The organism is Rhodococcus sp. RS1C4, assembly GCF_002258225.1.
Taxonomy (GTDB): domain Bacteria; phylum Actinomycetota; class Actinomycetes; order Mycobacteriales; family Mycobacteriaceae; genus Rhodococcoides; species Rhodococcoides fascians_E.
In genome coordinates, this window is the sequence record NZ_NOXZ01000008.1 from 1 (window position 1) to 55,884 (window position 55,884).

The window sequence follows — 55,884 nt, forward strand, 5'->3', positions numbered from 1 at the left end:
CGCCCACCCGGGTCATTCCGCAGGCTCCACTCCTAAGGTTGGTTCATGATTCGCGTACTCCTGGCCGACGACGAGAACCTGATCCGTTCCGCCCTCGCGACGATGCTGTCGCTCGAGGACGACATCGACATCGTGGCGCAATCCGATTCCGGGGAAGCAGCCGTCACCGCGGCGCAGCAACACTCACCCGACATCGCTGTTCTCGACCTGCAGATGGGCGGAATCGACGGTATCGAGGCCGCGGGACTCATTGCCGACGCCGTCCCCACCTGTGCCGCCATCATCGTCACCAGCCACGGCAGGCCGGGGTATCTCAAGAAAGCATTGGAAGCCGGAGTTCGCGGGTTCCTACCGAAGACGACATCGGCCGCGACGCTCGCCGAAGTTGTCCGGACCGTGCACGGCGGCGGCCGATACGTCGATCCATCGCTCGCCGCGGAAGCAATCGGCGCGGGAGATTCTCCACTGACCCCGCGTGAAGCGGACGTGCTCGAGTTCGCGGCGGACGGCGCGACCATCGCCGAAATCGCCTCACGCGCTCACCTGTCCCAGGGAACCACACGCAATTACCTGTCCTCGGCCGCTGCGAAACTGGGAGCAGCCAATCGGCACGAGGCGTCAGCCGTTGCGCGACGCCACGGCTGGATTTGACGTCACTTCCAGGGACGGCAGCCGACGACCGGGCGCGGCCCGGCTGACCCCGATCCGTAAACCGTTGTGCTTCAGCAGGTACACGGCCGCGATGACGCCGGTCAGGAGCGAGACGACGCCGCCGACGACGAGAGGGGCGCGGGGGTCCAGTACGTCCGCCAACCACCCGAGGACCGGACTTCCGATCGGTGTACCGCCGAGGAAACAGAGCATGTAGATACCCATGACTCGTCCGCGCATGTCCGACGGCACGGACATCTGCAGTATGTTCATCGCGGACGTCGAGAACGTCAGGTTCAGTGCACCCGTCGGAATCAGCAGCAGCGCAACGAGCAGGTAGTTGGGCATCAGGCCGACGAGAAGTTCGAACACACCGAACGCGATGACCGCCCCGAGGAACAACCGGAGCCGAGGCGTCGTCGATCGTCGCGCGGCCAACGTCGCTCCCAGCAATGTGCCCACCGCCAGCGTCGTCGACAGCAGACCGTATGCATCGGCACCGCTGCCGAACGAGTTCCGAGCCAACACCGCAAGACTCAGCGGAAAGTTCAAGCCGAACGTGGACACCACGAACACCGTCGCCAGCAACACTCGCAGGTCGGGCCGTCCCCACACGTAGGAAAAACCGGCTCGTACTTGCCCTTTCGCTCGTGGGGCACGTTCCACGGCGAACAAGTCCTTGGCGCGCATCGCGATCAACGCACCGAAGACGGCGGCGAACGACGCTGCGTTGATCAGAAAGACCCAGCCCGTTCCCACGAGCGTGATCAGGACACCGGAAATCGCGGGCCCGATGATCCTGGCCATGTTGAACGTCATGGAATTCAACGCAATTGCGTTGGACAGAGTCTCCTTGCCGACCATCTCGATGGTGAAGGACTGACGCACCGGAGCGTCGATGGCGGACGAGCACCCCAGCACGAAGGCGATGACATAGACATGCCACAACTCGACTACGTTGCCCACGTCCAACAGTCCGAGCACCAGACCACACACCGCAGCGAAGACCTGCGTGATCATCAGAAGCTTGCGCTTGTCGTAGCGGTCCGCCAGCACACCGCCCCACACCGACAGCAGCAACGTCGGACCGAACTGCAACGCCATGACGATGCCGACGGCAAACCCGTTACCGCCGGACAACGTCAGAACCAACCAGTCCTGAGCAACACGTTGCATCCAGGTCCCGACGAGCGACACGATCTGCCCCGACGCCCACAATCGGTAATTGCGCGTACGAAGCGCAGCGAACATCGGCAAGGCTGTGGGCACCCCATAGATATTAAACCTATCTAACGAGTCGTTCCGCAGGCTCCACTTCCGCTCCCTGCCTATTCGGACTCGCTCACCAACGCGCTGATGATCCCGACGGCATCGCGCAGGGTTGCGAGCTGGGTCTCGTTCAACCCGGCCAGCTGCGCAGTCATCCACGCCTCCCGCGCACTCGCCTCGTCCGCGATGAGCGTGTGCCCGGCGGGCGACAGCGACACGATCACCTGACGGCCGTCGGTCGGATGCGCGGTGCGCACCACCAATCCCAGGTCTGCCAGTGACGCGATGACCCTGGTCATCGACGGTGGCTGCACGCGTTCACGAGCCGCGAGAGCCCCCGGTGTCATGTCCCCCTCACGGCTCAGCGTGGCCAAGGCCGACAGCTGAGTCAACGACACTTGCGAATCGACTCGTCTCCCCCTCAGATGACGAGTCAATCGCACGACGGCAAGCGACAGGTCGCTCGCCAGTTCACGGTTGTCCTTCACGTTATTTCCCGACGTCACAGCGAGGAGACTACGCCTAGCAGCGAGGATGAGCTCAGGTAACCGCGTCCGTGATGGGTCCGACCACGAAATACGCCACGAACAGTAGAGCGACGACCCAGAGCAGGGGATGTACCGACTTGGCCTCGCCTCGACCGACCGCGAGTATCACCCAGGCGATGAAGCCGACGCCGATACCGTTCGCGATGGAGTAGGTGAACGGCATCACGAGGATGGTAAGGAACGCGGGAAGAGCGATCTCGAACTTCGTGAAATCGATGTCCCTGACCTGTCCGATCATCAACGCACCGACCACGACCAGGGCGGGGGCCGCGGCTTCGATCGGGACGATGGCGGTCAACGGCGTCAGGAACATCGCCGCGAGGAACAGCACGCCGGTGACGACGTTGGCCAGGCCGGTACGCGCTCCTTCCGCGATTCCCGACGCGGACTCGACGAACACCGTGTTCGACGACGCCGACGCCCCGCCGCCGGCGATGGCTCCGGTGCCTTCGATGACGAGTGCCTTGCCGATGCCGGGGAGCGTGCCCTTCTCGTCGACGAGATTCCCCTCCTTGCCCAGACCGGTCATCGTTCCCATCGCGTCGAAGAAGTTCGCGAGCACGAGGGTGAACACCAACAGGCTGGCAGCCAGTACACCGATGCGGGTGAACGCACCGAACAGGTTCACATCTCCGACCAACGACAGGTCGGGGATCTGGAAGAGCTGATCCGGGAGAATCGGGACGCTGAGGTTCCACCCCTTGGGGTCGACGCCCTGCGACGGACCCACGTCGGTGACGGCCTCGACGATGGCCGCGACGACGGTGGTGACGACGATTCCGATGAGCAGTCCACCGCGCACCTTGCGTGCGACGAGGATGCCCATGAGGAGAAGTCCGAAGACGAACACTGCCGTCGGCCACGACGCGATGGAGCCGTCGATGCCGAGCCCGACGGGAACCGTCGTACCGGCGGCGTCGGGAATTCGCCGGACGAATCCGGAGTCGACCAGACCGATGAACGCGATGAACGCTCCGATGCCGGCCGCGATCGCAGCTTTCAGCTCGGACGGGATCGCGTTGAACACGGCGGTACGGAATCCGGTGACGGCCAACAGCACGATGATGATCCCGTCGATCACCACCAGACCCATTGCCTCGGGCCAGGTGACCTGAGGCGCAATGGTCACCGCCAGCAGGGTGTTGATGCCGAGTCCGGCTGCGATGCCGAAGGGGTAGTTGGCGACGATGCCGAACAGAATCGACATGAATCCCGCGACGAGCGCGGTCACGGCAGCGACTTGCGACACCGGCAAGATGTTGCCGAGCACGTCCGTCTTGGCCGCAGCGTCGTCGGCGGAGAAGCTGCCGAGGATCAACGGGTTGAGTACGACGATGTACGCCATCGCGACGAACGTGACGACGCCGCCGCGCACTTCGGATCCAACGGTGGATCCACGTTCGGTGATCTTGAAGTAGTTGTCCAGGAGCCGGGACTGGAAGGCCATGGAGGTAACCTACATTTCGTGGACCCCGAGTCGGAACCGAACGAGCTCAGCCCCAGGCTGACCGATCCGGCTCCGGTGCTCGCGGCCGGTCTCGCTCTGTGGATCGCGGCAACGGTGGTCGTTCTGCTCGTCGGCCAACGGTGGTCGTCGGCGCTGCCCGTCTGCTGGGCCGGAATCGGCGTCGGAGCAACCGGTTACGTGGTGTTTCTCGTCCAACGCGCAGCATCGAGGCGCGGCAAAAAGACCGCGCAGCGCGGCTTGAACTGACCGGCCGCCGTCCATAACCCACGTCACGTCGTGCCGCCGCACGTAATCGTCGTCACGCCACACATGCTCTGACGTGCGGAAACTCACCTCTGAATCGGTTGAGTTACACAGATTTAACGTGGAGTATTGGTTATGTCAGTTTCAAGCAACCGAGTAATCCACGAAAGCAAGGCCATGAAGTTCGTTTCGCAGTTCCGTACCCGCCGTAACCACACCCGCTCGCTTCGCGCCCTCTACGCACGCGCACACGCAGTCAGCAGCCCCTCGATGCGCGACGAACTCCTCGTCATCGCGCAGCGGTCCGACTACGCGGGTCGCTGATCGCACGGACCACGACGATCCACAGCAGTCCCCACAGGGCTCCGAACACCCAGCCCGCCAGCACGTCCGTCGTCCAATGGGCGCCCAGGTAGATCCGGGAGAACCCGATCGCCAGGGTGCCGACGACGGGCAACGCCAGCAGACTGCGCCTGTGCAGCCACGGTGTTCGTGACGTCACCAGGACAGCGATCGTCACCGTCGCGAGGATCGCGGACATCATCGCGTGGCCGGACGGGAACGAATAGCTCGAGATCTCGACCAGTCGCTCCGGAACCGGTGGCCTGGCACGCCCCCACAGCAGCTTGGCCAGACTCATTGCGCCCCAACCCGTCAGCATGGCACCGCCGACCATGATCGCGTCGGGCCGCCGGCCGGACATCAGCAATGCCGAGCATCCCGCGATGGACCACACGAACATCCACACCGTGTTCCCGAGTGTCGTGATCACCCAGAACAGTGACGTCACCCAGGCCACGCGATGCTCGACCATCCACAGAAGGACGTCAGCGTCCACCCTCGGCCTCCCTGTTGCCGGCGATGTGAGTGGTGCCGTCCTCGGCCACCCACCAAGCGAGGGTTCGGTCCCCCGCCACAGCTCCGCGAAGTCGAACGATCAATTCGTGGTGCACGACGACCCGCCCCGCGGGTAAGTCGAGTCCCAGTGCCGCGCAGGCCAACACCGCCGATGGCTCACGATCGAAGGAACTCACCCGTCCCACGCCTCGGACATCACCCTGGACAGCGTCCGAGGCGAGGCGCACATCGAGCACCGAAGCCAGCACGGACGCGGACTCCAGTGTCGACAGCACGGTGACGTCGGCGTCGAGGACGGCTGCGAGCCACGGTCGATCGAGCACCATCGCATCGATCGGGTCGACGAGTGCACCCGACACGGATCGAACCTGCGGTGGCAGGTCCAGGTCGTCCTCCTCGACGCGCCCCGACGCCACTGCGTCGGCGATCGCTGTATGAGTTGTCGCGATCACCGCAGGAGTCGGTGTGCGCGAGGGATCGGCGAGACGGTCGATCAGCAGCCGGGTGAACCAGGCGCTGTCGCAGTGGGTCGGCGCCAGCGCAGCTGCGAGATCGTCCGCACTCGGGTGCTCGAACACGTCGAGCAGTCCGTCGAACGTCGTGTCCGACGGCGCACGGTAGGTTCCGACCGACGTGCCGTCGACGACGGCGTGACGCCGCAACCACCACGCGGTGTATCCGTCCCGATCCTGCAGCGCGGCACGCGTTCTCGGATCCGCCAACAGCTGTGACAGCGCTTCCGGCCAGGCATCGGAGTCCACGAGATCCAGGTCGCGGACCGCGACGAGCGTCTCCGGGTCATCGGCCAGCGACGCCCACCACTCGGCCTCGTCGTCGAGATCGTGATCCGGCTCGGTCGGCAGGTCGTCGGTGACGACCCCGAATCCCCAGCCGACACCCACCGCGCGTAGCGCCTCCGGTCCGTGTGAACGTACGACGGCGGGATCGACCGTGCCGAACGGCGAATCCTCGGCCAAGACGGCCGCCAACGGTGCGTCGGGCAGCAACAATTCGTCCGCCGCACGCAGTTCGCCGGTGGAACTGGCCAGCGGAATCGATCCGAGCCACCCGGGCAGACCGTCGGCGTTCGCGGCAAGAGTGAGTACGGCGTCGGTCAGCCCGTCGACGGCATCACCGTCGTCCCAGTCCAGTTCGTCCAGAAGAGCTTCCAGCGCAGGATCGGACAGCATCTCCGCGGCGGACAACTGTGCCGCGCCCAGCCTCGTCAACAGTGGACGAGCGGCATCGGGGTGAACCAACCGAGTCCAGTGCACCCCGATCGCACCGCTGACGCCGTCGGCGAGCACCGTCGTCCGCGGGCCCGTCACCGTACGGCCGTCCGCGAGTGGAACAGGAAGTGCAGCAAGCTCTTCCGATGCAACGCCGTCGACGACGAGAGCCGCGAGCCCGTCGTACAAGCGACCCCACCATGCCGGTTCGCGGTCCACACCGGTGAGCATCTCGGCGAGACGTGCCAAACCGATGCGACGAACGTCGACCGCCGCCAACGCCGCTGCGTGTCGTGGACCGGACATCGACGGCGCAACCAGGTCCGGGAACGTCTCGGCCACCACCTCCGCCAACTCGTCCGTCAGCCCGGGCAGAACCATGGCGCGGGACGGAACCAGATCCACCCCTCCGACTCCGAGAAGCCATGCAGTGGAGGATGCCTCACGCAGAATCGACTCCCGCAGGACCTCGTCCACGGCACTGCGCGCGAACCCGGGCACCGGGACGAACACAGGCCGCACCGAGGGAGGCAGGGCCGCCAGCATCCGGCCGTATCCGGCGGCGAGCCCGGCCACATCGGCACCGGGCAGTACCCGTCGGCGATCGGGTTGCATGGCCACGTCGGCGATCGGTATCGCCGGTAGCGACAACTCCTCGTCCGACCGCGTGGGCGCGCGAAGAACATTCGCGGAATCGGGTACCGGCCGGCCGTCGACGGTCGGCATCAGCCACCGCACCCGCTCGGTGCGATACTGCCACCACCGGCGCCCGTCCACGTCGACGGCTTCCACCCTGACGCCGACGTCGGTGACGGCGCGTTCGAGCCGGTCGCCCGCGATGTCGATGACCGTCAGAGCTTCCAGTTCCAGCAACAGCGACGCCGCGTCCTCGCGCATCGAAGCGAGGATCTCGTCGGCGTCTCGCACCCGCAACACGATTTCGGAGTCGAACCCGTCGGCGGGCGGGACCGAACTCGGCCACGCCAGTCGCAGAACCGGAACACCGGTCGCCGGCGCCACCACCCCGGCGTCCGCCAGCGCCTGCATCGTCCGATCGGCGCTGAAGACCACTCCGCCTGCAGCGGAACGGAATTCGATCTCGTCACTGACTGCGCGTACCGCGGTGAAACCGACACCGAACCGGCCGACACCCTCGGTTTTCGCGGACACCCGCAACGCCGTCAGAGCGTGCACCCCACTTCGATCGAGCGGAGCGCCGGTGTTCGCAACGTGCAGGAACTCCCCATCCGACCACGCGCGGAGCGAACCGGGCACCCCGCCGCGTGCGGCAGCGTCGGCGGCGTTCTGCGCCAGCTCGGTCAGCAGCCGTTCGCGATAACCACCGCGCACCAGATCACTCTCGGTGGCAGAGTCCTCCCGCAATCGCGTCGGCGACGACGTCCACGCGGACAGAACCGCCGCACGCAGCGATTCGGTGTCGAATGGATCGCTCAATCGGTCGATCGATCGTCCTGCTCGGCGGCGTCGGCGATAGCCTCCGACTCGGCCTCGGGCGCGGCGACCTCAGTCGTGGCGGCCTCAGTCGTGGCGGCCTCAGGCTCGGCGGCCTCCGGTGCGGGTGGTGTGACGACGACCTCGAGCGCCGCGTCGTCGTACGGGTCGAACTGCGGGGACCCGGCGCCGGTCGGCAGCTCGGTGTCGGAGTGCGCACCACAGCCGTACTCGACGTGCACCACTCGCCCGTCGGCGGAGTACTCGTTGCCGCACACTCCGAAGGCAGCCGACAACGACCCCGCGATCGGCAGGAAGAATCCGCAGAGCCCGCAGGTCGACGGAGCGGCCTTCGCCATCTCGCTGCCCGGGCCGAAGTCACCGTCGTGCCACCGTTCGGCTGCGTCGAGCCTCTCCTCCCGGCTCGGAACCTGGGTGCGACCCAGACCCAGTTCGAGAGCGACGTCGTCGACAGCGGGGTCACCGGTCACCACGTACCCGGGAACCAGACGCGGATCCTGGTGCCGGGGCGGGAGTAGATCACCCGGTCCGAGGTCGCCCGGACGGATCCGCTCGTCCCACGGCAACCACGCGGGCGCAACGAGAGCATCGGGGCCCGGGAGCAACACGATTTCACTGATGGTCGCGACGTCGGCGTCCTCGGGCGCGGCGACGACCACCGCCCACTGCCATCCGCGGTAGCCCTGCAATTCGGCACGGAAGCGGTGGGTGGCCGCCGAGCGATCCTCGGCGGTGACGCCGAGATATTCTCCGACGCCGCCTTCGGCCGAATCGATCAGCGCCGCACGAGCCAACTCCGCGGCGTCGGCGAGAACGGGACGAATCTGGTCGAGCTCAGGAGACGATGTGAAACTCACACATTCATTTTGCCGCATCACTTCGGATGCGCCCAGTTCGGGCTGCCATGATGGGGCGATGCCTGCGCCGTTTCGTTCCAGGGTGAAGACCACAGCGGCTGCCGCGATGGGTCTGCTCACCGCGGCGGGACTGGTGACCGGATGCACCGAGACGGAACCGGAATCGTCGGCGATATCGGCCGACGCGCTGTCCGTCACCGTTGTTCGCACATTGCCCCACGACCGGACGTCGTTCACCCAGGGGCTCGAGATCTCCGACGGAGTGCTGTACGAGAGCACGGGCCGCAACGGAACGTCCTACGTCCGCGTGAGCGACCTCGACACAGGCGACATCCTTCGGCAGGTCGACCTGTCCTCCTCCTACTTCGGTGAAGGCATCACCGTTACCGACAGCACGGCCTGGCAGATCACCTGGCAGGACGGTGCCGCGTTCGCCCGCGACCCGCAGACACTGGCCGAACGCGCCCGCGTCGACTACGACGGTGAAGGGTGGGGACTGTGCGAAGCGCCGACGGACGGTTCGTCGCGGCTGATCATGAGTGACGGTTCGTCGACGCTGACGTTCCGCGATCCGGCGACGTTCGACGCCACCGGCGAGGTATCGGTCACCCGGGACGGGAACCCGCTGTCGAACCTCAACGAGCTCGAGTGCGCCGAGGACGGATCCGTGTACGCGAACGTGTGGAAGACGTTCGACATCGCGCGGATCGATCCGCAGACCGGCGCCGTCACGGCGATGATCGACGCTCGGCCGCTGTGGGACGCCATGACCGACGAGGAACGTGCCGGAGCCGACGTCCTCAACGGCATCGCACAGATACCGGGCACCGACCGGTTCCTCGTGACCGGAAAATTGTGGCCGACGATGTACGAGGTGGAGTTCACGTGAGTCGGTGTACTCGCCCATCCGACTTTCAGTGCAGAATTGATCCGTGACCGATCCCCGTGATTCCGACGCCCCCGCGGGTGAGGACCACCCAGGGTTCGACAATTACCGGCCGGCCCCCCGCGCCGCGAGCCGGCGTACCCCGCTGCCTCCTCTGCACCCACCGAATCCCCAGCCTCAGGCCGATCGGCCGCAGGACCGGAAACCGCAAGGGCCGAAAGCTCCCCCGATTCCCCGGAAGCTGACGGTCACCCGGGTCGCCGCGATGCGCAGCCGAGAACTGACGGGCAAGGGCATCGCGACGTTCCAGCGCGCAGCAAAAGCCGACGGCGCCGACAAGTCCGGCCTGACGGCACTGACCTACGCGACCATGGCCAACTTCGCGTCCGACGCTGCCATCGCCGTCGCCCTGGCCAACACGTTGTTCTTCTCTGCCGCAACCGGCGAGGACAAGCTGAAGGTCGCGCTCTACCTCGTCATCACGATCGCACCGTTCGCCGTCATCGCGCCGCTGATCGGACCGATGCTGGACAGGTTGCAGCACGGCCGTCGCATCGCGCTCGCCACCTCGTTCGGTCTGCGGACGGTGCTGGCGGTGGTGCTGGTGTTCAACTTCGACAGCTGGGTCCTGTATCCGGCCGCACTGGGAATGTTGGTGCTCAGCAAATCCTTCGCGGTACTCAAATCCGCGGTGACGCCCCGCGTACTTCCACCCGAGATAGACCTCGTGAGGGTCAACTCACGGCTCACGGTGTTCGGCCTCATCGGCGGCACCATCGTCGCGGGTGGAATCGCCGCCGGAATCGCGTTCGTCGCAGGCTCCCCTGGTGCGCTCTGGTTCGTCGCCGCCGTCACGGTGTTCGGTGCATACCTGAGCATGCGCATCCCCTCGTGGGTGGAGGTCACCGAAGGCGAAGTCCCCGCAACCCTGAGCTACCACGGCGACGACGCCCAGACGGAAGTGATCCGTCGCGGCCGAGCCGGGGAAACACCGTCGGCGACGCCCGCGAAGGCGCGACGCCAGCCGCTGGGCAAAGCTGTGATCATCGGGCTCTGGGGTAACGGAACCATCCGAATCCTGACCGGGTTTCTGACGCTCTACGTGGCCTTCGTCGCGAAAGCTCAGACCGAACACGAGCCGATCAAGCAGGCTGCGATGCTGGGGCTCGTCGGCGCCGCTGCCGCGATCGGCAACTTCGCCGGCAACGCGGCAGGCGCTCGGATCAAGCTGGGCAGGCCCGCCATCGTCGTCCTCCGGTGCACCACCGCGGTCACCGTCGGCGCGATCGTCGCAGCGATCACCGGCAGTCTGCTGACCGCCGCGCTCGCAGCGCTGATCGCATCCGCGGCGAGCGCGCTGGCCAAGGTCTCGCTGGATGCATCACTGCAGTCGGACCTTCCACCGGAATCCATCGCCTCCGGATTCGGCCGATCCGAGACCGTGCTCCAGCTCTGCTGGGTGATGGGCGGAACCATGGGCGTACTGCTGCCCACCGAGTTCTGGCTCGGTTTCACCGTCGTGTCGGTGGTGCTTACGATCGGTCTGGTCCAAACCTTCCTCACCTACCGTGGGAAGTCGCTGCTCCCCGGATTCGGGGGCAACCGACCCGATCACGCCGACCAGGAAATCCCCGACGCCGTCGGACATCCGTCCGCCGCGACCAGCACGAACAGAACGTGAGCACAGTGAATTTCGCACCGAAGACCAAGAAGATACTGGCCATCGGCACCGTCGGCCTCGTAGTCGTCGCAGTTGCGTTCGTCGCGGTTCTCGCGTTGCTCGTCAAGGATGCACCGTCGCATCGGCCGACCGTCACCGCATTCGCCGACGGTAGAACCGTCGTCGTCGAGCCGTACCTCTACTGCCCCGTGAACGAGCCGCTGTGCGACACCGACGGCACCAGCGCCACCGTTCCGGTGAGCGAGGGCCACCCATTGCAGCTGTCGTTGCCCGGTGAGATCACGTCGGCGCCCTGGATCCTCGCCGCGGTCTACGCGGACGGCGACGGCGCCGTCGAGTCGGACACCCTCTACCTGCCCGACGAGAAGCTGGGCATGACGGTCCAGCCCCTCGACGACGAGGGCAGGGAGCTACTGGGCGTCGAAATCCGACTGCCGTCGGGCGTCATCGACTCCGACACTCAGCAGGAGGAGATCATCAGCCACGCGATCTGGTCGATCGCGACCAAGACCGACTGATCAGCTGTCGAGCTCACGCGCGACGGCGCGGACGACCTCGGAGATCTTCTGAGCGGTCTTGCGGTCCGGGTACTTGCCCTTGCGCAGCTCCGGCTGAATGGTGGCCTCGAGCAACGTGATCATGTCCTCGACCATGCCGTGCAGCTGGTCCGGGGTGTGCTTGCGCTCGACATGCTCACGCCGACCCTGAGTGTTCTGACGCACGGTCGGAGCCGGTTCGAGGACCTTGAGACTGAGCGCCTGGGGTCCGCGGCGGCCTGCGGCCATGCCGAATTCCACGCGCTGACCGGCCTTGAGGCCGTCGACACCTGCAGGGAGCGCAGACGAGCGAACGTAGACGTCCTCACCTTCCTCCTGAGAGAGAAAGCCGAATCCCTTGTCGACGTCGTACCACTTCACCTTGCCGGTAGGCACTGCGCTCACCCGTCCATTTGTCTCGATTGTTGTTGCTGGCACAAAATTTCGCGCCCCGCACGATCGGCGAGACGCGAATACGACAGTCTACCGCGAGTGGGCCGGTGCAAGCACCTGGGTTTCTCCGTCGGGTGAGCCGACGTCCGGCGAGCGACTACCGTCTGGAGATGTGACCGATCGACGACCCCGAGGCAGCTCGGCTCTGCTGCGCGTAGCACTCGTTCTTTTCGTTGCCGGACTGGTTGCCATCGCGGCGATCTTTCTGGTTCCGGCGGTGGGCGGAAACGAGCCGCCGCTGTGGCTGTACCTGACCGCGATGATCGCCGCACCGCTCGGCTTCGTGCTGGCGCTGGTGTTCGCACTGTTTTCCGGCCGACGAGCACGATAGACGGGAGTACCGACCATGCGTCCGATACTGAACATCATCTGGCTGATCTTCGGCGGGCTGTGGCTCGCCCTCGGATATTTCGCAGCGGGAATCATCTGCTGCATCCTCATTGTCACGATTCCGTTCGGAATCGCGTCCTTCCGAATCGGCGTCTACGCACTGTGGCCGTTCGGAAAGACGGTCGTCGAACGTCCGACGTCGGGGGTCGCATCGGTGATCGGCAACGTGATCTGGTTGATCGTCGCCGGTGTCTGGCTCGCCATCGGGCACATCGCGACTGCCTTCGCGATGGCCATCACCATCATCGGGATCCCGCTTGCGATCGCGAACCTGAAGATGATTCCGATCTCCCTGATGCCGCTCGGCAAGGACATCGTCGACGCGTGATCACTTCTGCCCCTTCCGCCCCAATCCGGATGGGTGTGACTTCCATCACATAACAGGGTGGTAACGGAAGGGCAACGGACGGACGTCGTCGCGGTGCCGACGCCTCTAGCTGCAGATTCGTTCGTTACCGAAAATCGGACACGAGCACGCCGCGTTGCGGCTCGAAAAAGCAACAGTTACCAAATGGTGACACTCCACGGGAACTTCAGTACGGTCAGTGGCGGCTGAGAAACTTCGGCCGAATCCGTTCCCGCAGCGCCAAACCTCGTCCCGCGGAAACGGACCCCCACCAAGAACACCCAGGGGACGAGGACGGGGGACCCACACGTCCTCTCGGATAACCGGAACGCTCCGCTCACGCGGAACATTCCTTGGGGTGAAGCCCGTCGATCCTGCAGTGATCTCACTGCTGGACACGCCGGGCCGGGCTACCTCTCAGCCCGAACCCGACAGCTGACCTCGCAGGCGCCTGTGGAGAGGATTCGAAGAAAAGTATGAGCGGACGTCATCGCAAGCCGACCACCACCGGCCGCACCGTCGCCAAGGTCGCCGTCACCGGCGCCATCATGGGCACCGCAGGCATCGCCTTCACCGGTACCGCCAACGCAGCTCCTGACTCCGATTGGGACCGTCTCGCTCAGTGCGAAGCAGGCGGCAACTGGGGCATCAACACCGGCAACGGTTTCCAGGGTGGTCTGCAGTTCTCCCCGAGCACCTGGAACTCGCACGGCGGCCAGCAGTACGCAGCCACCGCGAACCAGGCCAGCCGCGAAGAGCAGATCGCAGTCGCCGAGAAGGTTCTCGCATCGCAGGGCTGGGGCGCATGGCCCTCCTGCTCCTCGAGCCTTGGCCTCAGCAGCGCACCGTCCGAGCGCAGCGTGCCTGCCTCGCCGAAGTCCGCTCCCGAAGCACCCAAGCTCCCCGACCTGACGTCCATCCCGACGGTCGACGGCTCTGCCGAGGTCATCGACGGCATCACGAGCGCCGTGCAGACCTTCACCAACGACCCGCAGATCGCCTCGATCATCAAGGACGCGACGCAGGGCATTCAGCTCGACCCGCAGCTGGTCGAGTTCTACCAGGCCAACAAGGCGTTCCTGCCTCAGTAAGGCACATCGCCGGTACGAGAAAGGCCCCCGAGACCGTAGTCTCGGGGGCCTTTCTCGTCTGTTCGTATCGGCTGTGTCAGCGGTTGACGACGGTCACAGGGTGCGCGTAGGGCAGTTCCTCCACGGGCAGCGGGAACTCGGTCTCCTCGCCGTACGGCGACAAGCCTCCCGAGCGCGTGGACGACAATTCCGTCACCGCATGGTCACCGCGTGCGGTGTCCGGCCAGCCTGGATCGACATAGGGCTTCTTCGACTTGTTCACCATGCGCCCATTTTGACACCTGCGCTGCGGCATACACCAGCCCAGGTCACTAATCTGATACGTGATGACCGATAAAGCAGCGCCACCGGACCTCGCCACGTGGCTGGAGTCCCGCTCCGATTCCGAACTCGTCGGCTTTCTCACGCTGCGTCCGGACCTGACGGTGCCACCGCCGTCGACCATCGGTGTTCTCGCCGGCCGCGCCGAGCAGCGCGCGTCGATTCTCCGTAGTGCCGACTCACTCGACACCCTCGCGCTGACGATTCTCGAGCTTCTCTCGATCGAGGGTGCGGGTGATCTGCCGGTGACTCGTGCGCGTCTCGACGACGTGATCGACAAGCGCGCCACCGCCAAAGCCGTCGATCGTGCGCTGACGGCGCTGCGGGAACGCGCTCTGGTCTGGGGCACTCGAACCCTTCGGATGGCTCCCGCGGCACCGGACGCCGTGCCGTGGCGAATCGGCCGCATCCTGGACGCAGACGACTCACTCACGCCCGAGCGCGTCACCGAAGCGCTCGCCGGTATCGAATCGAGCGAACGTGGCCTGCTCGACACTCTCGCGAGGTCTTCTCCCGTCGGTCGGACCCGCGATGCCGCGCCGGGCACGTCGCCGGACCGTCCGGTCCAGAAGCTGCTGCGCGCCGGGCTGCTGACGTGGCTGGACGAGCAGACGGTCGAGCTTCCGCATCAGGTGGGTCAGGCGCTGCGCGGCGAGCCGATCTCCGATCCCACCTCGCTGACTCCACCCAAGCCGACGACGACCAAGTACACGGCAGCCGACGTCGACGCCGCGGCGGCGGGCGAATCGCTCGAGCTGATCAGGCACTGCGCGGCGATCATCGAGTCCTTGGCGGTCGCACCCGCCCCGGCGCTGAAGGCCGGCGGTCTCGGCATCCGAGAACTCAAACGCGTCACCAAAGCGACGGGTCTCGACGAGAACCAGGTGGGACTGCTCGTCGAACTCCTCGCGGCCGCGGGCTTGATCTCCAGCGGCACCCCCGATCCCCTTCCGTCGAACGACTCCGGCGACGACTACTGGGCGCCCACCTCCGCCGTCGACGCCTGGACGACGGCAACGCCTGCCGCGCGCTGGCACGCCCTGGCGTCGGCGTGGCTCGATCTGCAGCGTGCCCCCTGGCTCATCGGTATGCGCGATTCCAACGACAGACCCGTCGCCGCGCTGTCCGAGGAAGTTCGCTCGCCTGCGGCCCCGCGCGACCGTCGTACGATCCTCGAGTACCTGGCCGAGCTGGGCGCCGGAAACTCGGTGACGCCCGCCGACGTCTCGCGCGGACTCGGCTGGAGACGTCCACGGGCAGCGGCCAGGTTCGCGATGCGCCCGACGCAGAAGATGATCGACGAAGCCACGACCCTCGGCATCGTCGCCCGCGGTGCGCTGTCGTCACCGGGCAAAGCGTTGTTGCACGGCGGCGACGCCGAAGCCGCCATGCGGTCCGTTCTTCCGAAACCGATCGACTACATCCTCCTCCAGGCCGACCTCACCCTGGTGGCACCGGGACCTCTCGAACCTGATCTGAACGACCGGATCGAGCTCGTGGCCGACGTCGAGTCGGCAGGCGCGGCGACGATGTACCGGATCACCGAGGACAGTCTGCGCCGAGCTCTCGACGTGGGCATGAGCGCGGCCGAGTTGCACAGTCTGTTCACCACACACTCCCGTACCCCGGTTCCGCAGGGACTGAGCTACCTGATCGACGACGTCGCCCGGCGCCACGGACGACTCCGGGCCGGTGTGGCCTCGTCGTTCGTCCGGTGCGAGGATCCGGCTCTGCTCGCCGAGGTTCTGGCCTCCCCGGCGAGCGAACAACTGGCGCTCCGCGCGCTCGCTCCGACGGTCGCCATCTCGCAAGCGCCCCTGGCCGAAGTCATGAACGTCCTCACCGCGGCGGGGCTTGCACCCGCAGGCGAGGATTCCAACGGCGCCATCGTCGACCTCCGCAGCCGCGGTGCGCGGGTCCCGGTCCGCAGAACCCGAGCCCAGTTCCGCAGCCCGGCCGTACCCACCGACGAGCAACTCGCCCGGCTCGTCACCGAACTGCGAGCGGGCGAACGCGCCTCCCGGGCGAGCGGTCACACCGTGCGTTCCGACGGCACCCGCGCAACCGGAACCGCGACGCTCGCCCTACTCCAGACCGCACTGCAGGTGCGGCGAAGCGTCACGATCGGCTACGTCGACGCCCAGGGCACCGCGTCGAGACGCGTCGTCGATCCGGTCGCGATGGGCGGTGGTCTGCTCGAGGCATTCGATCCCGCGACCGGTGAAGTACGTCGCTTCACCCTGCATCGCATCACCTCGGTGGCTCTCGTCGACTGACGTGAGCGGCAATGCAGTTCCGCTCACATGCGCGGACGGCACGTTATGTGGACAATGGAACAGTTGCGCATTTTCGATGCGCATCAGGCGCGTTGCGCCGAAGAGTTCTGTAGGAGGAACACGTGACCGATGGGCCTTTGATCGTCCAGTCCGACAAGACTCTGCTGCTGGAAATCGACCACCCGCAAGCCGGTGAAGCGCGCGGCGCCATCGCTCCGTTCGCGGAGCTCGAACGAGCGCCCGAGCATGTGCACACCTATCGCATCACCCCGCTCGCACTGTGGAACGCGCGTGCGGCCGGCCACGATGCGGAGCAGGTCGTCGACGCACTCGTCAACTACTCGCGCTACGCCGTGCCTCAACCGTTGCTGGTGGACATCGTCGACACGATGGCACGGTACGGACGCCTTCAGCTGGTGAAGAGCCCGGTCCACGGACTCTCGCTCATCAGCCTGGACCGTGCCGTCCTCACCGAGGTCATGCGGCACAAGAAGATTGCGCCGATGCTCGGCGCCAAGGTCGACGAGGACACGGTCATCGTTCACCCGAGCGAGCGCGGGCATCTCAAGCAGATGCTGCTGAAGATCGGCTGGCCCGCGGAAGACCTCGCCGGGTACGTCGACGGCGAAGCGCACCCGATCGATCTGGATCAGGAGGGCGGCCATTGGTCGCTGCGCGACTACCAGGAGATGGCCGCGGATTCGTTCTGGGCCGGCGGCTCGGGCGTCGTCGTCCTCCCCTGTGGCGCCGGCAAGACAATGGTCGGTGCCGCCGCGATGGCCAAGGCCAAGGCCACGACGCTGATTCTCGTCACCAACACCGTCGCGGGCCGCCAGTGGAAGCGCGAGTTGATCGCGCGTACCTCGCTCACCGAGGAAGAGATCGGTGAGTACTCGGGCGAGCGCAAGGAAATTCGCCCTGTGACCATCGCCACCTACCAGGTCATCACTCGTCGCACCAAGGGCGAGTACAAGCACCTCGAGCTGTTCGACTCGCGCGACTGGGGTCTGGTCATCTACGACGAGGTCCACCTGCTTCCGGCGCCGGTGTTCCGCATGACGGCCGATCTGCAGTCGCGGCGTCGCCTCGGCCTGACCGCGACCCTGGTCCGTGAGGACGGCCGCGAGGGCGACGTGTTCTCGCTCATCGGCCCCAAGCGATACGACGCTCCGTGGAAGGACATCGAGGCGCAGGGCTGGATCGCGCCCGCCGAATGCATCGAGGTTCGCGTCACGCTGACCGATGCCGAACGCATGGCGTACGCGGTGTCGGAACCGGAGGAGCGATACAAACTGTGCTCGACGGCGCACACCAAGATCGCCGTGGTGAAATCCATTCTGGCGAAGCACGAGGACGCGCCGACGTTGGTGATCGGGGCGTACCTCGATCAGCTCGACGAATTGGGTGAGGCACTGAACGCCCCGGTCATCCAGGGGTCGACCAAGAACAAGGAACGAGAAATCCTCTTCGACGCGTTCCGCAAGGGCGAGATTCAGACCCTGGTGGTCAGCAAGGTCGCGAACTTCTCCATCGACCTCCCGGAAGCATCTGTGGCCGTGCAGGTTTCAGGAACCTTCGGATCACGTCAGGAGGAAGCACAGCGCCTCGGACGCCTCCTTCGGCCGAAACACGATGGCGGACAGGCGCATTTCTACTCCGTCGTGTCCCGGGACACCCTCGACGCCGAATATGCTGCGCACAGGCAACGATTCCTCGCCGAGCAGGGGTACGCCTATCGCATCACCGACGCCGACGACATGCTGGGGCCTGCGATCTGAGCTGCCGGCGTGCTAATAATGGGCAGGTGCGCCGATTCGATTTTCCCGTAGACGTTGCCCACGCCAACTCGGTGAACGAGACCATGGGCGACGTCCGGCGGCTCCGTGTCTCCGCCGTCGTCACCGCGGTCGTGCTGATCGCCGCCGCCGCGTGGTTCTTCTGGTTGGCGCACCCGTGGTCCTACATTCTGGGCGCGGTGTTCCTGATCACGGCGGCGACGTCGCTGTGGGTGACCGTCTGGGCGCCGCGCAAGGTCGGCACCGCCCGGGACCTCTATGCCGAAGGCGGGCTGGTGCCCGCCGTCATCGCGGAGACGCGTGCACGCGGCGTCACCCTGCTGGCGCTGATCGACATCGCCAAGCCCGACGCGAACGCGTCGCACTACGCCCTCGTCACACGCAGCATTCGATCGCTGCCCGGCCACGAACTGGTCGAAGGGGAACTGGTTCCGTCGATCTCGGTCCTGTCGGATCGAAGCAAGAACGCGATCAGCGACACCTGGCAGATGGTCGCCCCGATGCCCATCGCCTGGGGCACCACGGACGCATCGGTGATCGAGCGCGCTACCGCGGAGATCAGCGAAGCGGAATGGGCTCTGCTGGTCGCCAACATCGGTCTGTCCCCTAAGGTCCGTCAATCCGACAACCAGCAACTCCTGGTGGATCCGCACGACTTGCCCGACGAACTGCGGTAGCGCACCACCGATCACGACAGGGCCGGAATGACCTCGCGCTCGAACAGTTCGATGCCGGAACGGTCGTAGGCGGCTTCCGGGAAATAGAAGATGCCGTACGCGAGCCCCTTCTCCTTCAGCGCCGTCAAATTCTCGACGATCTGCTCCGGCGTGCCGACACCGGGAAGACCACGGAACGCGTCGAGCGCCGCGTCCGCCTTCTCGGCCCCCACGTACTGCGTCAGACGCGCCTGAAGCCGGTCCAGCCTGTCCTTCACTTCTGCTTCCGTGGTCCCGATCGCGACGTTGTAGTTGGACGAGCGCACGATCGAGTCGAAATCGCGTCCGACCGCGTCGCAGTGCCCCTTCAGCAACTCCGACTTACGCGTGAATCCCTCCGGGGTGCCGTCGAAGTTGGTGTAGTCGGCGTACTTCGCCGCGATCTTCAGCGTGACCTTCTCGCCGCCGCCGGCGATCCACAGAGGGATGCCGCCTTCCTGGACCGGCTTGGGCCACACCCGAGCGCCATCGACCTGGAAGTACTTGCCGTCGAGCGTCGCCTCACCGGTTTCCCAGGCCTGCTTGAAGATCTGCACACCCTCCTCGAGTGCGCCAAGACGCTGCCCGGCGGGAGGGAAGCCGTATCCGTATGCCCGCCACTCGTGCTCGTACCAGCCGGCACCGATACCCATTTCGACGCGGCCGGCCGAGATCAGATCCACCGTCGCCGCAACTTTCGCCAGATACGCGGGATTGCGGTACGCCATCGACGTGCACATCTGCCCCAGACGGATGCGCGACGTCGTCGCCGCGAACGCGGACATCAGAGTCCAGGCCTCGTGCGTCGCCTCGTCCGTCGGCTCGGGGACGGTATGGAAATGGTCGTACACCCACAATGATTCCCACGGTCCGGCGTCGGCGGCGGATGCGAGGTTCCGCATCACGTCCCACTGCGCCGCAGGATCGATACCGACCAGGTCGAGTCGCCAGCCTTGAGGAATGAAGAGTCCGAATCGCATGACCGGAATCCTACCGATCCAGTAGGAATCACACTCCTCGACCGACACCGCCGATGACGGACGACCACGATGCCCGAAATGTGACACCAGCTACGCTGCAGGAATGTCCGCGGAGTATCAGAGCCGAACCGTCGAGCGCCTACGCCCGTTCGGATCCACCATCTTCGCCGAAATGACGGCGCTCGCCGTGTCCACCGGTGCCGTCAACCTCGGCCAGGGTTTCCCCGACACCGACGGACCCGCGTCGATGCTCGACGCCGCGAGGGGCGCCATCGCCGACGGCTTCAACCAATACTCACCCGGGCCGGGGTTGCCCGTTCTGCGCGACGCCGTCGTCGCGGACAGACAGCGCCGTCTGGGCATCGAGTACGACCCGGCAACGGAAGTGCTGATCACCGTCGGCGCCACCGAAGGCATCGCAGCCACCATTCTCGGACTGGTCGAACCCGGCGAAGAGGTTCTGCTCATCGAGCCGTACTACGACTCCTACGCAGCTGCCATCGCACTGGCCGGGGCACGACGCAAGGCCGTCTCGCTGGTCCCGGACGGCAACGGATTCGCGCTCGACACCGATGCCCTGGCCGCAGCGATCGGCCCGAACACGAAACTCCTCGTGGTCAACACACCGCACAACCCCACCGGGACCGTGCTCACACACGCCGAGCTGACGCGGATCGCCGACATCGCCTGTGAGCACGACCTTCTGGTCCTGACCGACGAGGTCTACGAACGACTGACCTTCGACTCCCCCGACTCGTCCGGTCGATCGGCGAGATCCACCCACGTATCACTCGCGTCTCTCCCTGGAATGTTCCAGCGCACGGTCACCGTGTCCAGTGCGGCAAAGACCTTCAACGCCACCGGCTGGAAAACCGGCTGGGCCTTGGGACCACGTGAGCTCATCGATGCAGTACGCGCGGCCAAACAGTTCATGACCTTCGTCGGCGGAACTCCGTTCCAGCCTGCCGTCGCGCATGCGTTGAATCACGAGGACGCGTGGGTGGAGAATCTACGTATGTCCCTGCAGGCCAAACGAGATGTACTGTCCTCCGCGCTCGCCGACGCCGGTCTCGACGTGAAGGCAAGCGACGGAACCTATTTCGTGTGCGCGGACATCTCGTCGGTGGGCGGAGTCGACGCCCTGCAGTTCTGCCGAACCCTGCCGGAGAGAATCGGAGTCGCGGCCGTTCCGGTCAGCGCCTTCGTCGACGATCCGACGCCCGCCTCCGGCCCGAGCAACTGGACGACGCTCGTACGGTTCGCTTTCTGCAAGAAGGACGACGTGCTCGCCGACGCCGCCTCCAGGCTACTCACGCTGTGATCCCATGAGTGCCCGTACGATTCCTGCCGAGTTCATCGCCAAGGCTGTCGTGCTCGCCGAGAGCGGTGGCGTCGACCTGTCCTACCCCATGACCATCGCCGGAATCGACCGGTCTTCGCTGCACGATCCGAGCAACCGGCTGACCGCCGAGCAGGTCACCCTGTTCACCCAGGCGGCATGGCAGGTCACCGGTGACGAACTGTTCGGACTTGCGTCGACGCCGATGCGGCGCGGAAGTTTTCGGGTCATCTGTCTGACGCTGATCCACTGTCCCGACCTTTCCGCCGCACTCAACCGCATGTCCGAGACGACCCGTGTTCTGTCGGGAATGCCCCCGATGCTGATCACCGGCGACGACGGGGCGACGCGGCTGACCATCCCGCCCGCCGACAACAGCCACCTACCCGAGCATGCGAGGGCTGCTGCCGGCAGATTGCTCACCGACTTCCGGATGGTTCTGGTGCACCGCTTCGCTGCATGGCTCATCGGAGGACGAGTCAAACTGCATTCCGTCGAACTCCCCTACGACCTCGACGATCCGTCCACGGGGAAGCTCTACGACCGAATGTTCGGTACGAGAGTCACTTTCGGAGCGGACGTAGCCGCTCTGGAGTTCGACAACTCCGCGATGCGAGCACCCATCGTGCAAACGGAGGACACTCTCGCCGAGTATCTCCGCGAATCCCCCAACCTCCTGTTCACGGCCCGCGACTACGACAGCACTGCATCCGCCCAAGTCCGACGTGCACTCGAACTCGGCCTGCAGGGTCAAGCACCCGGCACCGACGACATCGCGGACATGTTGTCCGTCAGCACCGCCCATCTACGTCGACTCCTGCGGCAAGAAGGCACGTCCGTCAACCAGATTCGTGAGGAAGTCCTACGAGACGCCGCCGTCTCCGGTCTGAGCCGCGGCGACTCGGTGGACGACATCTCCAACAGACTGGGCTTTTCCGAACCGTCCGCATTCCGCCGAGCCTTCAAGCGCTGGACAGGACAGACCCCCGGTGCCTACCGCTGACACCCCGTCCCGGTCAGGACACGCAGAACTCGTTTCCCTCGGGATCGGTCATGGTGATCCACGTGCTCGGACCGACCTGACCGCGGTGCGAGACCGAGGCCCCGGCGTCGACCAGCTTCTGGGCGATGGCCTCGCGTTCGTCGCCGACCCTGATGTCGAAGTGAAGACGGTTCTTGACCGTCTTCGGCTCGGGCACGAGTTGGAAGAGAACACGCGGGGTTCCAGGAGTGTCCGGATCGAAGATCGCCGCGCCGATCTTCCAGACCAGGTCGCCCTCGAACACCACGGTGTCTTCCTGCCTGGCGTGACCCGCCGCGATCAGGCCCTCGATGAACGCACCATCGGTGGGTTCGACGACCCACCCGAGCGCGGATGCCCACCATTTCGCCTGCTCATGAGGTTTCCCACTGTCCACCGTGACCTGAAATTCGTATCCCATGTGCACACGATAGGCCGATGCACCGACACGCATACGTCGGTCAGTCGACGTTCTCCGCAGCAGCGTTCAACGCAGACACAATATCGTCCAGGACGACGGGAATGGTCAGCACGGTGAGTCCACCGAACGCGAAGTTCTTTTCCACCGAGAAGCTTTCGGTCGAAGCGGTTCGTCCATCGGCGACGACGGGAAGCTCGGCGATGACCGGTTCCGCCAGGAACGCGGCCAGGGACGGCTTGTCGTACGCGACGACGAAGAGGACGTCCGATGCGATCGCCGACGCCTTCTCGTAACTGAGGTCGAAGTACACGGCCTCGGCGTCGTCGGTGGGATCGGACTGCTGAATCGACTCCTCGTTGACCAGACCGAGTTGCTCGAGGAACTCCACGCGCACGTCGTCGTCCTTGCTCACCGAGAACACACCGGGCTCGTTCGGCAGGGCGACCGTGATCGACTTGTCCTTCAGCGCGGGGTATTTCGCCGCGACCTCCGCGATGTTCTTCTCCGTATCCGCGACGACCGCGGCCGCTTCGTCCTGCTTGCCCAGGGCCTCGCCTGCAATCGTCACCTGCTCTTGCCACGACGCGGTCCACTGTCGCTCCGGATACGCGACGACGGGCGCGACCTCGGACAGCGCGTCGAACTCGGCCTGGCTCATGCCGGAGTAGGGCGCGAAGATCAGGTCGGGTTCGGCCAGGGCGAACTGTTCGATCGGGGCTTGGCCGGTGCCGTCTCCAGCCAACAATGTGGGAGTCGCGGCGCCGAGTTCACCGAGAGCGGTTCGATCCCACGGCAGCACGCCCTCGGCGTCGGCGCCGTAGCTTTCACCGACGAATGCCGGCATTGCGACCGGCACCACGCCCAAGGCCAGTAGAGCATCCTGGTTGGACCAACCCCAGGTGGCAACGCGAGTCGGGGCCGAGTCGATGGTGGCGCTTCCGAGAGCGGAGTCGATGGTGACAGGAAACGAACCCGCCGCCGCGGCCGACCCGGTCGCTGCGGACGTCTCGGTGTCGGCCGCAGAGTCACCGGAGTCGGTACTGCATCCGACCAGCGCCGTTGCCATCGAAGCAGCAACGAGGAACGCGGTGATACGACGCGTCGGCGACCCTATGTACATCGACAGAACCCTCCGAGAGTTGGTTTAGGTTCACTAAAGTAGCACGCTGGGAAGGGTCGCCTAACCTCGTAACCGCCACCCCTTAGTATGAGTGGAACATACGTTCGAATGCAGCTACGCTGGCGTGATGAGCGTGGAACTTCAGGGCTCGCTGTTCACCGACGACGAGGAGCGGTTCGGTCCTCTCGGATCGACCGTGAGCAGGCGGGCACTGTCGAACGGCGCATGGGTGGACGTGAGGCCGGGATGGGCAGGCTCGATCGATCTGTTCGACCGCCTCGTCGACGCGGTGGACTGGCGGTCGGAGCGGCGTCGGATGTACGACCGCGTGGTCGACGTGCCTCGCCTGGTCCGGTTCTATTCGGAATCCGAGCCGTGGCCGGATCCGGCGTTGGACGAAGCCAAGAACGCACTCGACGCACACTACGGCCGGGAACTGGGCGAGACGTTCGCGACGGCCGGATTGTGTTATTACAGAGACGGATCCGACAGTGTGGCGTGGCACGGCGACAACATCGGCCGCAGCGCCACCGAGGACACGATGGTCGCCATCGTCTCGCTCGGCGCCACCAGGCAACTGATGCTGCGCCCCCGTGGAGGCGGCACATCACTGAAATTCACACTGGGACATGGCGATCTGATCGTCATGGGCGGCTCGTGTCAGCGCACCTGGGAGCACGCCGTCCCCAAGAGCACCCGCGCGACCGGACCACGCATCAGCGTGCAGTTCCGGCCGCGCGGTGTCCGCTAACCGCGGCGAGTCTCGACGGCGGCAGCCAACACATCGAGTTGTGCTGCAGTGGTGTCCCAATCGAGGCACGCGTCGGTGATGGACTGGCCGTAGGTCAGGTCCTCCTTGCGTCCGAGCGTCAGATCCTGACGGCCTGCGACGAGGAAGCTCTCGAGCATGACACCGACGATGCCGTGCTCACCCTCGCCGAGGCGTCGGGCAACGTCGGTGACCACGTCGACCTGCTTGTTGTGGTCCTTGCGGCTGTTGCCGTGACTGGCGTCGATGACGACGCGCTCGGGTAGCGACGACTTCCGCAGACGCGCGACCGTGTCGGCGACGGATTCTGCGTCGTAGTTCGGTCCGTCGGTGCCGCCGCGCAGGATGACGTGGCAGTCCGGGTTGCCGGTGGTGCGAATCAACGCGGCCTGGCCGTCCAGATCGGTACCGGGGAACACATGGCTCGAGGCGGCAGCACGGGTACCGTCGACCGCGACCTGGATGTCGCCTTCCGTCGAATTCTTGATCCCGACGGGCATCGACAGAGCGCTGCACAGCTGGCGATGCACCTGGCTGGCTGCGGTGCGAGCACCGATGGCGCCGTAGCTGACCAGGTCCGCAATGTACTGCGGCGTGATCGGGTCGAGGAATTCGCACCCGACCGGCAGTCCGAGAGCGGAAATGTCCACCAGCAGCTGACGCCCCACGCGCAGACCGGAATTGATGTCGAACGAGCCGTCGAGGTGCGGATCGTTGATCAGGCCCTTCCAGCCCAGCGTCGTACGCGGCTTCTCGAAGTACACGCGCATGACGATGTGCAACCGATCGCCCAGCTCGGACACCTTCTCGGCGAGTTTGCGTGCGTACTCCATCGCGGCCTCGGTGTCGTGCACCGAGCACGGCCCGACCACCACGATGAGACGGTCGTCCGCGCCGTTCAGGATGTCGACCACACCGGCGCGGCCGCGACGAACCGTCGACGACACCGCGTCGTCGGCGGCGTGCTCACGTCGCAGCAACGACGGCGCCACCAGCGGGCTGATGCTGATGGTGCGCTGATCGTCCAACGACGTATCGGTAGGGGTGACAGCTGTAGTCATGAGAAATCCTTTTCGATTCTCAGACCGGCCCTCGGAGAGCTCCACGCACGCTTCGAGCCGGTCTGCATCCGGCTCGTGGGGTGGGGTCTCAGCGCATGGCGTCGCTGGCTGACCCACCCGGGGCCGGCCTGCTAAACCAGAAATACGTGCGCTGCATGGAACAGACGGTAGCACGCCTCTCCACGGGGGCGGGCGCGGCACCTGCGCTCATGCGTGCAGTCGGTTCGCCCAGCGGTCGCGAGGAGCCCCGAAGACCACGGACGGCGACGCAAGAGGGAACCCGGTGATGTTCCTCCTGCTCTCCAAAACCGATTCGATCCTCGCGGCACTGAATTCGGTTCCCGCCGAAAGGTTGTGGGTCGACCCGGATTGCGGGCTGAAGACGCGCGGAACCGTCGAGGTCGAGGCGTCGCTGCGCAATCTCGTCGAGGCGCCGCGCGCCGTTCGCTAATTCTGACCTCGATCCTCCGGTGAGCGGCGAAGCGCGTCGTTCACCTTCGCGAGGATCGGCATGGCGTCCTCCACTGCCCGACGCTCGGCAGCGGGGAGCTTCGCGATTTCGGCTGACAGCACCTCGATCCTGCGGTCGGCCCGGCGTTCGCGTCGGGCCGCCCGTTCGCCGTTCACCCGGAGCACGACGGCTCGGCCGTCGGCTGGGTCGGGGTGCCGGTCGATCAGGCCTTTGTCGACCAGTGTGCGCACCAGCGTGCTGACGGTGTTGGGGCGAAGTCGCAGTCTGGCGGCCACGTCACCGATCCGACTGTCCGGGAACGCCAGGATCGTTCGGACGACTTCGGCTTGTGCGAGCGGCAGCGTCTCGTCGGTACCGGAGGTGTCCAGGTGGAGCCGAAGAACGCGGCGTAGGTCGAATGCGACCTCGAGAAGGCCGCGGGCGACGTCGTCGGCGGGGTGGTTCATGCCACAGAACTATATCTGACACAGATATTGTTTATTGACGCTGATGCAGGATAGCGTTACCTCATCTTGTCGATCCCGTACCCAGAGGCCTCGTGAAACGCGCACCGATCTTCCTGCCCCTTCTCGCCACCGCAGTACTCGTCACCGCATGCGGGTCGAGCGAGACCCCCGCCGACCCGAGCACCACACCGACGACGACTCTCGCGGCACCGGCGGTCGTCGAGGCCCCAGGCCCGACCGGCATTCCCGACGGGATGGGCTCCCCGGGAGTCGACGACGGTGTCTTCCCCCGCACCGTCGTTCATTTCGGCGGGGCGACGGAAATACCGGCCGAGCCCACGCGAATCGTCGTCATCGCCACCGGCCAACTCGACGCGGTACTGACACTGGGCGTCGTTCCCACCGGCGTTGCCTACGGTGACGGAGCTGCCCTGGTTCCGGACTACGTCGGCCGCGAATTCCCGCAGTTCAGCGCGGAGATGGCGGAGTTCGTCGACGTCGGGAACAGGCAGGCCCCCAACCTCGAGGCCATTGCGGCGCTGGAGCCTGATCTCGTTCTCGCGAACAAGGCTGCGTCCGAGGACATTTACGAGACGTTGTCGGCGATTGCGCCGACGGTGTTGACCGAGGGCACGGGCGTCAACTGGAAACAGGATTTCCTGCTGCTCGCGGATGCTCTCGGCCGAACCGAGCAGGCGCAGTCGTTCGTGGACGACTTCGTCTCGCGTGCACAGGATCTCGGTGACGAGGTCGGCGACGACACCGTGTCGTTCGTGCGGTTCACTGCCGACCGCGCTCGAGTGTTCGGGGTTCCGTCGTTCGCCGGCTACATCGCCTGGGATGCAGGTCTTGCACGCCCGGAAAGCCAGCAGTTCGACAAGACGTCACAGGATTTCAGTGAAGAAGAGATCCAATCGGCCGATGCGGACTGGGTTTTCGTCGGCAGTCAGGACAACGGCCCGGGTTCCCGGCAGCAGACGTACACCACCAACCCCCTGTGGACCGGGATGAGCGCGTCCACCGAAGGCCACATCGTGACCGTCGACGACGATCCGTGGTACCTCAACGCCGGTCCGACGGCGGCGACGATCGTTCTCGACGGACTGACGGAGACGTTGACCCGGTAAAGCAGTCAGGATGGGGAACGTGCGCGTTCCCCATGTGCTTGCCTCGATAGGTTGTGCACAACTTAGTTGTGCACTACATTCGTTCCTATGTCAGACGACCTCGCACTCGACCGTCAGGTGTGCTTCGCGCTGTACTCCGCATCGCGGGCTACCACCGCGGTGTATCGCCCGATGCTCGAGCGCCTCGGCGTGACATATCCCCAGTACCTCGTCCTTCTGGTGCTGTGGGAGAAGGACGGGCGCGGAGTGCGAGAGATCTGCGCAGAACTGGATCTCGACACCGGCACACTGTCTCCGCTCCTGAAGAGATTGGAAGGACTCGGCCTCATCGAACGTCGACGCCTGGCGTCGGACGAGCGTCGAGTAGAGATTCATCTCACCGACGAAGGCAAGGACCGACGCCGTCATGCCCTCGACATCCCGAAAGAGCTTGCGGGCAAGACCGGCATGACCGTGCAGGACCTCGAACACCTCCGCGACGCGTTGATCACACTGACCAACGCGCTGCACAACACGAAAGGCGTATCGGAATGAAGACGATCTACACCGCAGAAGCACTGGCCACCGGCGAAGGACGCAACGGGCACGCCCGCACGTCCGACGGCCGTCTCGACCTCGACCTCGCGATTCCCGAGGCCATGGGAGGAAGCGGCAACGGCACCAACCCGGAGCAGTTGTTCGCCGCCGGTTACGCCGCGTGCTTCCACTCGGCCCTGCAGATGGTCGCTCGCCAGGACAAGGCCGACGTCACCGACTCGGCCGTCGGCGCCCGAGTCGACATCGGACCCAACGACGCAGGCGGCTTCCAGCTCGCTGTGACGCTCGAGGTGACCCTCCCCAACCTGGCACGTGACGAAGCTCAGGCCCTCGCGGACAAGGCGCATCAGGTCTGCCCGTACTCGAACGCCACCCGGGGCAACATCGACGTGACCGTGACGGTCACGGAAGACTGAGGCGATACCGTATGCAGTCCAACGAAATTCATCTCGCATCCAGGCCACACGGTGAGCCCACGCCGGAGAACTTTCGGACCGTGACCACCGAACTGCCCGCCCTGGAGGACGGTCAGATCCTGGTACGCAACCTCTTCATGTCGGTGGATCCGTACATGCGCGGACGAATGAACGACGTCAAGTCCTACGTCCCGCCGTTCCAGATCGACGCACCTCTCGACGGTGGAGCCGTCGGCGAAGTGATCGAATCGAAGAACAGCGCGATCTCCGTCGGCGACGCCGTCTCCCACGGCAAAGGATGGCGTGATCTCGCTGTCCTCGACGGTGATTCGGCTCGTGTCGTCGACCTGACGAAGGCGAACGCGTCGGCGTACCTCGGCGCGCTGGGAATGACCGGTCTGACCGCGTACTCCGGGCTGACCGCCGTTGCGCAGTTCGAGCCGGGCGACACCGTGTTCGTCTCGGGCGCGGCAGGCGCGGTCGGGTCCCTCGTCGGGCAGATCGCCAAGGCTCTGGGCGCTGCTCGCGTAATCGGCAGCGCAGGCTCACCGGCGAAGGTGAAGCGCTTGCTGGAGCTCGGATTCGACGCGGCGTTCGACTACCACGACGGACCGGTGAAGAAGCAGCTCGCCGACGCCGCACCGGACGGAATCGACGTCTACTTCGACAACGTCGGTGGCGATCACCTCGAAGCAGCACTTGCGTCCGCCAACAAGTACGGCCGGTTTGCACTGTGCGGGGCCATCTCTCAGTACAACGCCACCGAGCCGACCGCCGCGCCGCGCAACCTTGCCCTCGCCATCGGAAAGGAATTGACGCTCAAGGGATTCATCGTCGGTTCCTACAGCCACCTCGCGGGAGAGTTCTCCGAGAAGATGGCCGGATGGCTCGCCGACGGCGTCGTCGAGTGGGACGAAACCGTCGTCGACGGTCTGGAGAATGCGCCTCGCGCGTTCATCGGGCTGCTCCGCGGTGAGAACACGGGAAAGATGGTCGTCAGCATCTGACGCCCAGGCGCCGTGGAGGGCGATCCGATACCGGTCACCCCCACGGCGTCACCGACTCCCGAGAGAGGGAAAGCGCACTCCGGTCAGTCTTTCCGACCTGTCCCACAGCGCCTCCTGAACGGCGCGGTCCCGCGCAGGCCGACTGGGAGCGACGATCGTCGGATACCCTCGCAACTCCTGCCGACCGCTCGGTCCGATGTACAAGCCACCGGTGACCTCGGGTGATGTCGCTGCGTACAACTCGGGGAGAGCACCCATGTCCGCGGACTGGGCGACGATTCGGTTCCCCACCGACAGGAATGCGTCCTGTACGGACTCGGTGTGGCCCTGCAGGTTGGTCGTCGCGTAACCGGGGTGCGCGGCAACGGACTTGATCGCTGAATTCGCCGCGGTCAACCGTCTGTCGAGGTCGAGTGCGAACATCAGGTTCGCGAGCTTCGATTGCCCGTACGCCGGCCACCGACGATACGGCCGGCGCGAGTAGTTCAGATCGTCCAGATGGATCCGACCGATCCGGTGCAGGCCGCTGGACATGGTGACGACGCGGTCGGTGATCTTCTCGATCAGCAGCCCCGTCAGAGCGAAATGCCCCAGGTGGTTGGTGCCGAACTGCATCTCGAACCCGTCGGCAGTCCGGCGCTCAGGCAACGCCATCACGCCCGCATTGTTGATCAACACGTCGACGGTGTCGACGGTGTGCGCGAACGTCCTCACCGACGACAGGTCCGCCAGATCCAGTCGACGTACGTGCGCACGCGGCCCGATGCTGCGCGCGACCTCGTCGCCTCTGCCGGTGTCGCGGCAGGCGAGCACCACGTCGGCGCCGGCTGCCCCGAGGGCCCGGGCCGTCACCTCCCCCAGTCCGCTGTTGGCCCCCGTGACGATGAATCGTCTGCCCGTCTGATCCGGAATGTCCGACGTGGTCCAACCTCGCTGCGCGCTCACCGACCGAGCCTAACTCTGCAGCGGCGTCAGGACGCCCTGATCTCCTTGCTCGCTGTCGCGGACACCTCGGCCATCGGCGGCCGGTCGAGTCCCAGGACGTCGCTCGTGACGCCCCGGAACGGGTCGCTTTCGCAGCCGAACGTCGTCAGCCCGACGGCGGAGTCCGCGATGCCGAGTCGACCGAACATCGTCGCCATTATCTGCCTGCTCATCACCGCCAGCTCGGACGTCGGACGGTTGCGATGCTCCCGCACACCGAGGCCGACCTGACCGATCGAGTCGACGCCCAGGCGCCGATACGTGTCGATGAGAATCCCGATCTCGACACCGTATCCGGGGGCGAACGGTATCGACGAGAGAAGCTCGCGCGTCCCGCCGTACTCGCCGCCCAGCGGTTGCAGAACACCGGCGAGGTCCGGTAGCAAAGCGGCCAGCAGGGGGCGCGCCACCATCTCTGTCACTCGCCCACCGCCGTTCGGGGACGTCATCCCGTCGCCTCGGAGCGGTCGACGATAGAACCCCTTGACCAACTGCACCCCGGTGTCCAGCAGCAGCGGCCCCAGAAGTGACGGCACGAACCGAGGGTTCGGGTCCAGCAGGTCGGAGTCGACGAACACCACGAGGTCTCCATCGGTCGCGGCCAGTGATCGCCACAGGACTTCCCCTTTGCCGGGTCGGGGTTGCAGATGCGGTACCGCCTGTTCACGCGTGACCACTCGGGCGCCCGCACGACGCGCCTCGGCCGCCGTCGCGTCGACGGATCCCGAGTCCAGGACGAGGAGATCGTCGACGAGACCGCCGAGCAGAGGCAGGATGGACCGAACCACGGCCGCGACCGTCGCCTCCTCGTTCAACGCGGGGAGAACGACCGACACGGTTCTCCCCTGTTTCGCGGCCGTCAGTTCCTCGACGGACCACAGCGCCTCGCGCCACGAATTGCGCAGGACGTCGCTCATCTACGCCACCCCGAGCGACCGGGCCAGCAGTGGCCAGGAATCGTGCAGGTCGCCCTGCCAGTACCCCCACGAATGCGTGCCGTTGTCTCGGAGGTTGTAGGTCGCCGGGATCCCCAGAGAATCGAGGCGAGCCTGCATCATGCGCGAACACCGGTCGGTCGCCGACTCGATCAAGGCTCCGACGGCCAACTGTTCCACGAGCTTTCCCGGACTACCGTTCACATCCGGCCCGTCGATGGTGTCGAGTGGCCCCGGCAGTCCGCTACCGCTGGAGATGTAGAGCTCGGTTCCTCTCAGCTTCTCCGCGTTCACGTACGGGTCGTTGTCCGTCCACGCCCGATCCGAGTCCGGACCCCACATGTTGAGAGTGTTTCCCCGACCGCGCATTTCGACGACGGATTTGACGTACGCACGCCCCAGCGGATCCGACGTCATCGCACACCCGGAGTACGACGCGGCTGCCGTGTAGAAGCCCGGATGGGCAAGGGCCAGTTGGAACACCGAAGTTCCCGCCATGGAGATACCTGCAATCGCGTTCGTTCCGTTGCCACGAAACTCCGCGTCGACCACCGCGGGCAGTTCACGAGTGAGGAAGGTCGCCCACTGGTTGCGCCCGAGAACAGGATCGTCGCGGTACCAGTCGGTGTAGTAACTTGCCGCACCCCCGGTGGGTACGACGACATTGACCTGCTGGTCGCCGAAGAACCCGGCGATGTCCGTGCGGTCGAACCAGCTGCTGCCACCGTCTCCACCGGCGGCACCGTTGAGCAGATACAGAGTAGGAGCAGGGATTTCAGGATTCGCGGCCCGGTACACCGTGACCGGAATCGGCCTACCCATCGAGGGAGAGAAGACGTCCACGACGCTGGTCCGGTCCGCGATCACTCGGTTCGACACAACCGCGGCACCGCCGCCGGGGTCTGCGCCCGCACCTCCAGCCGCAACGCAGGACAACAAGCACGCCGACGCGAGCGCGGCGAGCAGTTTCAGAGCAGGGCGGTGCGACATTTGTGAAATGGTAAGTCGGACTGCATCACCGATCGCGTCGACCGACGAGAATTGAGAGAAGTCGGCGTTGGAGCAGGCCATGTTTGGGCCGTCTCACAAGCCGGAAACCGTCGCCATGTCATGCCTGCACGACCATGATGGATCCCGCGTCGGCACGCTTCGTGCTGCGCATCCGAATACACCTTGTTGTCGGGAGAAGGGGTCCACGTGGTCAGTTTCGGTCTCATCGGCGATTGGAAACCACAGCCAGGACTGGTGACGACGTGGACCGCGACACCCGAGTCGAGGGCACGCGTGCATGCTGCGCCGCCGCACCCGACACCCGCGTCGCACATCCAGGAGGAATACCTGAAGTCCGCGTATCGAAATCGCGACTCGGGTTTTCGGTTCTCTCGATTGTGCCTGGTCACCTTCGACATCTTCGAACCGCTGGACCCGGCCGCCATGGATAGCGCGATCAACGGTTTCGTCCGACGACACGACACGTTCTCGACGTGGTTCGTCACCGACGACACCGGTGTCGTGCGCCATCAGGCCTCAGCGGACGACATCGAGCTCGCACCGACCGAGCACGGCAGATTCGACGACGAGGAAGCCCTGCGCGTCCACGTACAGAACACGACACCCGGTCCGACGTCCTGGGACTGCTTCTCGTTCGGTGTGATCGACCGCGGTGACGGGTTCACGGTCTACGCAGCGGTGGATCACCTCGACACCGACGGGATATCTCAGGCACTGACGTTCTTCGAGCTGCGCTCGCTCTACACCGACGCGGTTGCCGGGACGCTGGACGTGCAACCCTGCCTCGGCAGTTACCTCGAGTACTGCGCCCGCGAACGCACCGCATCCGGCGAGCTGACACTCGATTCACCCGAAGTGCGTCAATGGGTCGAACTGGTGAAGGCCAACGGCGGAGACCTGCCGTCCTTCGCGCTTCCCCTCGGTGAGCTCGAGAAGTACACGCGATCCGAGGTGGCCACGCAGCCGCTCTTCGACCGAGCCGAGGGCGAGGCGTTCGACGAGGCCTGTGCCAGGTTCGGAGCGAAGTTCATCGGTGGCCTTTTCGCTGCGGCGGCGATCACCGAGTACGAACTGGCCGGCCATCTCACCTACCTCGGCCTGACTCCGAAGAGCACGAGGAGCATGCCCGCCGAGTTCGGCGCGATCGGCTGGTTCTCCAGTCTCGTCCCCGTTCAATTCCCGGTCTCGGGGACCCAGACGTTCTCGCACCTCGCCGGGGTCGCGCAGCGCGCGTTCGACGCAGGAAAGGCACTGTCCGACGTCTCGTACCACCGCGTCCTCGAACTCGTGACACCCGACACGGGTATTCGAACCCGACCCGGGTGGTCGGCGCCGATGATTTCGTACGTCGATGTCCGTACGCTGCCCGGCGCGGACATCGTCTCGAGCGTCAACGGTGGACTCTTCGGAAATCAGGGCAGTTCCGACGAGGTGTACATGTGGATCAACCGATTCCAGAACGAGACCGGGACGACCTTCATGTACCCGGGCACCGACATCGCACGGGATTCGGTGGCGCGGTACAACGCCAAGATCAGTGAAATTCTGAAGTCCGTCGCGACCACCGGCGACTACTCGTTCGCCCAGTCGATGACCGGAAAAACCGCGTAGGACAGTGCAACCCCCACGGCGCACGGCACGGCGCAGGCTCGCCGCGTGCCTGGTGGCCGTGTTCATGTTGATGATCGACGTCACGATCGTCAACGTGGCTCTTCCGTCCATCGCCACCGACATCGATGCTGGTTCGAGCGCGCAATCGCTGATCGTGTCCTCCTACACGTTGGCGTTCGCATGCACCCTGTTGACCGGGGCGTGGCTCGGCGGGATCGTCGGCCGGAGAACGGTGTTCGTAACCGGGATGTCGGTGTTCGTCGCTGCCTCGATCCTGTGCGGGGCCGCCGATTCGCCGACGCTGCTGATCGCCGCGCGAGTTCTGCAGGGCATCGCGGGCGGGATGGTGTCCGCTCAGACCGTCGCCATCATCGCCACGGCGTTTCCGCGCGAGCGCCACAGCGTCGTGTTCGCGCTGTACGGTGCCACCGCGGGCGGTGCCGCGATTCTGGGTCCGTCCGTCGGAGGAATCCTGGTCTCGTTGGACATGTTCGGCTGGGGTTGGCGGTCGGTGTTCCTCGTCAACGCACCGCTCGGCGTGGGGGCGATGGTGATCGCGGCCGCGAGCTTCTCGCGTGAGAAACCCGCAGGCGTTCAGCGTCTCGACGTTCTCGGAGTAGTTCTGTCCACCCTCGGACTGGTCCTTCTGATCTATCCGTTGGCTCACAGTTACGAGCACGGATGGAGTATCGGCGGCACCTCGGCAGTTCTCGCCTCGCTCGCGGTCCTCGCGCTGTTCGTACTCCACGAACGGCGATGGAGCCGAGCCGGACGCCACCCCATGGTGAGGGTCGATCTGTTCCGGCAACGTACGTTCGCACTCGGCTGCGCCCTGTCCGTTCTCATGTTCGGCTCGTTCACCGGCTTCTTCTTCACCGTCTCGCTGAGTCTCCAGTTCGGCCTGGAGTTGTCGCCGATGCGCACCGGCGTGATCACGTTGCCGTTCGCGGTCGGCGCCGCGGTGTTCTCGGTCCTGTCTCCAACCTTGTTCGCACGGCTCGGCACTCGGATGCTGCCGCTCGGCTTCGTCCTCTTCGGTGTATCCATGATGTGCTTCGCCGCCCTCACCTACCGTGAGGACACGGCACACAGCCTCGCCCTGCTGGCACCACCACTGTTCGTCGGCGGCGCAGGGATCGGCGTGTTCGTCGCACCGTTGCAGACGACGATCGTCTCGGGCACCGACGACACGACCGTCGGATCGGCGTCGGGGTTGATCCCTACCGTCCAGCAGGTCGGTCAAGCCGTCGGAATCGCTCTCGTGGGACTGCTGTTCTTCCACCGACTGTCGACGCTGTCGGACGCACTCCCACCGGGCAGCACCGGGTGGATCGCCGCACAGCCGTACATCGTCGCTCAGCGTCACGTGTTCTTCGTACTGTCCGCCGTCGTCGCGTGTGCGGCGGTGCTTGCCTTCGCCTTGCCCAAACGGGTCGCGGGGCCGCCGCCCGTTCCCGTACCTGCCTGATCACCGCCCGCCCGAGAAGAAGGAAAGATCCGTGCGTTCTCGCATCACCGCTGTGTTCGTAGTGCTGGCAGCCGTCGGCGCCCTGGTCGGGTTTCCGGCCACCGCTGCCGCGGAACCCGTCGAACTGGTCGCCGATCCAGATCCGTTCTACGCCGCGCCCGCCGACGTGGCCGACGCCGCCAACGGCGACGTCCTCGACAGCCGACGTGTCCCTACGTCCGCGTACCCGGGCACCGACGTGTGGCAGGTCAAGTTTCGCTCCACCGATTCCGCAGGCGATCCCATCGCGGCCGTGACGACTGTCCTGATGCCGCAGGGACACGGTGAGGGCACGCCCCTCGTGTCGTACCAGGCGATCGTCAATGCCCTCGGCACCAAATGCGCACCGTCGCACGGGTTGTTCTCCGAGGAACTGATCGAAGCACCGGCCGTGTATCTGGGAATGGTCGCCCGCGGCTGGGCCGTTGCCGTGCCGGATTACCTCGGCCCGACGGCAGCCTACGGTGCCGCGCGCATGGCGGGCCAGATCACCCTCGACGGTGTACGAGCGGTGAAGCGGTTCGAGCAACTGCCGCTCCGTGACTCGCCGGTCGGCCTACTGGGCTACTCCGGCGGTGGACTCGCGACATCCTTCGCTGCTGCGCTCGCGCCGACGTACGCGCCGGATCTCGACATCGCCGGAATCGCCGAGGGTGGAATCCCGGCCGATCTGGCGCAGATCGCCCAGAATTTGGCGTACAGCCCGCTACCGCACCCGGGCTTCGGCATGGCGATGGCGGTGGCGCTCGGGCTCGAACGCGAGTACCCGGGTCGATTCCCCATCACCAGCAACCTCAACGACCGAGGAATCGCACTGCGCAACAAGATGTTCAACGAGTGCCGACGCTCGATCCTCATCGACGGCGCCTTCCACAGCGCTCGCGACCTGAGCACCGCCGCGTCACTGGCGGACACACCGAGTGCGCAACAAGTACTACGCGAGAACAGTGTCACCTTCTACGACGGAGTCCCGACGGCACCACTGTTCGTGTGGCAGGGCGTCAACGACTTCATCGCCCCGTACCAGCCTGTCGCCGACATGGTCGACCGATACTGCCGATCGGGCGCCGACGTCGTGTTCCGCGGATACCCTGCGGCCGAGCACTTCTCCGCGACCGTCCTCGGCCTCCCCGAGGCCTACCTCTGGCTCGACGCTCGGTTACGTGGCGAGCCCGCGCCGAGTGGCTGTTGATCCCGAGCAACTAGGGTGGGCGCATGGCGCGTGCTCCCCTACCCGTGCGCGACGGGCTCGGTCCGACTCGGATTCGGATGCCCGACGACCCGAGCCCTGTCACTGTGTTGCAATACCTGATTTCGCGGTTTCCGCAGGACGAGAGGAGGCTCCGCGAGAAGGTTGCACTGGGTGAGGTCGTCGATGCAGGCGGCACTCCCATCTCGCTGGATTCCGTGGTGCGTCCTCGCGCGGACATCTATCTGTACCGAGACCCGCCCGACGAACCGGTCGTGCCGTTCCCGATGGAGATTCTGCATCGCGACGAGAACCTTCTAGTCGTGGACAAACCGCACTTTCTGGCGACGACGCCCCGCGGTGCCTATGTGGCGCGGTCCGCGCTGGTCGTTCTCCGTCGGGAACTCGACCTGCCGGATCTGTCGCCTGCCCATCGCCTCGATCGGCTCACCGCCGGTGTTCTCGTGTTCACGATCCGGCCCGAGGTGCGGCGCGCGTATCAGGAACTGTTCGCGGCTCGTACCGTCACCAAGATCTACGACGCCATCGCTCGCCACGATCCGAACCTGACCGTTCCGTTGGTGATCAGAAGTCGAATGGTCAAAGAGCGCGGCGTTCTTCGTGCCGAAGAGGTGCCTGGCGAGCCCAACGCCGAGACACGGGTCGAGGTCGCTGCCGTCCACGACGGCTGGGCACGGTACACGTTGACACCCAAAACCGGTCGCACACATCAACTTCGATTGCACATGAGCTCATTGGGAGTGCCGATCGTCGGGGACAACTTCTACCCGACGTTCTACGAGGTCGCTCACGACGACTATTCCCGTCCCCTGGCACTGTTGGCTCGTGAGCTGAGTTTCGACGATCCTTTCACCGGCGAACGGTGTGTCTTCGCGACCCGTCGAACGCTCGATTTTCCGTCCTGACAAGTCTATTTCGGCATCGACACGACGTCGCCCCGCGACGCGTTCTCCTCGGCGATCTCGGCCGTTCGCACCGAGATTCGGTGAGAAAGAACAGCCATTGTGAACAATCCGATCGCGACATTGATCAGCGCCGTGAATCCTTCTTGCGCGAAATCGACCAAGGCATTCAGCAGAGTGAACACCAATGCGGCGATACGCAGGGATCGAAGGGGCCACAATCTGCCCTTGCGAAGCCGGAGCACGGCCGGAAATGCGAGCAGGAACGTGATCGCCGACGACGCGAACAGAATTCCGCCGGCAATTCCCATTTCGTCGATATCGATGGTCCTGTCGCGCGTGTCGAGATCGAGTCCACCGAGCGTCAGTTCGACCACCCCGAAGACCACACCGACGAACGACGCAGCCGTCATCGCCCACGCCACCACCGGAACCAGGCGCGGACTCTTCAGGAAGCCAGGGATCAGCCGCGGCGCGAAAATGCGAGCGTCGTACAACCGCGAACGCGTCACCGGGGCACCCTCCAGCAACAATCGAAGACCGGCGACGGTATCGACCTCGGCGCCCTCGGCTTCCGCGCGGTCGACCATGCGCAACGCCCATTCCCGGCGATGATCCGGCAACCCGTGTGCGACGCCCTCCGCCGCGATCGCGGCCGCATTGGCCAGAGTCTCCTCGTGGGAAGGCCGTCGGGAATCCCGCACGATGCGGTTCAGCACGAGGACCACGACGACGAGGACGTACATGATTTCCGACGACGGCCCGTAGAAGTAGTCGTTGTCCTTGGTGACGAACTTGCCGACCTCGTCGAGGAACAGCCCGAATCCGACGCCGCCGAGGACGACGGCCAGCGCCCGGACACCGAACCCGATGAACAGCCACCCGACGAGCAACGCCACCATCATCAGCGCGCCGCCGTACAGCGCGTGTGCGATGTGCAGGGTCTTGCCACCCACTTGGGGGTAGTGGGTGAGCTCCAGATACAAGCGGGTGACGAGGATCGTCACGATCGCGATGATCATGAATGCTTCGGCAGCGGTGCTGCCGTACGCGTCACGGTGCACGCGCGAGTGCCGAACTCGGACGGTCGTGTGTGCGACGTCGGGGGTCACTGCACAAGTATGGGCGCGATCAGGGGCCGATGAGGGTGAAAAGGCGACGTCGGTGATGCGCGATAGCATCGCGGACATGACGATCGTTTCGCGAACCCGTACTGCGGCCCTGTCCGTCGTGATCGGTGCCCTGCTTCTTGCGGGGTGCACTGCGGAGGATCGATCCGACGCGGATCGGTCGCTCGAGAACGCCGCCGGCTCGGCAAGCAGCATCGCGACGAGTGTCCGGGATCGCGCCGGAAGCGTGTTCGACGAGGCCAAGGTGCAAGCGTTCGTGGTCGCGTTCCGTGCCCAGTTCGGTGGGCTGGCCGAGGGCAGGGACGACACCGCGATCGAGAACCTCCTGTCCAGTACGTGTACGGAGATCGCCGGCGGTACCCCGGAGTCGGACATCGTTGCGCAGTTGGAGGTGGAGGCCGCGAAGGGCGACGCCGTTCCGACGACCGAGCAGGCGCAGCGGATCTACGACCAGGCCGCACTCGCCTGCCCCTGACTCTCGCTTGACAAAACTGTTTGCCGAAACTGCAATATCCTCATGAGCACTTCCGAGGACGACGTCGGTTCGGTCATCGCAGGCGTCGGCCCGCGCCTGCGGAAGGTGCGCAGCGAACGCGGAACAACGCTCTCCGCGCTGGCGGACACCACGGGCATCTCCGTCAGCACACTCTCGCGGCTGGAATCCGGCTCACGCAAACCGAGCCTCGAGCTGCTGTTGCCGATCGCACGGGCCCATCAGATTCCGCTCGACGAGTTGATCAGCCCACCGCCCGTCGAAGACCCTCGCATCAAGAGCACCCCGGTACGCCGCGAGCACGTGACCATTCACCCGCTGACCCGTCGGCCGGGCGGGATGCAGGCGTACAAACTCATCGTGGATCCGGTGCGCACCGAGCCGTCGCCCCGTGTCCACGAGGGGTACGAATGGTTGTACGTTCTCAACGGTCGATTGCGCCTCGTTCTCGGTGAACACGACATCGTCATGAAGCCGGGCGAAGCCGCCGAGTTCGACACCCGGGTACCGCATTGGTTCGGTGCAGTCGACGATCTCCCTGTGGAAATCCTCAGTCTTTTCGGCCCGCAGGGCGAACGGATGCACGTTCGAGCCAAGCCCACCGATTCGTAGCTGTTTCGCTACTTTCCAGTCGGATCCATATGGCAGAGTGAGCGATCCGAGAGCAGACGACGTCGGCTCCGGAACCACCGAAGCACACGAGAGGTACGAGGAACGTTCATGACTGAGAGAAATCCCGAAACAACGGTGTCTCGGGGACCCGCATCGCGCTCGGATGTGGATATCGCGACGGGTGTGCTCGTCGGCCGATGCGGCGTGACCGTCACTGCCGCGGTGAACGACCTGTTCGCCACCGCCCGTGACAACAGGGTGAGCCTGTTCGAGTTGGCGCGGACGGTCATCACGATCGCCGAGGGCCGCGACAGCCACGATTCCGAGTCACGACGGATAGCACTGGCGCGCTGGGGGCACGTGTTGGCGCCGGGCTCAGTTGCGCAGAGCGGGGTCTCCGCGTAGTTCGGGAAAGCGGGCGGTCATGTTGTCGATCTGGCGATACATCTCGTAGAGCTCACGACGCAACGTGGCCGCTTCGCTGTCGAGTTCACGTGCCCGGGTCATGGCCTTGTCCGCGCGCGCTCGAAAAGACCGGGCCTGCGCAACCTCGATGGACGCCGAACACTTCTCGATGTGCTCGGCAAGACTCCTCGCGAAGACGCGGGCCTGCGCAAGATTGACCGCGTAGTTGGCGTCGCGGTGACTCGTCTCCTGCGGGGTGGGATCGATGATCGTGCCTTCTGTTCCGGACGGTGTCGAAAAACAAACTTTACGCCTGCAGTATCTCCGACCGTCGCGCAGTGTGTCAGGAGAACACGATGGCCAGCACAACCGATGCAGACGTCGCCGCGATCGCGACGATCACCAGAATCGCCAACACACGCTGACGCAGTGGCCTGTCGCTGCGAGTCACGCTTCCGTCCGAGAACTCGTCGTCGACGAAATCGTCGACATCGACGCCCGCCTCGTCGAAGTACACCGTGTCCCTGGGTGGCACCCACTCCTGCCCGCCGGCTGCGATTGCGGTGACCAATCGGTCGAGCCGCGCGCGAGCCCGCTCCGGGTAGTACCGAGACGGGGCATTGATGGGCAGCGATTTCGCCAACTCGAGAGCAGAACGATGACGGGCAGCCAGGGCCTCGAACGCCGACGACGCGGTCGGGTCGTCGTCGGCTTTGTCGGTCAGGAACCACGCCGCCCCAGCGGAAGCACGATCACCCCGCAACAGGTGGGTGTACGCGAGCAGTTCCAGAACGGGCTGGGATGCCGGCGCTGTCCTCAGCGCCTCGTACAGACGCTCCCGAGCGCCGTCGAGGTCACCCGCGGCCAAGGCGCGCTGCGCGCTGTCGATCACGTCCACAGCGAGAAGCGTAACCGTCCGGCAACTCGGTCGGCGCCGTGACCGTGAAGCGGAGCCTGCGGCAACCGGAAACGAAACAAGCCCCCGACCGAGTTTCTCGGTGAAGGCTTGTGAACGCTGTGGTGGCCAGGGCCGGGATCGAACCGGCGACCTTCCGCTTTTCAGGCGGACGCTCGTACCAACTGAGCTACCTGGCCGGGCGGCACCGGTGACAATGCCATCTCGTGAACTACACGCAAGCCGATGCTTTCGCATCGAATTTGCGACCCTGACGGGACTCGAACCCGCGACCTCCGCCGTGACAGGGCGGCGCGCTAACCAACTGCGCCACAGGGCCTTGCTGTGAAACATTCCCGGAGGAACTTCCCGCCGTAGACCTTAGCAGGCTTTGAACCTGCTTCGAACCGCGGCGGCCTGCAAGAGACTGCTGTACTGCCGACCGGTTTGTCAATTCCGATCGTTTCCTGCGTACCCCCTACGGGATTCGAACCCGCGCTACCGCCTTGAAAGGGCGGCGTCCTAGGCCGCTAGACGAAGGGGGCCCGACGGAATGACCCGGGCCCGAATTTCTTCGGTTCCGAACTGCTCCGCCGCTACCCTCAACGGCGTTCCGTTGGGAGCTGGGATAGCTTAGGACACTTTTCGCAGAAAACTCAAACCGGCAGGTCAGACTCGGTTTCTGCGGTGTTTTCGCGCCATCCTTCAGCCTTCCAGCGGTCCAGCCATGCCGGTGACGCCATCGCGTGAAGTACGACTTCGAGCGATTCCTCGAACATCACGCGAAGATCGCGACTGTCGGAGACGAGGTCGGCCATGTACCGCTGGCCGGCAAGAGACGCAGACAGCACTCGGATGAACTTCTCCGGGCCGAACTCGGGGTCGAGGTCCCCCATCTCCTGGGCCTTCCGCGCGAGCTGCACCCCCGCACGGCCCCACACACGGCCTCCGCCGGATTGAATCTCCGCGTAGAACTCGGGCTCGACTATCAGCCGGAACTCGGCACGAACGATCACGTCGTTCTGGAACCCGAGCGCCAGGTCGTCGATGATCCCGCGGATCACCTCGAAGGGGTGCAGCGGCGAATCGAGCCATTTCTCCGTGATGGCGACGTACCGGTCCAGCGCGGCCGTCAGAACGGCACGAGCCAGGTCTTCCTTGGATTGGAAGTGAAAGTACATCGCACCCTTGGTGGCATTCGAGCCCTCCAGAATGGTGTTCACCGACGCAGCCGCGTACCCGCGGCGTGCAAACTCCGATGCCGCCGCTTCGACTATCGCTGCTCGGGTTCGCCGAGCGCGCTCTTGTTGTGCCATTGCTTCCGTGCCTCCGAACCCGAGCGACCTGCATCTATCAGCAGGCAGTACCGCTAGTCGAGCGTACTTGAACCAGCGCACTCGAGACCGACCACTCGCTCGGAAAAAGTGCTGGAAACAGTAATCCGGACAAATCTCCGAGCTGTCTTCAAACAATCCGAGTGGTACGATCAAGCCGGCTCGAGTGCGCTGCAGGGGGTGCGCACTCGAGCCGTTTCTTTGTCGCGGGCCGCGCTATTGGAGCTCTACACCGAGCAATTCCGAACGGCTTTACATATAGCCCGCCGGTGTCAATCCACGATTTCGACGCACGGCGAAATCGAGAACTCCGCCACAAAAGCGTCACAATTGTGTGAAGCGCCTCTTCCGATGGACTCGAAATGCAGCACTCCGGCCGGCCACGGGTCCGACACACTTCTACCGTGCCGACGGTCGACCGAGCCCGGCCGGTCACGAATCCCCTGCCACGCAGACATTCTGGACCGCTCGACCACACCGACGGCGTCGAAACAATCGAACACCCCGGGATTCGTTGCCAGTACGATTCATTCGCACGTCTCGACGCCGATATCGCTGTGGCCGTGCAAGTCTCAGAAGGGGTTCGTATAACGGTTTCGCCTCCGAAAGCGCCGGAAGCACTCGCCCACCCGAACTCGCCCTTACTGTGGCCCACAACACATCGTGGTCAACGACGACAACGAATTCGGGGCACGCATGACTCTTCGAACCATCCTCCGCCGATCGGCAGCAACAGTCTTCAGCGTCGCGCTGCTGACCACCGCCACCTGGACGGCGAACGCCGACCCTATGTCCGATTTCATCGATCCAGCCCAGGACCCGACACTGGCCGCGGCAACACCACTGGGCGAGCCGTGGTTCGATCCACCACCAGGATTCGAAAGCTACTCTCCCGGCGCGGTTCTCAACACCAGAACAGTCACCGTCGGCCCGTTGCTCACCCCTGTCCAATCGACACAGATCCTCTTCCGAACAACGGATTCGAAAGATAGGCCGGTCGCCGGAGCTACCACCGTCATCGTGCCGACAGCACCCTGGGCGGGGCCGGGACCCCGACCCGTCGTCGCCTACAACATGGCAATCGACTCACTCGGCCAGACATGTGCGCCGTCCTGGACACTGCCCCGCGGCATCGCACCGGAAATCGCTGCGGTACAACTCTTCCTGGCCAAGAACTACGCCGTCGTCGTCACCGATCACCAAGGCCCGCGCCAGGCGTACGCCGCCGGACGCATGGCGGGGCACGCCGTCCTCGATGCCCTACGCGCCATGGTGAATCTGCCGTCACTCGGCCTGCCTGCCGAATCACCGATCGCCATCACCGGGTACTCCGGAGGCGCCATCGCATCCGGATGGGCGGCCCAACTCGCACCGGTGTACGCACCCGACGTCAACATCGTCGGAACGGCATTCGGCGGCGCCCCCATCGACTACCGCATCCTCCTCGGGTCGATGAACGGCAACAACGCCGCATCGACCCTGTTCCTGTCGGCCGCGATGGGCGTGGCACGTGAATATCCCGAGATGTTCCAACTGATGAACGCCAACGGGCTGCGACTCGCCCAGATCGCCAAGGACATGTGCGTGTACCTGCTCGCGCCCGGCGGCCTCGTCGCGCCGATTCCTGTCCAGGCTCTCTCCGACGTGCCGAACGTCGACCGAACGCCCATAGCCGAAGAGATCATCCGGCAGACCCGCATGGGTGGCGACCTCACACCGTCGGCGCCGGTCTTCATCTATCAGGGACAGCACGAGTTCTGGATTCCCAAACAAGGCGCCGAAACCCTGTACGACGAATGGTGCGCGGGCGGCGCCCAGGTTCGACTGGAGGAATACGTCGGCGAACACATGATCGTCGCCGTCTCCGGGCTCCCAGGCTCCCATCAGTGGATCGACGACAGGCTCGCCGGGATACCGGCACCCGACGGATGCAGCAGTTTCGGTCGGTGACCGAACCCTCCCGGTGTTCTTTTCGAGAGCGCGCCAGGGGGCGTGGCGAAGTGCCGGGGCGGACCCACTACACTTTCGATCCGCGCCCCTATAGCTCAGTTGGTAGAGCTACGGACTTTTAATCCGCAGGTCGTAGGTTCGAGTCCTACTGGGGGCACTTCACCACCTCTCCCGCCACCGGGCCGAGCGGTATGTCGCATCGGGTCGCCGACGGATTCGCAGCGCACTCCCAGCTACGAGTACGCACACTTCCGAGGTGCACGGTCGTACACTCGGTAACGGTTCGACTTCGGGGAACGAACACACCCTTCGGGGGATTCTCCGACAAATCAGCCGGTGACGTGCCGCGCCCAGCGAACTCAGCGGAGTTCACAGCGTGGTTACGGTGCCGTAAGCTCGAGACCGTTGTCCGCAATGTATGGAGGCTATGTAATGGCGAGGGATCTGACACAGCTGGAGCTGCTCCAGGAGCTCGTTCCGGTTGCGGAAGACAACGTCAACCGGCACATGTCCATGGCGAAGGAGTGGCATCCCCACGACTACGTGCCGTGGGACGAAGGCCGCAACTTCGCCGAACTCGGTGGCATCGACTACGACCCGGAGCAGAGCAAACTGTCCGAGGTCGCCAAGGCCGCGATGATCACGAACCTCCTCACGGAGGACAACCTGCCGTCGTACCACCGCGAGATCGCGGAGAACTTCTCGCAGGACGGCGCCTGGGGCACCTGGGTCGGCCGGTGGACCGCCGAGGAGAACCGTCACGGCATCGTCATGCGTGACTACCTTGTCGTGACCCGCGGGGTCGATCCCGTGGCCCTCGAGCAGGCGCGCATGATCCACATGACCAACGGATTCGCCTCTCCCGCCGGTTCGCAGACGGGTCTTCTTCACTCCGTCTCGTACGTGACGTTCCAGGAGCTCGCGACGCGTGTGTCGCACCGCAACACCGGCAAGGTCTGCGACGACCCCATCGCCGACCGCATGCTCCAGCGCATCGCGGCGGACGAGAACCTGCACATGATCTTCTACCGCAACATCAGCGCTGCGGCCCTCGACATCGCACCGGATCAGACGCTGGACGCGCTGTCGGACATCGTCATGAACTTCCAGATGCCCGGCGCCGGGATGCCGAACTTCCGCCGCAACGGTGTGTTGATGGCCAAGCACGGAATCTACGACCTGCGCCAGCACCTCGAGGACGTCGTGTGGCCGGTACTGCGCAAGTGGCGCATCTTCGAGCGCGACGACTTCACCGGACGCGGCGAGAACAAGCGTGAAGAGCTGGCCGCGTTCCTCGAGGACCTCGAGAAGCAGGCGACGAAGTTCGAGGAAATGCGCGATCGCTCGCTCGCTCGCGAGGCGAAGAAGGCAGAGAAGCAAGCTTCCTGATCTGCAGACCAGCGATCGAAGCCCTACACCTCGACCGCGGTGTAGGGCTTCGCTCGTGAATCCGACAGGCAGCACCGCAGGCTCCGCTGCCGGCCGACAGACCATCTCCGAGAAGAACACGAACGAGGCTTCACCCATGACATTGCGGATCGGTTCACTCGAACTCCGAAGCCCAGTGGTACTGGCACCGATGGCCGGTGTGACCAACGTGGCATTCCGCACCCTGTGCCGCGAGCAGGAACTCGAGCGCGCAGGCAGCACCTCGGGTCTGTACGTCTGCGAGATGGTGACCGCGCGCGCACTCGTCGAACGCCAGCCCGCCACGATGCACATGACCACATTCGGACCGACCGAGACGCCCAGGTCACTCCAGCTCTACACCGTCGACCCGGACACGACGTACGCGGCCGCGAAGATGATCGTCGACGAGAACCTCGCCGACCACATCGACATGAACTTCGGCTGCCCGGTTCCCAAGGTCACCAGAAAAGGTGGCGGCGCGGCACTGCCGTACAAGCGCAACCTGTTCGGAAGAATCGTCGCTGCGGCCGTGAAAGCCACTGAGGGAACCGATGTTCCGGTGACGGTCAAGTTCCGCGTCGGCATCGACGAGGAGCACCACACCCACCTCGACGCCGGACGAATCGCAGCCGCCGAAGGCGCCGCCGCTGTCGCACTGCATGCGCGGACGGCGTCGCAGCGGTACTCCGGCACCGCCGACTGGACGCAGATCGCACGCCTGAAGGAACACGTCACCGACGTGCCGGTCCTCGGCAACGGCGACATCTTCTCGGCGTCGGACGCTGTCCGAATGATGGCCGAAACCGGTTGTGACGGTGTGGTCGTCGGTCGCGGATGCCTCGGCAGGCCGTGGCTCTTCGCCGAGCTCAGCGCTCGGTTCGCCGGCCGCGAGGAACCCACTGCACCGACGCTGGGCGAGGTGGCCGTCGTCATCAGGCGGCACGCCGAGCTCCTGGCGGAACACCACGGGGAGGACAGAGGCCTGCGCGAGCTCCGCAAGCACGTCGCCTGGTACCTACGCGGCTTCCCCGCCGGCTCGGACCTCCGGGTGTCCATGGCGCTGGTCAAGACCCTTCCCGAGCTCGACGACCTACTGGGACAACTGGACCCGTCGGTTCCTTTCCCGAAGGACGCCGAAGGTCCTCGTGGTCGCCAGGGATCTCCCGGTGCGGTGTCACTGCCGGAGGGGTGGCTCGACGATCCGGAGGACATCTCGGTCCCGGCGGGCGCAGACCTCATGCATTCCGGAGGCTGACCTGCACCGGCGCCCGGCCGGACGTACTGAAGTGGACCACATCGAATTCCTCAGTATCATTGCTGGGATCGCCCGATCGACGGCGAGGAGATGTGTTCGAGGAAGGTCAGGTTCGAATCCGTGGTTGACGATCGAGATTCGGGCTCTTCCATGTCCGACGGTCGCGCGCCGTGGGAACGACCGATCTCGCGCATCCACAACCCCGAGTCCGAGTCCGTTCGGCCTTCCGCCGCGCCGAGGCCACAGGCTCCGAAACCCGACCCCGAGCCCGAGCAGGAATCGAACGGCGGTCTGCTGAAGAGATTCGGTAAGAAGCCGTCCGGCAAGTCGGACGCCGTGTCCGTCGCCGAGCTCATGGATCGCGGTTCCGAGGACGAGCGCCCGGCACCGCGCACGCCGAGAGTGTCGACCGGAGAACGCGCTCGACCGGAGCCCGACGTCGAGGCCCCCACCGAGAAGATCGATCCGATCACGGACAGCACACCTCCCCCGGTGACCGCGCTCCCGGAAGCAGTCGGTGTACCCGCCGAGTCGCGCCCCGCGCTGACCCGTCTCGCGATGAGCAAGGTGCGCCGCCGCAAGCGCATGCAGAACATGGCTCGAGGCTTGGTGTCGATCATCGCCATTCTGTCTGTGGCACTGACCGGTGTCGTCTGGGGCTACCTCCGAAGCACCGACCGCGGATTCGCTCAGGTTGCCGCGCTCGACCCCAACTCCACCGACGTCGTCGACGCCGACGGGCAGTACGGCGACGAGACGTACCTGATCGTGGGAACCGACACCAGGGCCGGTGCCAGCGGCGAGATCGGCGCCGGAACCGTCGAGGACGCCGAGGGCGCCCGATCGGACACCGTGATGCTGGTCAACATCCCGGCCGACCGTAGCCGCGTCGTCGCCGTGTCCTTTCCTCGCGACCTCGACGTCGAACGCCCCGAATGCGAAGCGTTCGACAACGACACCAACAGCTACACCGGTGAGATGTACCCGGCTGCCGATGGAGACAAGCTCAACGCCACCTACGCACTCGGCGGACCGAAGTGTCTCGTGAAGACCATCCAGAAGATCTCGGGCCTGAGAATCGGCCACTTCGTCGGTATGGACTTCGCCGGCTTCGAGTCGATGGTCGACGAAATCGGCGGAGTCGACGTCTGCACGGCGCAACCTCTCGTCGACTACGAGCTGGGCACCGTCCTCCCCAATGTCGGTGAACAGAGGATCGACGGCAGAACCGCACTGAACTATGTCCGTGCACGGCACGTCGACACCGAAGGCAACGGCGACTACGGGCGTATCAAACGCCAGCAGCGATTCCTGTCGTCACTGCTGAGGTCCGCACTGTCCAACCAGGTCCTTCTCGATCCCGGCAAGCTCAACGGCTTCGTCAGCGCGTTCACCCGGGACACCTTCGTCGAGAACGTCAAGACGCAGGACCTCATCACGCTCGGACGTTCGTTGCAGAACGTCGACGCAGGCGCCGTCACGTTCCTCACGCTCCCGACGGACGGCACCAACGAATGGGGCAACGAGATCCCCGTCGACAGCGCCATCGCAGCCCTGTTCCGAGCGATCATCGACGACCTCCCCCTCCCCGGAGAGGAACGCTCCGAGCCGACGCCCGCTCCCGAGTCCCCCGCAGAGCCGACGGTCCCCACACTCGCCGTCGACCCGGCGACCGTCTCCGTGCAGGTCTCGAACGCCTCGGACACCGCCGGCATGGCTGCCACCGCGTCGAGCGAGCTCGCGTCCTACGGCTTCCAGATTCTCGACGTCGGCAACTTCGTCGGTTCTGCGGCGCAGACCGTCGTACGTTTCTCGCCCGGTCAGGAATCGGAGGCTGCTACCGTCGCCTCCGCCATACCCGGAGCCGTCATCGAACAGTCCGCTGGTCTGGACAGCGTGGTCGAGGTCGTCCTCGGCGCCGACTACCCCGGCTACACCACCGCACCGACGGTCTTCGGACAGCCGATCGAAGCCACCCAGGTCGAGGGCAGCACGGAAGCTCCGGCACTCCCCGAGAACCTCGCTTTCACCAACGCCGCCGACGACACCTGCGCCTAGTGCGTATCCATTCATGCCCCGTTCACCCGGCGGACCATGAATGGATCTGTGTGACGCACTAAACTTGCGCCTTATGCGCGTCGCCTACAACGAACAGATGAACGATTTGGCCGATACCCTCGGCGAGATGGCCACCTTGGCCGGCTCCGCCATGGACAAGGCCACCCAATCCCTCCTCCAAGCCGACCTCGTTCTCGCCGAACAGGTCATCTCCGATCACGACAAGATCACCGACCTCAGCGCGGTATGCGAGGAAAAAGCGTTCTCCCTGCTCGCCCTGCAGGCACCGGTCGCCGGTGATCTGCGTTCGGTGGTCTCCGGAATCCAGATCGTCGCCGACATCGACCGCATGGGCGCCCTCGCCCTGCACGTCGCCAAGATCACGCGCCGACGCCACCCCGCCCACGCCCTGCCCGAAGAGGTCAACGGCTACTTCGCCGAAATGGGACGCATCGCAGTTCAGCTCGGCGCATCCGCCCGCGAGGTCCTCGAAACCCGCGACCCCGAACGCGCCGCCAAGCTGCGTGAAGAAGACGAGGCAATGGACGACCTCCACCGCCACCTCTTCACCGTCCTCATGGACCGCGAATGGCAGCACGGCGTTGCCGCAGCCGTCGACGTCACACTCCTCGGCCGGTTCTACGAGCGCTTCGCCGACCACGCCGTCGAGGTCGGCCGCCGAGTGATCTTCCTGGTGACCGGCGAGCTGCCCGTCGACCTGAACGCACCCAAGCTCAGCAACTCCTGATCGTTCTTCCGTCTACCTCCGGAGCGAATGTGCCGTTCGGTCAGTCTGAGTGACCGAACGGCACGTTCGCTCCACACACCCCGGTCGAACTCGCTTCCGGCGTCCACGCGCAACGAGAAAACCCCCGACTGCTCTGGGCAGTCGGGGGTTTTTCCGTAGTGCAGGTTATCCGAAGCGACCGGAGATGTAGTCCTCGGTGGCTTTCTGGCTGGGGTTGGAGAAGATCTTCTCCGTGTCGTCGATTTCGATGAGCTGGCCGGGCTTGCCGGTGGCTTCGAGGTTGAAGAATCCGGTCTGGTCGCTGACGCGTGCGGCCTGCTGCATGTTGTGCGTCACGATGACGATGGTGAAGTCTTTCTTGAGTTCACCGATGAGGTCTTCGATGGCGAGGGTGGAGATCGGGTCGAGGGCCGAGCAGGGCTCGTCCATCAGCAGTACGTCGGGCTGGACGGCGATGGCGCGGGCGATGCACAGGCGCTGCTGCTGGCCGCCGGAGAGTCCGCCGCCTGGCTTGTCGAGGCGATCTTTGACCTCGTTCCAGAGGTTCGCACCTTTGAGGGAACGCTCGGCGATTTCGTCGAGCTCCTTCTTGCTCTTGCCGCCCTGCAGCTTGAGGCCTGCGACGACGTTGTCGCGGATGGACATCGTCGGGAACGGGTTGGGGCGCTGGAAGACCATGCCGATGGTGCGTCGCACACCGACGGGGTCGACGCCTGCGCCGTAGATGTCCTCGCCGTCGAGCAGGACGGAGCCTTCGACGCGTGCGCCGGGAGTGACCTCGTGCATGCGGTTGAGGGAGCGGAGGACTGTCGACTTACCGCAGCCGGACGGTCCGATGAAGGCGGTGACGCCGCGCGGCGGGACTGCGAGGGTGACGTTCTGCACGGCGTGGAATTTGCCGTAGTAGATGTTCACGTCTTTGAGGTCGAGACGTTTTGCCATGGTCGGCTCCTGAAGTTTCGGGGTGGGCGTGTGACGGTCAGACGTTCTTCGGCGAGAAGAACTTCGAGACCAGCTTTGCGCCGATGTTGAGCAGGGCAATGATCAGGATCAGCGTCAGGGCTGCTCCCCACATGCGCTCGGAGGTGAGCGCGCCGGTTCCTGCTTTCTGCAGGTCGACCATCATGAGCGGCAGGGACGTCTGCGGCCCGGAGAACAGGTTGAAGTTGATCGCCGTGGCGGATCCCACCAGGATCAGCACCGGTGCGGTCTCTCCCATGACGCGGGCCAGGGCGAGCATGATGCCGGTGACGATGCCGGACAGTGCCGTCGGGACGACGATCTTGGCGATGGTCTTCCACTTGGGTACGCCGAGGGCGTAGGACGCCTCACGCAGGTCCTGAGGAACGATGCGGAGCATCTCCTCGGAGGACCGCACGATGACGGGAATCATCAGCAGGACGAGAGCGAACGACACGGCGAGGCCGGACCGTTCGAAGCCGAACGTGGCGATCCACAGTGCGTAGATGAACAGGGCTGCGACGATGGACGGAACACCGGTGAGGATGTCGACCATGAAGGTGGTCAGGCGAGCCAACCGCGTACCCGCACCGTATTCGACGAGGTAGATCGCGACGAACACGCCGATCGGGATGGAGATCAGGGCGCAGAACAAGCCTTGCGTCAGGGTTCCGACGATGGCGTGGTAGGCGCCACCACCGGCGATGAACTGGGTGATGCCTGCCTGCGAGTTCTGCCACCACGTCGGGGAGACGACGGCGGAGAGCCCGCGTGAGATCACCGTGTACAGAACCCAGACCAGCGGCACGAGCGCGATGAGGACGGCCAGGCTGACGAGGACGGTGGCAGCGCCGTTCGAGAACTTGCGACGCGCACTGACGCCCTTGAACGTGGGCTCTTTGACCGGGCGATCCATGGTTGCGGTCATGGCCTAGTCCTTCTTTCCTGCGATCGCGGCGCGAGCGCCTGCGTTGACCACGAAGGTGAGTACGAAGAGCACGAGGCCTGCGGCGATGTAGGCGCCGGCCTGCAGCTGGTTGTTGAACTCGCCTGCGGCAAGGGCAATCTTGGTCGCGAACGTGCTGCCACCGTCGAACAACGTCCATCCGAAGCTCGACTGGACGCTGCGGATGATGATGTACAGGGCGATGGTCTCACCGAGGGCGCGCCCGAGGCCGAGCATCGAGCCGGAGACGAAGCCGGACTTGCCGAACGGGATGACGGTGGTGCGAACGACTTCCCAGCGAGTGGCGCCGAGGGCGAGTGCAGCCTCGATCTGTCCGCGCGGAGTCTGTACGAACACCTCGCGGGTCACCGCGGCGATGATCGGCAGGATCATCACGGCCAGCACGATGCCGCCGGTGAAGATGGTGCCGCCGCCCGCGATGGACACCGAACCGGTGGAGAACAGCGGGAACCAGCTCAGGTTCTCGTTCAGCCACTCGGCGAACGGGCTGATGGCGGGAGCAAGCACGTAGAGGCCCCAGAGGCCGAACACGATCGAGGGAACCGCGGCGAGCAGGTCGATGACGTAACCGAGTGGGCCTGCGACCTTCTTCGGCGCGTAGTTGGTCAGATAGATCGCGATTCCCAGTGCCACGGGCATGGCCAGGATCAGCGCGAAGATCGACACGGTCGCGGTCACCAGGAACAGGTCGCGAATACCGAAGATCATCGCGGAGGTGTTCGAGGTGTTCCACTGGCCGTTGTAGGTCAGGAAGTTGACCGTGTTGTTCTGCAACGACGGGATCGCGCGCCACAGCAGGAACACGCCGATGGCCGCGATGAGAACGATGACGAAGACACCCGAGCCCGTGGCGAGGGTGGAGAAGATCCGGTCACCTGGGCGCGTGACGGTGCCGCCCTTGGCTTTTTTGTCGGGCAATTGCTTGGGTTCTTCCGTGTTCCGCGGCACGCCGCCCGCGGAAATGCTCGCCGCAGATGGTTCGCCGGTGATCGAGTGGGTGTCGCTCATACCGCTCACGTCTCTCGTTTGGTGGCTTAGAGAGACGGGAGTCCCACCCGGGCGCCGCGGCTGTTGCTCGCGGCGCCCGAAGCGGGGTCTCGTCTCAATTGAATCAGGCGATCGCGTTGATCGCCGTCTCGAGGCGTTCCTTGAAGGACTCGGGCAGCGGGACATATCCGGCTTCCTCGAGGCCCTGCTGGCCTTCGTTCGCTGCGCTCAGCAGGAACGACTTGACTGCTGCGGAGGTGTCGGCGTCGTAGCCGGCGGAGCAGACGATCTCGTAGGTGGCGAGAACCAGCGGGTAGCTGTCCGCTGCGTTCGACGCGTAGAGAGCGTCGATGTCGATTGCGAGGTCGTTGCCTTCACCGGAGAACTCGGCGGTGTCGATGGCTGCGCCTGCGGTCTCGCTGGACAGCTCGACGGGTCCGTTGCCGAAGTCGACCGCGGCGGTGCCGAGGCTTTCCTGGTCGGCGAAGCCCTTCTCGACGTAGGTGATGGAACCGGGGGTGGCTGCTACGGCCTGAGCGACGCCCGAGGATCCGTTGGCGCCTTCACCGACTCCACCGGCCCAGTCCGAGCTGTGGTCGAGGGTCCATGCCTCGGGTGCGGCTGCGGAGAGGAAGCGCTGGAAGTTGTCGCTGGTGCCCGAGGAATCGGAGCGGTAGATCGGGGTGATCGGGGTGGACGGCAGGGTCGCACCCTCGTTCAGTGCGGCGATCGCCGGGTCGTTCCACGTGGTGATCTGGCCGGTGAAGATACGTGCGGCGACGTCCGGGCTGACGACGAGGTTGTCGACGCCTTCGACGTTGTAGGCAACGGCGATCGGGCCGAAGACGAGGGGGAGGTTCCATGCCGGGTTGCCCTGGCAGCGCTCGGCTGCTGCTGCGGCCTGCTCGTCCTTGATGGTCGAGTCGGAGCCGGCGAAGTCGACGAGGCCCGCGACGAACTGGGTACGGCCGTTACCGGAACCGCTGGTCGTGTACTCGACGGCCTGCCCGGCGCAGACACCGGAGTAGATGGACGTGAAGTTGGACATCGCGTTCTGCTGAGCAGACGATCCTTCACCGGTCAGAGGGGTCTTGCCCTCACACGTTGCTGCCGAGTCCGTGCCCGCAGCAGATTCGACGTTCGCGTCACTGCCACATGCGGTCAGCAGCATGGCGCCGATCGCCACTGCGCCTACGAGAGACGCGCTGCGCTTGAGCTTCACCTGTTTCCTCCGGGGAATCTTGTGCCGTGTCTCGTGTCCGCACTCGGGTCGTGCGTGTCACGAGGATCGAGGTGCCGGCCCGTTTGTCGTTCCTCGCACCGGGCGGCGTCGGCGCCACCCGCTGGAAAAGGTAAGGGCCGCCGGTGGACGGCTACCCCCGGGTTGGTTAACGGAAGATGAACAGAGTGGGCTGTATGTCCGGTTCTACGGACGTGCGTAGGCGACGTCGGTATGGAAACGCGTGAAACCGAGTCGCTCGTAGGTGTGCACGGCGGCAGCATTGTCCGCTTCGACGTACAGGAGTACGTCTCGCAAATCCCTGCCACGCAGGTAGTGCAGGCCCGCAAGCGTCAGCACTCGGCCGAGCCCTCGGCCCTGAGCCTCGGGGTCGATGCCGACGACGTAGACCTCGCCGATCTCGTCTTCCCCCGCCTCGGCGGGGTGGACCTTGGTCCAGTGGAAGCCGAGGAGCGTGTCGGTCCCCTCCTCGAACGCGAGGAACACTCCGGCCGGGTCGAACCAGGCCTCGTCACGCCGTTCGGCGATGTCCTTCTCGGTCCATCCACCCTGCTCGGGGTGCCACGAGAACGCCGCGTTGTTGACGCGGAGCAATTCCGCGTCGTCCTGATGCCCTCGATACGTCCGAAGCGAAACATTGTCCGGCACAGTGACGTCCGGCAACGCAGGCTCGGCGAGCGGACGCCTGAGCTGAAGCAACTCGCGAGCGACCGACAGCCCGAGCGTGGACGCCAATGCCCGTGCGGCATCGATGTTTCCGTGCGCCCAGATCCGGGCCCCGGCCCCGCCGTCGGCGAAGGATCGGTCGATCAACTGTGTTCCGATTCCGCGAGTGCGGAACTCCGGGTCCACCACGATCTCGGTCATCGTGGGCGATCCGGGAGCGGTGCCCGCGTACCCGACGACGCGTGAACCGGCCGTCGCGACCAGATGGGTCGTGTCGTCGCCGGATCCGACGGATTTCAGTGCCTGTTCGGACAGCGGCGCCGTGCCGTCGACCTCGGTTGCGCGTGCGGCGATCGCCCGGATCTCGTCGACGACGTCTGGCGCCATCTCCGCGGAATCGATGCGAGCGATATCGATCGAGAGAGTCATCGTCGGTCAGTTCGTACTTCCGTTTGTCGCGCCGCCCAGTGAACTGAACTCGGCGCTGTCCGATTCGTTGTCGTCGTCGCCGTCGGGAGTCGCCGGGCCTCCCTTGGAGCTACGGCTGGGTCGCACGGCCTTGTAGCCGACGTTGCGGACGGTGCCGATGAGCGACTCGTATTCGCTTCCCAGCTTGGCCCGCAGACGCCGGACGTGGACGTCGACGGTTCTGGTGCCTCCGAAGAAGTCGTATCCCCACACTTCCTGGAGCAGCTGGGCACGGGTGAAGACACGTCCCGCATGCTGGGCCAGGTATTTGAGGAGTTCGAATTCCTTGTAGGTGAGGTCCAACGGTCGACCGCGCAACCGGGCCGTGTAGGTGCCCTCGTCGATGACGAGCTCACCGAGCGT

57 protein-coding genes, 4 tRNA genes, 1 pseudogene and 1 riboswitch (1 of these 63 only partly in view) are annotated in these 55,884 nt (G+C 65.2%); of the genes and pseudogenes, 33 read left to right on the top strand and 29 right to left on the bottom strand.

Annotated elements, in window-relative coordinates; genetic code table 11:
* Positions 1-45 precede the first annotated feature (45 nt).
* The gene (locus CH289_RS02515) at positions 46-651 is read left to right on the top strand and encodes a response regulator transcription factor (RefSeq protein WP_019667292.1); all 606 of its coding nucleotides are present in this window, start codon (positions 46-48) and stop codon (positions 649-651) included.
* On the opposite strand, the gene CH289_RS02520 is transcribed toward CH289_RS02515, so the two are convergent.
* From CH289_RS02520 to CH289_RS02530, 3 genes are all read right to left on the bottom strand, one after another.
* A complete protein-coding gene (locus tag CH289_RS02520) occupies positions 619-1,902 on the bottom strand; it encodes an MFS transporter (RefSeq protein WP_170947491.1) in 1,284 nt (427 codons plus the stop codon). The two genes, CH289_RS02515 and CH289_RS02520, sit on opposite strands and share 33 nt — an antisense overlap.
* Before the next feature lie 77 nt (positions 1,903-1,979).
* Complete coding sequence (locus CH289_RS02525) at positions 1,980-2,408, bottom strand: Rv0880 family HTH-type transcriptional regulator (protein WP_019667294.1); 429 nt, start codon at positions 2,406-2,408, stop codon at positions 1,980-1,982.
* Positions 2,409-2,460: 52 nt separating this feature from the next.
* Positions 2,461-3,915 carry an NCS2 family permease gene (locus CH289_RS02530; protein WP_094727166.1) on the bottom strand — a complete coding sequence of 485 codons (1,455 nt, stop codon included), beginning with the start codon at positions 3,913-3,915 and terminating at the stop codon, positions 2,461-2,463.
* An 18-nt stretch (positions 3,916-3,933) separates the two neighbouring features.
* Between CH289_RS02530 and CH289_RS02535 the strand changes: the two genes are divergently transcribed.
* Together CH289_RS02535 and CH289_RS28145 are read left to right on the top strand one after the other, a co-directional pair.
* A complete protein-coding gene (locus CH289_RS02535) occupies positions 3,934-4,182 on the top strand; it encodes a DUF2530 domain-containing protein (RefSeq protein ID WP_094727168.1) in 249 nt (82 codons plus the stop codon).
* A 174-nt stretch (positions 4,183-4,356) separates the two neighbouring features.
* Positions 4,357-4,503, top strand: a complete 147-nt coding sequence (locus CH289_RS28145) for a hypothetical protein (RefSeq protein WP_167336921.1) — start codon at positions 4,357-4,359, stop codon at positions 4,501-4,503.
* Here the strand turns inward: CH289_RS28145 and CH289_RS02540 are convergent.
* From CH289_RS02540 to CH289_RS02550, 3 genes are read right to left on the bottom strand one after another with little or no spacing between them, the layout of a single operon-like run.
* A complete protein-coding gene (locus CH289_RS02540; RefSeq protein WP_019667297.1) occupies positions 4,469-5,017 on the bottom strand; it encodes a phosphatase PAP2 family protein in 549 nt (182 codons plus the stop codon). The genes CH289_RS28145 and CH289_RS02540 overlap by 35 nt on opposite strands.
* Positions 5,007-7,721, bottom strand: coding sequence for a sacsin N-terminal ATP-binding-like domain-containing protein (locus CH289_RS02545; protein ID WP_094727170.1), 2,715 nt, complete (start codon positions 7,719-7,721; stop codon positions 5,007-5,009). Before CH289_RS02545 ends, CH289_RS02540 begins: the two co-directional genes overlap by 11 nt.
* Positions 7,718-8,614, bottom strand: coding sequence for a DUF3027 domain-containing protein (locus tag CH289_RS02550; RefSeq protein WP_094727221.1), 897 nt, complete (start codon positions 8,612-8,614; stop codon positions 7,718-7,720). The genes CH289_RS02545 and CH289_RS02550 overlap by 4 nt, the downstream gene beginning before the upstream one ends.
* Before the next feature lie 40 nt (positions 8,615-8,654).
* Between CH289_RS02550 and CH289_RS02555 the strand changes: the two genes are divergently transcribed.
* Genes CH289_RS02555 through CH289_RS02565 form a run of 3 tightly spaced genes read left to right on the top strand, consistent with a single transcriptional unit; the run spans position 8,655 to position 11,681 of the window.
* Positions 8,655-9,485: a glutaminyl-peptide cyclotransferase gene (locus tag CH289_RS02555; RefSeq protein ID WP_306427506.1), complete on the top strand. Its 831-nt coding sequence runs from the start codon at positions 8,655-8,657 to the stop codon at positions 9,483-9,485.
* Positions 9,486-9,528: 43 nt separating this feature from the next.
* Positions 9,529-11,163: an MFS transporter gene (locus CH289_RS02560; RefSeq protein ID WP_170947490.1), complete on the top strand. Its 1,635-nt coding sequence runs from the start codon at positions 9,529-9,531 to the stop codon at positions 11,161-11,163.
* The gene (locus CH289_RS02565; RefSeq protein ID WP_094656234.1) at positions 11,160-11,681 is read left to right on the top strand and encodes a DUF2771 family protein; all 522 of its coding nucleotides are present in this window, start codon (positions 11,160-11,162) and stop codon (positions 11,679-11,681) included. The genes CH289_RS02560 and CH289_RS02565 overlap by 4 nt, the downstream gene beginning before the upstream one ends.
* On the opposite strand, the gene CH289_RS02570 is transcribed toward CH289_RS02565, so the two are convergent.
* Positions 11,682-12,095 carry a cold-shock protein gene (locus tag CH289_RS02570; RefSeq protein ID WP_019667303.1) on the bottom strand — a complete coding sequence of 138 codons (414 nt, stop codon included), beginning with the start codon at positions 12,093-12,095 and terminating at the stop codon, positions 11,682-11,684.
* 169 nt (positions 12,096-12,264) lie between these two features.
* Between CH289_RS02570 and CH289_RS02575 the strand changes: the two genes are divergently transcribed.
* From CH289_RS02575 to CH289_RS02590, 3 genes are all read left to right on the top strand, one after another.
* Positions 12,265-12,483: a hypothetical protein gene (locus CH289_RS02575; RefSeq protein ID WP_019667304.1), complete on the top strand. Its 219-nt coding sequence runs from the start codon at positions 12,265-12,267 to the stop codon at positions 12,481-12,483.
* Between the two features lie 15 nt (positions 12,484-12,498).
* Entirely contained in the window at positions 12,499-12,870 is a 372-nt protein-coding gene (locus CH289_RS02580; RefSeq protein ID WP_037145213.1) for a YccF domain-containing protein, read from the top strand.
* Positions 12,871-13,156: 286 nt separating this feature from the next.
* A riboswitch (cyclic di-AMP (ydaO/yuaA leader) is annotated at positions 13,157-13,354 on the top strand.
* Positions 13,355-13,364: 10 nt separating this feature from the next.
* Entirely contained in the window at positions 13,365-13,979 is a 615-nt protein-coding gene (locus CH289_RS02590) for a transglycosylase family protein (protein WP_019667307.1), read from the top strand.
* A 76-nt stretch (positions 13,980-14,055) separates the two neighbouring features.
* Here CH289_RS02590 and CH289_RS02595 read toward each other — a convergent pair whose 3' ends face one another.
* Positions 14,056-14,244: a hypothetical protein gene (locus CH289_RS02595; protein WP_019667308.1), complete on the bottom strand. Its 189-nt coding sequence runs from the start codon at positions 14,242-14,244 to the stop codon at positions 14,056-14,058.
* 61 nt (positions 14,245-14,305) lie between these two features.
* Here CH289_RS02595 and CH289_RS02600 point away from each other — a divergent pair, with 61 nt between their 5' ends.
* From CH289_RS02600 to CH289_RS02610, 3 genes are all read left to right on the top strand, one after another.
* Entirely contained in the window at positions 14,306-16,576 is a 2,271-nt protein-coding gene (locus CH289_RS02600; protein WP_094727175.1) for a helicase-associated domain-containing protein, read from the top strand.
* A 122-nt stretch (positions 16,577-16,698) separates the two neighbouring features.
* Positions 16,699-18,354 carry a DNA repair helicase XPB gene (locus tag CH289_RS02605; RefSeq protein ID WP_026348165.1) on the top strand — a complete coding sequence of 552 codons (1,656 nt, stop codon included), beginning with the start codon at positions 16,699-16,701 and terminating at the stop codon, positions 18,352-18,354.
* A 26-nt stretch (positions 18,355-18,380) separates the two neighbouring features.
* A complete protein-coding gene (locus tag CH289_RS02610; protein WP_256976951.1) occupies positions 18,381-19,049 on the top strand; it encodes a DUF3239 domain-containing protein in 669 nt (222 codons plus the stop codon).
* Positions 19,050-19,060: 11 nt separating this feature from the next.
* Here the strand turns inward: CH289_RS02610 and CH289_RS02615 are convergent, their stop codons facing one another.
* Positions 19,061-20,047, bottom strand: coding sequence for an LLM class F420-dependent oxidoreductase (locus CH289_RS02615; RefSeq protein WP_026348167.1), 987 nt, complete (start codon positions 20,045-20,047; stop codon positions 19,061-19,063).
* A 103-nt stretch (positions 20,048-20,150) separates the two neighbouring features.
* Between CH289_RS02615 and CH289_RS02620 the strand changes: the two genes are divergently transcribed.
* Positions 20,151-21,368 (top strand): pyridoxal phosphate-dependent aminotransferase, encoded by a 1,218-nt coding sequence (locus CH289_RS02620; protein ID WP_094727179.1) that lies wholly within the window; start codon positions 20,151-20,153, stop codon positions 21,366-21,368.
* A 4-nt stretch (positions 21,369-21,372) separates the two neighbouring features.
* Positions 21,373-22,389, top strand: a complete 1,017-nt coding sequence (locus CH289_RS02625; RefSeq protein ID WP_019667314.1) for an AraC family transcriptional regulator — start codon at positions 21,373-21,375, stop codon at positions 22,387-22,389.
* 13 nt (positions 22,390-22,402) lie between these two features.
* Here the strand turns inward: CH289_RS02625 and CH289_RS02630 are convergent, their stop codons facing one another.
* Together CH289_RS02630 and CH289_RS02635 are read right to left on the bottom strand one after the other, a co-directional pair.
* Positions 22,403-22,828 (bottom strand): VOC family protein, encoded by a 426-nt coding sequence (locus tag CH289_RS02630; RefSeq protein ID WP_026348168.1) that lies wholly within the window; start codon positions 22,826-22,828, stop codon positions 22,403-22,405.
* Positions 22,829-22,868: 40 nt separating this feature from the next.
* Positions 22,869-23,948 (bottom strand): iron-siderophore ABC transporter substrate-binding protein, encoded by a 1,080-nt coding sequence (locus CH289_RS02635; RefSeq protein ID WP_094727181.1) that lies wholly within the window; start codon positions 23,946-23,948, stop codon positions 22,869-22,871.
* Between the two features lie 127 nt (positions 23,949-24,075).
* On the opposite strand from CH289_RS02635, the gene CH289_RS02640 reads away from it, so the two are divergent.
* Positions 24,076-24,699, top strand: a complete 624-nt coding sequence (locus CH289_RS02640) for an alpha-ketoglutarate-dependent dioxygenase AlkB (RefSeq protein WP_019667317.1) — start codon at positions 24,076-24,078, stop codon at positions 24,697-24,699.
* On the opposite strand, the gene CH289_RS02645 is transcribed toward CH289_RS02640, so the two are convergent.
* Positions 24,696-25,778: a 3-deoxy-7-phosphoheptulonate synthase gene (locus tag CH289_RS02645; RefSeq protein WP_094727183.1), complete on the bottom strand. Its 1,083-nt coding sequence runs from the start codon at positions 25,776-25,778 to the stop codon at positions 24,696-24,698. The genes CH289_RS02640 and CH289_RS02645 overlap by 4 nt on opposite strands.
* 310 nt (positions 25,779-26,088) lie before the next feature.
* Here CH289_RS02645 and CH289_RS02650 point away from each other — a divergent pair.
* A pseudogene (locus CH289_RS02650) lies at positions 26,089-26,229 on the top strand (hypothetical protein); the annotation flags it as partial.
* On the opposite strand, the gene CH289_RS02655 reads toward CH289_RS02650, so the two are convergent.
* Entirely contained in the window at positions 26,226-26,696 is a 471-nt protein-coding gene (locus tag CH289_RS02655) for a MarR family winged helix-turn-helix transcriptional regulator (protein ID WP_019667320.1), read from the bottom strand. The pseudogene CH289_RS02650 and the gene CH289_RS02655 sit on opposite strands and share 4 nt — an antisense overlap.
* Before the next feature lie 92 nt (positions 26,697-26,788).
* On the opposite strand from CH289_RS02655, the gene CH289_RS02660 reads away from it, so the two are divergent.
* The 4 genes from CH289_RS02660 to CH289_RS02675 all read left to right on the top strand — a co-directional run bounded on the left by CH289_RS02660 (position 26,789) and on the right by CH289_RS02675 (position 29,783).
* The gene (locus CH289_RS02660) at positions 26,789-27,823 is read left to right on the top strand and encodes an ABC transporter substrate-binding protein (RefSeq protein ID WP_094727185.1); all 1,035 of its coding nucleotides are present in this window, start codon (positions 26,789-26,791) and stop codon (positions 27,821-27,823) included.
* Between the two features lie 87 nt (positions 27,824-27,910).
* On the top strand, positions 27,911-28,357 hold the full coding sequence (locus CH289_RS02665) for a MarR family winged helix-turn-helix transcriptional regulator (protein ID WP_094727187.1): 447 nt from the start codon (positions 27,911-27,913) through the stop codon (positions 28,355-28,357).
* Positions 28,354-28,776, top strand: a complete 423-nt coding sequence (locus CH289_RS02670) for an organic hydroperoxide resistance protein (RefSeq protein WP_019667323.1) — start codon at positions 28,354-28,356, stop codon at positions 28,774-28,776. The genes CH289_RS02665 and CH289_RS02670 overlap by 4 nt, the downstream gene beginning before the upstream one ends.
* 11 nt (positions 28,777-28,787) lie before the next feature.
* Positions 28,788-29,783 (top strand): NADP-dependent oxidoreductase, encoded by a 996-nt coding sequence (locus CH289_RS02675; RefSeq protein ID WP_019667324.1) that lies wholly within the window; start codon positions 28,788-28,790, stop codon positions 29,781-29,783.
* A gap of 48 nt (positions 29,784-29,831) precedes the next feature.
* On the opposite strand, the gene CH289_RS02680 is transcribed toward CH289_RS02675, so the two are convergent.
* From CH289_RS02680 to CH289_RS02690, 3 genes are read right to left on the bottom strand one after another with little or no spacing between them, the layout of a single operon-like run.
* Entirely contained in the window at positions 29,832-30,728 is an 897-nt protein-coding gene (locus CH289_RS02680) for an oxidoreductase (RefSeq protein ID WP_019667325.1), read from the bottom strand.
* Positions 30,729-30,754: 26 nt separating this feature from the next.
* Positions 30,755-31,684, bottom strand: coding sequence for a glucosyl-3-phosphoglycerate synthase (locus tag CH289_RS02685; RefSeq protein WP_019667326.1), 930 nt, complete (start codon positions 31,682-31,684; stop codon positions 30,755-30,757).
* Positions 31,685-32,692, bottom strand: a complete 1,008-nt coding sequence (locus tag CH289_RS02690) for an alpha/beta hydrolase (protein ID WP_094727189.1) — start codon at positions 32,690-32,692, stop codon at positions 31,685-31,687.
* Positions 32,693-32,899: 207 nt separating this feature from the next.
* Between CH289_RS02690 and CH289_RS02695 the strand changes: the two genes are divergently transcribed.
* Genes CH289_RS02695 through CH289_RS02710 form a run of 4 tightly spaced genes read left to right on the top strand, consistent with a single transcriptional unit; the run spans position 32,900 to position 37,946 of the window.
* On the top strand, positions 32,900-34,324 hold the full coding sequence (locus CH289_RS02695) for a condensation domain-containing protein (RefSeq protein ID WP_019667328.1): 1,425 nt from the start codon (positions 32,900-32,902) through the stop codon (positions 34,322-34,324).
* A gap of 4 nt (positions 34,325-34,328) precedes the next feature.
* Entirely contained in the window at positions 34,329-35,792 is a 1,464-nt protein-coding gene (locus CH289_RS02700) for a DHA2 family efflux MFS transporter permease subunit (RefSeq protein WP_230594380.1), read from the top strand.
* 31 nt (positions 35,793-35,823) lie between these two features.
* Positions 35,824-37,023, top strand: coding sequence for a lipase family protein (locus CH289_RS02705; RefSeq protein ID WP_033190679.1), 1,200 nt, complete (start codon positions 35,824-35,826; stop codon positions 37,021-37,023).
* 23 nt (positions 37,024-37,046) lie between these two features.
* On the top strand, positions 37,047-37,946 hold the full coding sequence (locus CH289_RS02710) for a pseudouridine synthase (protein WP_094627346.1): 900 nt from the start codon (positions 37,047-37,049) through the stop codon (positions 37,944-37,946).
* 5 nt (positions 37,947-37,951) lie between these two features.
* Here CH289_RS02710 and CH289_RS02715 read toward each other — a convergent pair whose 3' ends face one another.
* Complete coding sequence (locus CH289_RS02715; protein ID WP_094727191.1) at positions 37,952-39,055, bottom strand: hypothetical protein; 1,104 nt, start codon at positions 39,053-39,055, stop codon at positions 37,952-37,954.
* A gap of 76 nt (positions 39,056-39,131) precedes the next feature.
* Between CH289_RS02715 and CH289_RS02720 the strand changes: the two genes are divergently transcribed.
* The 3 genes from CH289_RS02720 (at position 39,132) to CH289_RS02730 (ending at position 40,583) form a co-directional block, all read left to right on the top strand.
* Positions 39,132-39,548: a hypothetical protein gene (locus tag CH289_RS02720; protein WP_230594379.1), complete on the top strand. Its 417-nt coding sequence runs from the start codon at positions 39,132-39,134 to the stop codon at positions 39,546-39,548.
* Positions 39,549-39,590: 42 nt separating this feature from the next.
* Positions 39,591-40,178 (top strand): helix-turn-helix domain-containing protein, encoded by a 588-nt coding sequence (locus tag CH289_RS02725; protein WP_020111539.1) that lies wholly within the window; start codon positions 39,591-39,593, stop codon positions 40,176-40,178.
* A 108-nt stretch (positions 40,179-40,286) separates the two neighbouring features.
* Positions 40,287-40,583, top strand: coding sequence for an ANTAR domain-containing protein (locus CH289_RS02730; protein ID WP_230594378.1), 297 nt, complete (start codon positions 40,287-40,289; stop codon positions 40,581-40,583).
* Here CH289_RS02730 and CH289_RS28590 read toward each other — a convergent pair.
* The 6 genes from CH289_RS28590 to CH289_RS02755 form a co-directional block, all read right to left on the bottom strand.
* On the bottom strand, positions 40,554-40,685 hold the full coding sequence (locus CH289_RS28590; protein ID WP_019667336.1) for a hypothetical protein: 132 nt from the start codon (positions 40,683-40,685) through the stop codon (positions 40,554-40,556). The genes CH289_RS02730 and CH289_RS28590 overlap by 30 nt on opposite strands.
* A 241-nt stretch (positions 40,686-40,926) precedes the next feature.
* Positions 40,927-41,481: a DUF6584 family protein gene (locus CH289_RS02735; protein ID WP_094713052.1), complete on the bottom strand. Its 555-nt coding sequence runs from the start codon at positions 41,479-41,481 to the stop codon at positions 40,927-40,929.
* A 120-nt stretch (positions 41,482-41,601) separates the two neighbouring features.
* Positions 41,602-41,678, bottom strand: a tRNA-Phe gene (locus CH289_RS02740).
* 66 nt (positions 41,679-41,744) lie between these two features.
* A tRNA-Asp gene (locus CH289_RS02745) sits at positions 41,745-41,818 on the bottom strand.
* 132 nt (positions 41,819-41,950) lie between these two features.
* Positions 41,951-42,023 (bottom strand) — tRNA-Glu (locus tag CH289_RS02750).
* Between the two features lie 111 nt (positions 42,024-42,134).
* A complete protein-coding gene (locus tag CH289_RS02755; protein ID WP_019667338.1) occupies positions 42,135-42,794 on the bottom strand; it encodes a TetR/AcrR family transcriptional regulator in 660 nt (219 codons plus the stop codon).
* Between the two features lie 681 nt (positions 42,795-43,475).
* On the opposite strand from CH289_RS02755, the gene CH289_RS02765 reads away from it, so the two are divergent.
* The 6 genes from CH289_RS02765 to phoU all read left to right on the top strand — a co-directional run bounded on the left by CH289_RS02765 (position 43,476) and on the right by phoU (position 50,233).
* Positions 43,476-44,762: a lipase family protein gene (locus CH289_RS02765; RefSeq protein WP_094627341.1), complete on the top strand. Its 1,287-nt coding sequence runs from the start codon at positions 43,476-43,478 to the stop codon at positions 44,760-44,762.
* An 84-nt stretch (positions 44,763-44,846) separates the two neighbouring features.
* Positions 44,847-44,919: transfer RNA gene (locus tag CH289_RS02770), tRNA-Lys, on the top strand.
* 275 nt (positions 44,920-45,194) lie between these two features.
* Positions 45,195-46,151, top strand: a complete 957-nt coding sequence (locus CH289_RS02775; RefSeq protein WP_019667341.1) for an acyl-ACP desaturase — start codon at positions 45,195-45,197, stop codon at positions 46,149-46,151.
* Positions 46,152-46,287: 136 nt separating this feature from the next.
* Positions 46,288-47,427, top strand: a complete 1,140-nt coding sequence (gene dusB / locus CH289_RS02780; protein WP_026348172.1) for a tRNA dihydrouridine synthase DusB — start codon at positions 46,288-46,290, stop codon at positions 47,425-47,427.
* A 150-nt stretch (positions 47,428-47,577) separates the two neighbouring features.
* The gene (locus tag CH289_RS02785; RefSeq protein WP_094727193.1) at positions 47,578-49,485 is read left to right on the top strand and encodes an LCP family protein; all 1,908 of its coding nucleotides are present in this window, start codon (positions 47,578-47,580) and stop codon (positions 49,483-49,485) included.
* A gap of 73 nt (positions 49,486-49,558) precedes the next feature.
* Complete coding sequence (gene phoU / locus CH289_RS02790) at positions 49,559-50,233, top strand: phosphate signaling complex protein PhoU (RefSeq protein ID WP_019667345.1); 675 nt, start codon at positions 49,559-49,561, stop codon at positions 50,231-50,233.
* A gap of 165 nt (positions 50,234-50,398) precedes the next feature.
* Here phoU and pstB read toward each other — a convergent pair whose 3' ends face one another.
* The 6 genes from pstB to CH289_RS02820 all read right to left on the bottom strand — a co-directional run.
* Positions 50,399-51,175: a phosphate ABC transporter ATP-binding protein PstB gene (pstB, locus tag CH289_RS02795; RefSeq protein WP_019667346.1), complete on the bottom strand. Its 777-nt coding sequence runs from the start codon at positions 51,173-51,175 to the stop codon at positions 50,399-50,401.
* A 37-nt stretch (positions 51,176-51,212) separates the two neighbouring features.
* A complete protein-coding gene (gene pstA / locus CH289_RS02800) occupies positions 51,213-52,121 on the bottom strand; it encodes a phosphate ABC transporter permease PstA (RefSeq protein WP_020111542.1) in 909 nt (302 codons plus the stop codon).
* Positions 52,122-52,124: 3 nt separating this feature from the next.
* Positions 52,125-53,168, bottom strand: a complete 1,044-nt coding sequence (pstC, locus tag CH289_RS02805; RefSeq protein WP_020111543.1) for a phosphate ABC transporter permease subunit PstC — start codon at positions 53,166-53,168, stop codon at positions 52,125-52,127.
* Between the two features lie 103 nt (positions 53,169-53,271).
* Entirely contained in the window at positions 53,272-54,369 is a 1,098-nt protein-coding gene (pstS, locus tag CH289_RS02810) for a phosphate ABC transporter substrate-binding protein PstS (protein ID WP_019667349.1), read from the bottom strand.
* A gap of 204 nt (positions 54,370-54,573) precedes the next feature.
* Complete coding sequence (gene mshD / locus CH289_RS02815; RefSeq protein WP_037164937.1) at positions 54,574-55,482, bottom strand: mycothiol synthase; 909 nt, start codon at positions 55,480-55,482, stop codon at positions 54,574-54,576.
* Positions 55,483-55,488: 6 nt separating this feature from the next.
* Positions 55,489-55,884, bottom strand: the 3' portion of a protein-coding gene (locus CH289_RS02820) for a winged helix-turn-helix transcriptional regulator (protein WP_033190675.1). 378 nt of this gene lie beyond the right edge of the window; only the last 396 of its 774 coding nucleotides appear in the window; its start codon lies off the right edge, out of view — the gene reads right to left on this strand; its stop codon occupies positions 55,489-55,491.

Bases quoted from the DNA above. Each gene is read 5' to 3' on its own strand.
- CH289_RS02620 (WP_094727179.1), top strand. From the start codon at position 20,151: ATGTCCGCGGAGTATCAGAGCCGAACCGTCGAGCGCCTACGCCCGTTC.
- phoU (WP_019667345.1), top strand. From the start codon at position 49,559: ATGCGCGTCGCCTACAACGAACAGATGAACGATTTGGCCGATACCCTC.
- CH289_RS02690 (WP_094727189.1), bottom strand. From the start codon at position 32,692: ATGTCGCACCGCCCTGCTCTGAAACTGCTCGCCGCGCTCGCGTCGGCG.
- CH289_RS02550 (WP_094727221.1), bottom strand. From the start codon at position 8,614: ATGCGGCAAAATGAATGTGTGAGTTTCACATCGTCTCCTGAGCTCGAC.
- CH289_RS02595 (WP_019667308.1), bottom strand. From the start codon at position 14,244: ATGGTGAACAAGTCGAAGAAGCCCTATGTCGATCCAGGCTGGCCGGAC.
- CH289_RS02725 (WP_020111539.1), top strand. From the start codon at position 39,591: ATGAGCACTTCCGAGGACGACGTCGGTTCGGTCATCGCAGGCGTCGGC.
- CH289_RS02590 (WP_019667307.1), top strand. From the start codon at position 13,365: ATGAGCGGACGTCATCGCAAGCCGACCACCACCGGCCGCACCGTCGCC.
- CH289_RS28590 (WP_019667336.1), bottom strand. From the start codon at position 40,685: ATGACCCGGGCACGTGAACTCGACAGCGAAGCGGCCACGTTGCGTCGT.
- CH289_RS02615 (WP_026348167.1), bottom strand. From the start codon at position 20,047: ATGCGATTCGGACTCTTCATTCCTCAAGGCTGGCGACTCGACCTGGTC.
- CH289_RS02640 (WP_019667317.1), top strand. From the start codon at position 24,076: ATGAGCGTGGAACTTCAGGGCTCGCTGTTCACCGACGACGAGGAGCGG.
- CH289_RS02775 (WP_019667341.1), top strand. From the start codon at position 45,195: ATGGCGAGGGATCTGACACAGCTGGAGCTGCTCCAGGAGCTCGTTCCG.
- CH289_RS02665 (WP_094727187.1), top strand. From the start codon at position 27,911: ATGTCAGACGACCTCGCACTCGACCGTCAGGTGTGCTTCGCGCTGTAC.
- pstC (WP_020111543.1), bottom strand. From the start codon at position 53,168: ATGAGCGACACCCACTCGATCACCGGCGAACCATCTGCGGCGAGCATT.
- CH289_RS02645 (WP_094727183.1), bottom strand. From the start codon at position 25,778: ATGACTACAGCTGTCACCCCTACCGATACGTCGTTGGACGATCAGCGC.
- mshD (WP_037164937.1), bottom strand. From the start codon at position 55,482: ATGACTCTCTCGATCGATATCGCTCGCATCGATTCCGCGGAGATGGCG.
- CH289_RS28145 (WP_167336921.1), top strand. From the start codon at position 4,357: ATGAAGTTCGTTTCGCAGTTCCGTACCCGCCGTAACCACACCCGCTCG.
- CH289_RS02685 (WP_019667326.1), bottom strand. From the start codon at position 31,684: ATGAGCGACGTCCTGCGCAATTCGTGGCGCGAGGCGCTGTGGTCCGTC.
- CH289_RS02670 (WP_019667323.1), top strand. From the start codon at position 28,354: ATGAAGACGATCTACACCGCAGAAGCACTGGCCACCGGCGAAGGACGC.
- dusB (WP_026348172.1), top strand. From the start codon at position 46,288: ATGACATTGCGGATCGGTTCACTCGAACTCCGAAGCCCAGTGGTACTG.
- CH289_RS02520 (WP_170947491.1), bottom strand. From the start codon at position 1,902: ATGTTCGCTGCGCTTCGTACGCGCAATTACCGATTGTGGGCGTCGGGG.
- CH289_RS02600 (WP_094727175.1), top strand. From the start codon at position 14,306: ATGACCGATAAAGCAGCGCCACCGGACCTCGCCACGTGGCTGGAGTCC.
- CH289_RS02655 (WP_019667320.1), bottom strand. From the start codon at position 26,696: ATGAACCACCCCGCCGACGACGTCGCCCGCGGCCTTCTCGAGGTCGCA.
- CH289_RS02730 (WP_230594378.1), top strand. From the start codon at position 40,287: ATGACTGAGAGAAATCCCGAAACAACGGTGTCTCGGGGACCCGCATCG.
- CH289_RS02530 (WP_094727166.1), bottom strand. From the start codon at position 3,915: ATGGCCTTCCAGTCCCGGCTCCTGGACAACTACTTCAAGATCACCGAA.
- CH289_RS02720 (WP_230594379.1), top strand. From the start codon at position 39,132: ATGACGATCGTTTCGCGAACCCGTACTGCGGCCCTGTCCGTCGTGATC.
- CH289_RS02785 (WP_094727193.1), top strand. From the start codon at position 47,578: ATGTCCGACGGTCGCGCGCCGTGGGAACGACCGATCTCGCGCATCCAC.
- pstA (WP_020111542.1), bottom strand. From the start codon at position 52,121: ATGACCGCAACCATGGATCGCCCGGTCAAAGAGCCCACGTTCAAGGGC.
- CH289_RS02675 (WP_019667324.1), top strand. From the start codon at position 28,788: ATGCAGTCCAACGAAATTCATCTCGCATCCAGGCCACACGGTGAGCCC.
- CH289_RS02635 (WP_094727181.1), bottom strand. From the start codon at position 23,948: ATGTACATAGGGTCGCCGACGCGTCGTATCACCGCGTTCCTCGTTGCT.
- CH289_RS02625 (WP_019667314.1), top strand. From the start codon at position 21,373: ATGAGTGCCCGTACGATTCCTGCCGAGTTCATCGCCAAGGCTGTCGTG.
- CH289_RS02710 (WP_094627346.1), top strand. From the start codon at position 37,047: ATGGCGCGTGCTCCCCTACCCGTGCGCGACGGGCTCGGTCCGACTCGG.
- CH289_RS02515 (WP_019667292.1), top strand. From the start codon at position 46: ATGATTCGCGTACTCCTGGCCGACGACGAGAACCTGATCCGTTCCGCC.
- CH289_RS02630 (WP_026348168.1), bottom strand. From the start codon at position 22,828: ATGGGATACGAATTTCAGGTCACGGTGGACAGTGGGAAACCTCATGAG.
- CH289_RS02755 (WP_019667338.1), bottom strand. From the start codon at position 42,794: ATGGCACAACAAGAGCGCGCTCGGCGAACCCGAGCAGCGATAGTCGAA.
- CH289_RS02580 (WP_037145213.1), top strand. From the start codon at position 12,499: ATGCGTCCGATACTGAACATCATCTGGCTGATCTTCGGCGGGCTGTGG.
- CH289_RS02555 (WP_306427506.1), top strand. From the start codon at position 8,655: ATGCCTGCGCCGTTTCGTTCCAGGGTGAAGACCACAGCGGCTGCCGCG.
- pstB (WP_019667346.1), bottom strand. From the start codon at position 51,175: ATGGCAAAACGTCTCGACCTCAAAGACGTGAACATCTACTACGGCAAA.